General features: G+C 71.4%; 58 protein-coding genes and 2 tRNA genes (2 of these 60 cut by a window edge). 23 read left to right on the top strand and 37 right to left on the bottom strand.

The genetic code is table 11. The annotated features are described in order from the left end of the window. Both hrpA and ppgK read right to left on the bottom strand, forming a co-directional pair. On the bottom strand, window positions 1-1,104 hold the beginning of the coding sequence (hrpA, locus tag BMW85_RS39400; RefSeq protein ID WP_091092072.1) for an ATP-dependent RNA helicase HrpA. It extends 2,772 nt beyond the left edge of the window; the window shows 1,104 of its 3,876 coding nt (coding positions 1-1,104); its start codon is at window positions 1,102-1,104; the stop codon falls past the left edge of the window. Between the two features lie 119 nt (window positions 1,105-1,223). Further along, on the bottom strand, window positions 1,224-1,940 hold the full coding sequence (ppgK, locus tag BMW85_RS39405) for a polyphosphate--glucose phosphotransferase (protein WP_091092074.1): 717 nt from the start codon (window positions 1,938-1,940) through the stop codon (window positions 1,224-1,226). A 124-nt stretch (window positions 1,941-2,064) separates the two neighbouring features. Between ppgK and BMW85_RS39410 the strand changes: the two genes are divergently transcribed. Then, a complete protein-coding gene (locus BMW85_RS39410) occupies window positions 2,065-3,213 on the top strand; it encodes a TIGR03118 family protein (protein ID WP_091092075.1) in 1,149 nt (382 codons plus the stop codon). 153 nt (window positions 3,214-3,366) lie between these two features. Here BMW85_RS39410 and BMW85_RS39415 read toward each other — a convergent pair whose 3' ends face one another. After that, on the bottom strand, window positions 3,367-3,954 hold the full coding sequence (locus tag BMW85_RS39415; protein WP_218156142.1) for an HAD family hydrolase: 588 nt from the start codon (window positions 3,952-3,954) through the stop codon (window positions 3,367-3,369). Window positions 3,955-4,062: 108 nt separating this feature from the next. Between BMW85_RS39415 and BMW85_RS39420 the strand changes: the two genes are divergently transcribed. After that, entirely contained in the window at window positions 4,063-4,881 is an 819-nt protein-coding gene (locus BMW85_RS39420) for a DUF4253 domain-containing protein (RefSeq protein ID WP_091092079.1), read from the top strand. A 37-nt stretch (window positions 4,882-4,918) separates the two neighbouring features. Here the strand turns inward: BMW85_RS39420 and BMW85_RS39425 are convergent, their stop codons facing one another. Next, window positions 4,919-5,752, bottom strand: a complete 834-nt coding sequence (locus tag BMW85_RS39425; protein WP_245775325.1) for an SAM-dependent methyltransferase — start codon at window positions 5,750-5,752, stop codon at window positions 4,919-4,921. Between the two features lie 155 nt (window positions 5,753-5,907). Next, window positions 5,908-7,170: a helix-turn-helix domain-containing protein gene (locus BMW85_RS39430; protein WP_091092081.1), complete on the bottom strand. Its 1,263-nt coding sequence runs from the start codon at window positions 7,168-7,170 to the stop codon at window positions 5,908-5,910. A 290-nt stretch (window positions 7,171-7,460) separates the two neighbouring features. Between BMW85_RS39430 and BMW85_RS39435 the strand changes: the two genes are divergently transcribed. The 5 genes from BMW85_RS39435 (at window position 7,461) to BMW85_RS39450 (ending at window position 12,807) form a co-directional block, all read left to right on the top strand. Next, window positions 7,461-8,153: a hypothetical protein gene (locus BMW85_RS39435; protein WP_091092082.1), complete on the top strand. Its 693-nt coding sequence runs from the start codon at window positions 7,461-7,463 to the stop codon at window positions 8,151-8,153. Between the two features lie 401 nt (window positions 8,154-8,554). Further along, a complete protein-coding gene (locus tag BMW85_RS48900; protein WP_143082566.1) occupies window positions 8,555-8,890 on the top strand; it encodes a hypothetical protein in 336 nt (111 codons plus the stop codon). 205 nt (window positions 8,891-9,095) lie between these two features. Then, complete coding sequence (locus BMW85_RS39440; RefSeq protein WP_143082567.1) at window positions 9,096-9,914, top strand: maleate cis-trans isomerase family protein; 819 nt, start codon at window positions 9,096-9,098, stop codon at window positions 9,912-9,914. Further along, on the top strand, window positions 9,911-11,077 hold the full coding sequence (locus BMW85_RS39445; protein WP_091092086.1) for an FAD-dependent oxidoreductase: 1,167 nt from the start codon (window positions 9,911-9,913) through the stop codon (window positions 11,075-11,077). Before BMW85_RS39440 ends, BMW85_RS39445 begins: the two co-directional genes overlap by 4 nt. Window positions 11,078-11,094: 17 nt before the next feature. Further along, on the top strand, window positions 11,095-12,807 hold the full coding sequence (locus BMW85_RS39450) for an RNA polymerase sigma factor (protein WP_091092088.1): 1,713 nt from the start codon (window positions 11,095-11,097) through the stop codon (window positions 12,805-12,807). A 17-nt stretch (window positions 12,808-12,824) separates the two neighbouring features. Here BMW85_RS39450 and BMW85_RS39455 read toward each other — a convergent pair whose 3' ends face one another. Further along, entirely contained in the window at window positions 12,825-14,756 is a 1,932-nt protein-coding gene (locus BMW85_RS39455) for a Xaa-Pro dipeptidyl-peptidase (protein WP_091092089.1), read from the bottom strand. Window positions 14,757-14,907: 151 nt separating this feature from the next. Between BMW85_RS39455 and BMW85_RS39460 the strand changes: the two genes are divergently transcribed. Then, window positions 14,908-15,567: a FadR/GntR family transcriptional regulator gene (locus BMW85_RS39460; protein WP_091092091.1), complete on the top strand. Its 660-nt coding sequence runs from the start codon at window positions 14,908-14,910 to the stop codon at window positions 15,565-15,567. A 21-nt stretch (window positions 15,568-15,588) separates the two neighbouring features. On the opposite strand, the gene BMW85_RS39465 is transcribed toward BMW85_RS39460, so the two are convergent. Next, entirely contained in the window at window positions 15,589-16,314 is a 726-nt protein-coding gene (locus BMW85_RS39465) for a hypothetical protein (RefSeq protein ID WP_091092093.1), read from the bottom strand. A 125-nt stretch (window positions 16,315-16,439) separates the two neighbouring features. Here BMW85_RS39465 and BMW85_RS39470 point away from each other — a divergent pair, with 125 nt between their 5' ends. After that, window positions 16,440-16,685, top strand: a complete 246-nt coding sequence (locus BMW85_RS39470) for a hypothetical protein (protein WP_091092095.1) — start codon at window positions 16,440-16,442, stop codon at window positions 16,683-16,685. A 10-nt stretch (window positions 16,686-16,695) separates the two neighbouring features. Here BMW85_RS39470 and BMW85_RS39475 read toward each other — a convergent pair whose 3' ends face one another. From BMW85_RS39475 to BMW85_RS39510, 8 genes are all read right to left on the bottom strand, one after another. Further along, window positions 16,696-17,346: a class I SAM-dependent methyltransferase gene (locus BMW85_RS39475; RefSeq protein ID WP_091092097.1), complete on the bottom strand. Its 651-nt coding sequence runs from the start codon at window positions 17,344-17,346 to the stop codon at window positions 16,696-16,698. Between the two features lie 14 nt (window positions 17,347-17,360). Then, window positions 17,361-17,642, bottom strand: coding sequence for a metal-sensitive transcriptional regulator (locus tag BMW85_RS39480; protein WP_091092098.1), 282 nt, complete (start codon window positions 17,640-17,642; stop codon window positions 17,361-17,363). 73 nt (window positions 17,643-17,715) lie between these two features. Then, on the bottom strand, window positions 17,716-18,270 hold the full coding sequence (locus BMW85_RS39485) for a YybH family protein (RefSeq protein ID WP_143082568.1): 555 nt from the start codon (window positions 18,268-18,270) through the stop codon (window positions 17,716-17,718). A 331-nt stretch (window positions 18,271-18,601) separates the two neighbouring features. Beyond that, complete coding sequence (nirD, locus tag BMW85_RS39490; RefSeq protein WP_091092101.1) at window positions 18,602-18,934, bottom strand: nitrite reductase small subunit NirD; 333 nt, start codon at window positions 18,932-18,934, stop codon at window positions 18,602-18,604. After that, window positions 18,931-21,360 (bottom strand): nitrite reductase large subunit NirB, encoded by a 2,430-nt coding sequence (nirB, locus tag BMW85_RS39495; RefSeq protein WP_091092103.1) that lies wholly within the window; start codon window positions 21,358-21,360, stop codon window positions 18,931-18,933. Before nirB ends, nirD begins: the two co-directional genes overlap by 4 nt. After that, on the bottom strand, window positions 21,357-22,751 hold the full coding sequence (locus BMW85_RS39500) for an FAD-dependent oxidoreductase (protein WP_091092105.1): 1,395 nt from the start codon (window positions 22,749-22,751) through the stop codon (window positions 21,357-21,359). The genes nirB and BMW85_RS39500 overlap by 4 nt, the downstream gene beginning before the upstream one ends. Further along, window positions 22,748-24,718, bottom strand: coding sequence for a molybdopterin oxidoreductase family protein (locus tag BMW85_RS39505; protein WP_245775339.1), 1,971 nt, complete (start codon window positions 24,716-24,718; stop codon window positions 22,748-22,750). The genes BMW85_RS39500 and BMW85_RS39505 overlap by 4 nt, the downstream gene beginning before the upstream one ends. A 54-nt stretch (window positions 24,719-24,772) precedes the next feature. After that, a complete protein-coding gene (locus tag BMW85_RS39510; protein WP_091092108.1) occupies window positions 24,773-26,083 on the bottom strand; it encodes an MFS transporter in 1,311 nt (436 codons plus the stop codon). A 202-nt stretch (window positions 26,084-26,285) separates the two neighbouring features. Between BMW85_RS39510 and BMW85_RS39515 the strand changes: the two genes are divergently transcribed. Further along, on the top strand, window positions 26,286-26,576 hold the full coding sequence (locus tag BMW85_RS39515; protein ID WP_245775326.1) for a hypothetical protein: 291 nt from the start codon (window positions 26,286-26,288) through the stop codon (window positions 26,574-26,576). Window positions 26,577-26,649: 73 nt separating this feature from the next. On the opposite strand, the gene BMW85_RS39520 is transcribed toward BMW85_RS39515, so the two are convergent. The 3 genes from BMW85_RS39520 to BMW85_RS39530 form a co-directional block, all read right to left on the bottom strand. Continuing rightward, a complete protein-coding gene (locus BMW85_RS39520) occupies window positions 26,650-27,135 on the bottom strand; it encodes a GNAT family N-acetyltransferase (RefSeq protein ID WP_091092268.1) in 486 nt (161 codons plus the stop codon). A 61-nt stretch (window positions 27,136-27,196) separates the two neighbouring features. Then, window positions 27,197-28,174 (bottom strand): aldo/keto reductase, encoded by a 978-nt coding sequence (locus BMW85_RS39525; protein WP_091092111.1) that lies wholly within the window; start codon window positions 28,172-28,174, stop codon window positions 27,197-27,199. 85 nt (window positions 28,175-28,259) lie between these two features. Continuing rightward, complete coding sequence (locus BMW85_RS39530) at window positions 28,260-30,140, bottom strand: hypothetical protein (RefSeq protein WP_245775327.1); 1,881 nt, start codon at window positions 30,138-30,140, stop codon at window positions 28,260-28,262. Between the two features lie 193 nt (window positions 30,141-30,333). Here BMW85_RS39530 and BMW85_RS50010 point away from each other — a divergent pair, with 193 nt between their 5' ends. The 3 genes from BMW85_RS50010 to BMW85_RS39545 all read left to right on the top strand — a co-directional run bounded on the left by BMW85_RS50010 (window position 30,334) and on the right by BMW85_RS39545 (window position 32,364). Next, window positions 30,334-30,501 carry a hypothetical protein gene (locus BMW85_RS50010; protein ID WP_177241117.1) on the top strand — a complete coding sequence of 56 codons (168 nt, stop codon included), beginning with the start codon at window positions 30,334-30,336 and terminating at the stop codon, window positions 30,499-30,501. Between the two features lie 167 nt (window positions 30,502-30,668). Further along, a complete protein-coding gene (locus BMW85_RS39540) occupies window positions 30,669-30,977 on the top strand; it encodes a hypothetical protein (protein WP_091092114.1) in 309 nt (102 codons plus the stop codon). Between the two features lie 166 nt (window positions 30,978-31,143). Then, complete coding sequence (locus tag BMW85_RS39545; RefSeq protein ID WP_091092272.1) at window positions 31,144-32,364, top strand: ATP-binding protein; 1,221 nt, start codon at window positions 31,144-31,146, stop codon at window positions 32,362-32,364. Between the two features lie 27 nt (window positions 32,365-32,391). On the opposite strand, the gene BMW85_RS39550 is transcribed toward BMW85_RS39545, so the two are convergent. Then, on the bottom strand, window positions 32,392-32,778 hold the full coding sequence (locus tag BMW85_RS39550; protein ID WP_091092116.1) for a DUF5997 family protein: 387 nt from the start codon (window positions 32,776-32,778) through the stop codon (window positions 32,392-32,394). A 54-nt stretch (window positions 32,779-32,832) separates the two neighbouring features. Here BMW85_RS39550 and BMW85_RS39555 point away from each other — a divergent pair, with 54 nt between their 5' ends. After that, window positions 32,833-33,570, top strand: a complete 738-nt coding sequence (locus BMW85_RS39555; RefSeq protein WP_091092118.1) for a LysR family substrate-binding domain-containing protein — start codon at window positions 32,833-32,835, stop codon at window positions 33,568-33,570. 206 nt (window positions 33,571-33,776) lie between these two features. Here BMW85_RS39555 and BMW85_RS39560 read toward each other — a convergent pair whose 3' ends face one another. The 7 genes from BMW85_RS39560 to BMW85_RS39585 all read right to left on the bottom strand — a co-directional run bounded on the left by BMW85_RS39560 (window position 33,777) and on the right by BMW85_RS39585 (window position 38,379). Next, entirely contained in the window at window positions 33,777-34,097 is a 321-nt protein-coding gene (locus BMW85_RS39560; RefSeq protein WP_218156144.1) for a hypothetical protein, read from the bottom strand. 204 nt (window positions 34,098-34,301) lie between these two features. Continuing rightward, a tRNA-OTHER gene (locus tag BMW85_RS50015) sits at window positions 34,302-34,440 on the bottom strand. A gap of 108 nt (window positions 34,441-34,548) precedes the next feature. Next, the gene (locus tag BMW85_RS39565) at window positions 34,549-35,280 is read right to left on the bottom strand and encodes a DUF7873 family protein (protein ID WP_091092121.1); all 732 of its coding nucleotides are present in this window, start codon (window positions 35,278-35,280) and stop codon (window positions 34,549-34,551) included. 97 nt (window positions 35,281-35,377) lie between these two features. Beyond that, the gene (locus BMW85_RS39570; RefSeq protein WP_091092123.1) at window positions 35,378-35,779 is read right to left on the bottom strand and encodes a hypothetical protein; all 402 of its coding nucleotides are present in this window, start codon (window positions 35,777-35,779) and stop codon (window positions 35,378-35,380) included. Between the two features lie 39 nt (window positions 35,780-35,818). Beyond that, a complete protein-coding gene (locus BMW85_RS39575; RefSeq protein WP_091092124.1) occupies window positions 35,819-36,067 on the bottom strand; it encodes a hypothetical protein in 249 nt (82 codons plus the stop codon). 104 nt (window positions 36,068-36,171) lie between these two features. Continuing rightward, window positions 36,172-37,353, bottom strand: coding sequence for an NAD(P)/FAD-dependent oxidoreductase (locus BMW85_RS39580; protein WP_091092126.1), 1,182 nt, complete (start codon window positions 37,351-37,353; stop codon window positions 36,172-36,174). Between the two features lie 81 nt (window positions 37,354-37,434). Continuing rightward, window positions 37,435-38,379 carry an RNA polymerase sigma-70 factor gene (locus BMW85_RS39585; protein WP_091092128.1) on the bottom strand — a complete coding sequence of 315 codons (945 nt, stop codon included), beginning with the start codon at window positions 38,377-38,379 and terminating at the stop codon, window positions 37,435-37,437. 294 nt (window positions 38,380-38,673) lie between these two features. Between BMW85_RS39585 and BMW85_RS39590 the strand changes: the two genes are divergently transcribed. Further along, the gene (locus tag BMW85_RS39590; RefSeq protein ID WP_218156145.1) at window positions 38,674-39,801 is read left to right on the top strand and encodes an ATP-binding protein; all 1,128 of its coding nucleotides are present in this window, start codon (window positions 38,674-38,676) and stop codon (window positions 39,799-39,801) included. Between the two features lie 284 nt (window positions 39,802-40,085). Here the strand turns inward: BMW85_RS39590 and BMW85_RS39595 are convergent, their stop codons facing one another. The 8 genes from BMW85_RS39595 to BMW85_RS39630 form a co-directional block, all read right to left on the bottom strand. Further along, window positions 40,086-40,367: a GntR family transcriptional regulator gene (locus tag BMW85_RS39595; RefSeq protein WP_177241118.1), complete on the bottom strand. Its 282-nt coding sequence runs from the start codon at window positions 40,365-40,367 to the stop codon at window positions 40,086-40,088. Window positions 40,368-41,226: 859 nt separating this feature from the next. After that, a tRNA-Val gene (locus tag BMW85_RS39600) sits at window positions 41,227-41,298 on the bottom strand. 17 nt (window positions 41,299-41,315) lie between these two features. Beyond that, entirely contained in the window at window positions 41,316-42,275 is a 960-nt protein-coding gene (locus BMW85_RS39605; protein ID WP_245775328.1) for an ROK family protein, read from the bottom strand. 63 nt (window positions 42,276-42,338) lie between these two features. Next, window positions 42,339-42,659, bottom strand: coding sequence for a hypothetical protein (locus BMW85_RS39610; RefSeq protein ID WP_091092131.1), 321 nt, complete (start codon window positions 42,657-42,659; stop codon window positions 42,339-42,341). Window positions 42,660-42,685: 26 nt separating this feature from the next. Further along, window positions 42,686-43,150, bottom strand: a complete 465-nt coding sequence (locus tag BMW85_RS39615) for a peroxiredoxin (RefSeq protein ID WP_091092133.1) — start codon at window positions 43,148-43,150, stop codon at window positions 42,686-42,688. A gap of 58 nt (window positions 43,151-43,208) precedes the next feature. Continuing rightward, window positions 43,209-43,637, bottom strand: coding sequence for a DUF3052 domain-containing protein (locus BMW85_RS39620; RefSeq protein WP_091092134.1), 429 nt, complete (start codon window positions 43,635-43,637; stop codon window positions 43,209-43,211). Between the two features lie 117 nt (window positions 43,638-43,754). Beyond that, entirely contained in the window at window positions 43,755-44,162 is a 408-nt protein-coding gene (locus tag BMW85_RS39625; protein ID WP_091092136.1) for a secondary thiamine-phosphate synthase enzyme YjbQ, read from the bottom strand. Window positions 44,163-44,171: 9 nt separating this feature from the next. Continuing rightward, window positions 44,172-44,396 (bottom strand): DUF1918 domain-containing protein, encoded by a 225-nt coding sequence (locus tag BMW85_RS39630; RefSeq protein ID WP_342743491.1) that lies wholly within the window; start codon window positions 44,394-44,396, stop codon window positions 44,172-44,174. 76 nt (window positions 44,397-44,472) lie between these two features. On the opposite strand from BMW85_RS39630, the gene BMW85_RS39635 reads away from it, so the two are divergent. The 5 genes from BMW85_RS39635 (at window position 44,473) to BMW85_RS39655 (ending at window position 52,250) form a co-directional block, all read left to right on the top strand. After that, window positions 44,473-46,029, top strand: coding sequence for a HAMP domain-containing sensor histidine kinase (locus BMW85_RS39635; RefSeq protein WP_091092137.1), 1,557 nt, complete (start codon window positions 44,473-44,475; stop codon window positions 46,027-46,029). After that, a complete protein-coding gene (locus BMW85_RS39640; RefSeq protein WP_245775329.1) occupies window positions 46,026-46,682 on the top strand; it encodes a response regulator in 657 nt (218 codons plus the stop codon). The genes BMW85_RS39635 and BMW85_RS39640 overlap by 4 nt, the downstream gene beginning before the upstream one ends. A 357-nt stretch (window positions 46,683-47,039) precedes the next feature. After that, on the top strand, window positions 47,040-49,787 hold the full coding sequence (aceE, locus tag BMW85_RS39645) for a pyruvate dehydrogenase (acetyl-transferring), homodimeric type (protein WP_091092139.1): 2,748 nt from the start codon (window positions 47,040-47,042) through the stop codon (window positions 49,785-49,787). A 174-nt stretch (window positions 49,788-49,961) separates the two neighbouring features. Next, window positions 49,962-51,467 (top strand): alpha/beta hydrolase, encoded by a 1,506-nt coding sequence (locus tag BMW85_RS39650; RefSeq protein ID WP_091092141.1) that lies wholly within the window; start codon window positions 49,962-49,964, stop codon window positions 51,465-51,467. 9 nt (window positions 51,468-51,476) lie between these two features. Continuing rightward, a complete protein-coding gene (locus BMW85_RS39655) occupies window positions 51,477-52,250 on the top strand; it encodes a maleylpyruvate isomerase family mycothiol-dependent enzyme (RefSeq protein WP_091092142.1) in 774 nt (257 codons plus the stop codon). 228 nt (window positions 52,251-52,478) lie between these two features. Here BMW85_RS39655 and BMW85_RS39660 read toward each other — a convergent pair whose 3' ends face one another. Continuing rightward, window positions 52,479-52,841 (bottom strand): VOC family protein, encoded by a 363-nt coding sequence (locus tag BMW85_RS39660; RefSeq protein ID WP_218156146.1) that lies wholly within the window; start codon window positions 52,839-52,841, stop codon window positions 52,479-52,481. A gap of 97 nt (window positions 52,842-52,938) precedes the next feature. Then, the gene (locus tag BMW85_RS39665; protein WP_091092146.1) at window positions 52,939-53,667 is read right to left on the bottom strand and encodes a helix-turn-helix transcriptional regulator; all 729 of its coding nucleotides are present in this window, start codon (window positions 53,665-53,667) and stop codon (window positions 52,939-52,941) included. Between the two features lie 254 nt (window positions 53,668-53,921). Between BMW85_RS39665 and BMW85_RS39670 the strand changes: the two genes are divergently transcribed. Further along, a complete protein-coding gene (locus tag BMW85_RS39670; protein WP_091092148.1) occupies window positions 53,922-54,212 on the top strand; it encodes an alpha-amylase inhibitor in 291 nt (96 codons plus the stop codon). Here BMW85_RS39670 and BMW85_RS39675 read toward each other — a convergent pair. After that, the gene (locus tag BMW85_RS39675; protein WP_091092150.1) at window positions 54,202-55,245 is read right to left on the bottom strand and encodes a PHP domain-containing protein; all 1,044 of its coding nucleotides are present in this window, start codon (window positions 55,243-55,245) and stop codon (window positions 54,202-54,204) included. The genes BMW85_RS39670 and BMW85_RS39675 overlap by 11 nt on opposite strands. A gap of 100 nt (window positions 55,246-55,345) precedes the next feature. On the opposite strand from BMW85_RS39675, the gene BMW85_RS39680 reads away from it, so the two are divergent. Continuing rightward, window positions 55,346-55,741: a hypothetical protein gene (locus tag BMW85_RS39680; RefSeq protein WP_091092152.1), complete on the top strand. Its 396-nt coding sequence runs from the start codon at window positions 55,346-55,348 to the stop codon at window positions 55,739-55,741. Between the two features lie 3 nt (window positions 55,742-55,744). Beyond that, a protein-coding gene (locus BMW85_RS39685; RefSeq protein ID WP_091092154.1) for a glutathionylspermidine synthase family protein crosses the window boundary here: on the top strand, window positions 55,745-55,947 show its beginning. It continues 943 nt past the right edge of the window; the window shows 203 of its 1,146 coding nt (coding positions 1-203); it begins with the start codon at window positions 55,745-55,747; the stop codon falls past the right edge of the window.

Below are 55,947 nucleotides of genomic sequence, written 5' to 3' on the forward strand. Positions count from 1 at the left end.
GGAGATGCGGGCGAAGCCGGGGTCCACGACGTATTTGATGCCGGGAACGGTGAGCGAGGTCTCGGCCACGTTGGTGGCGAGGACGATGCGCCGGCCGGTGTGCGACTGGAAGACGCGGTGCTGCTCGGCCGCGCTGAGCCGGGCGTAGAGCGGCAGGATCTCGGTGCTGCGGAACTCGGCCTTGGCCAGGGCGTCGGCCGCGTCGCGGATCTCCCGCTCGCCGGACAGGAACACGAGGATGTCGCCCGGCCCCTCCGTGACCAGCTCGCGGCAGGCGTTGACGATGCCCTGGGTCTGGTCGTCGTCCTCCTCCAGCGGCCGGTAGCGCACCTCGACCGGGAAGGTGCGGCCGGAGACCTCGATGATCGGCGCGTCGTCGAAGTGCCGGGAGAAGCGGTCGGGGTCGATGGTGGCGCTGGTGATGACGACCTTGAGGTCGGGGCGCTTGGGCAGGAGCTGCTTGAGGTAGCCGAGGATGAAGTCGATGTTGAGGCTGCGCTCGTGGGCCTCGTCGATGATCAGGGTGTCGTACTGGTCGAGCATCCGGTCGTTCTGCAGCTCGGCCAGCAGGATGCCGTCGGTCATCAGCTTGACGAGCGTGCGCTCGCTCGCCTGGTCGGTGAAGCGCACCTTGTAGCCGACGACCTCGCCGAGCCCGGTGCCCAGCTCCTCGGCGACGCGCTCGGCGACCGTACGGGCGGCGATGCGGCGGGGCTGGGTGTGGCCGATCAGGCCGCGTACGCCCCGCCCCAGCTCCAGGCAGATCTTCGGGATCTGGGTGGTCTTGCCGGACCCGGTCTCACCGGCGATGATCACGACCTGGTGGTCGCGGATCGCGGCGAGGATGTCGTCCTTGCGCTGCGAGACCGGCAGGTTCTCCGGATAGCGGATGGCGGGCACGGCGGCGCGGCGGCGTTCGAGACGCCGCTCGGCACGTTCGACGTCGGCGAGGATCTCCGCGACGATCTTGTCCCGGGTGTCGCGGGAGCGGACCCGGCGCATGCCGTCGAGCCTGCGCCGCAGCCGCCGCTGGTCGCGCGGCATGAGCTCGGGCAGGCGGGACTGGAGGTCGGCGAGCGGAGAGGACACGGAAGGCGTTCCCATACTGCTTTCAAGGATATTTGAGCCGCGCAGAAGCGGAGCCAACGGCCCATCGTGCCCCACCGCCCGCGACCGGCGCATCCCAATATCGGCAGGTCACTGGTCAGCGGGGTCGGAGCGGGTCAGGGGCGGGCGGCCAGGGCCGCGCCGATGATGCCGGCCTCGTTCTGCAGCCCGGCGGGCACCACGCGGGTGCGCAGCTTGATGTGCGGCAGGAACTTCTCGGCCTTCTTGCTGACGCCCCCGCCGATCACGACGAGCGACGGGGAGAACAACATCTCCACGTGCTCCAGGTATTCCTGGACCCGCTCGGCCCACTTCTCCCAGCTCAGGTCGTGCTCCTCGCGGGCCCGCGAGGAGGCCCGGTGCTCGGCGTCCTTGCCGTGGAGCTCCAGGTGTCCCAGCTCGGTGTTGGGCACCAGCACGCCGTCGCGGAACAGGGCGCTGCCGATGCCCGTGCCGAAGGTCAGCATGAGCACGGTGCCCTTCTCGCCGCGCCCGCAGCCGAACCTCATCTCGGCCACGCCGGCCGCGTCGGCGTCGTTGAGCACGCTCGCGCCGCCGAACAGCGCCGCCGCGTCCACCCCGATCCACGACCGGTCGACGTTGGCGGCCGTGCGCACCACGCCCTCCACGATCACGCCGGGGAAGGTCACCCCGACCGGCCCGGTCCAGGCGAAGTGTTCCCGGATCTGGCGTACGGCGTCCGCGACCGCCTCGGGGCGCGACGGCTCCGGGGTGGGGATCCGCAGGCGCTCCTCGGTCAGCTCTCCGGCGTCGGTGTCCACGGGGGCGCCTTTGATCCCCGAACCGCCGATGTCGATGCCCAGCACGTTCATGCCTGTCCCTTCCCCCATCCGGCGCGATGAAATTCGCCTGACGATTTTTCCCCATGACGGAACCTGAACCTGCCTTCGCCCGTCCACGTACCTCCCGTCACAAGCGCTAACTAGGAGGCAACGGATGCGGCCACGCATCATCACACTCTGCGCTGTTGCGGTCGTCTTGGGAGCGACTCTCACCACTCCCGCACACGCCACCACCAGGACTCGTTTCGACGTCACCAACCTTGTGTCGGACGTCCAGGGCAAAGCCCCGGTCACCGACGCCAAGGTCGTCAACCCGTGGGGCCTGGCCATGGGCAAGACACTGTGGGTCTCCAACACGGGCACCGGCACCGCCACGGTCTACTCCGGCACCGGCAAGAAGGAGCAGACCGAGGTGTGGATCCCCGGCGGAGCACCCACCGGCCAGGTCTTCAACCCCGGCAGCGGCTTCACCGTCAAGGGCAAGCCCGCCACGTTCATCTTCTCCAGCCCGAGCGGCGCCATCACCGGCTGGAACGCCGAGGTGGACCCGAAGAACGCCGTCATCGCCGCGTTCACCCGGGGCGCCGACTACAAGGGGCTGGAGCTCGTCCAGACCGAGGACGACGCCTTCCTGCTGGCCGCCGACTTCGCCGGTGGCCGCGTCCACGCCTTCGACCAGGACTTCCAGCGCATCAACCTGTCGCGCTGGCAGTTCAGGGACCCGGGGGTGCCGAGCAACTACCACGCCTACAACGTGGCGGTGGCCAACGGCAACATCTGGGTGTCGTACGCGCTGCGCGACCCGTCCACCGGCAAGCCGGTCTTCGGCAACGGCAAGGGCTTCGTGAGCCGGTTCAACGCCTCCGGCCGCGTCACCGGCCGCATCTCCCGCGTCGGGCTCAACGCCCCCTGGGGCATCACCGCGGCGCCCAAGGGCTGGGGCCAGTACGCCGGCGCCCTGCTCGTCGGCAACTTCGGCGACGGCACCGTGCACGCCTACAAGCGCAGCCGTCACCTCGGCGCGCTGACCACGGCGAACGGCCGGCCGATCGTGCTGCCGGGCCTGTGGGACCTGGAGCCGGGCACCGCGGCCACCGGCGGCGAGCGTTCCCTGTGGTTCTCCGCGGGCATCGACGGCACCAAGCACGGCCTGATCGGCGTCATCACCCCGCAGGGCGTGAAGCCGACCTCCACCGGCGCGGCGGCCAACCCGTCCGCCTCCCCGAGGCACCCTTCGGGGCACAAGACGAGCGCCCCAGCCACCACCTCGCCGTCCTCCCAGAACCCGTACGGCGGGTATTAGGCCGGCGCTCTCGCGCCGCCGTCCCCGGCGGGCTGCTCGCCCGGCGAGGAGCGCAGCTCGCCGAGACAGCGAGCCGGGGACGGCGGTCCCGCAGGCGTTTCCGGCGCGGCCGGCGCGAGCCGCGCCGGAAACAACCCCTTCAGGACCCAGAGGTCAGAACGCGCCGGCGAGCACGGCCGCCAGGTCGGCCGCCGTCCGGAAGTGCACCCCGGTCATGCCGAGGGCCCGGGCGGCCTCGACGTTCGGCAGCCGGTCGTCGACGAACAGGCACCGCTCCGGCGGCACGCCGGCCCGCTCGGCGGCGATCTCGTAGATGCGCGGGTCGGGCTTGGCCACCCGCACCCGGTGGCTGCTGACCAGGTCGTCGGCGAAGTGACGCAGGCCCAGCCGGTCGAGATGCTCCTCCACGGTGTCCATGGCGTTGGTCACGAGGATCACCGGGACGTGCCGCTGAGCGCTCGCCAGCAGCGCCCTGACCTCCTCGTCGACGAAGAACGGCACCTCCAGGAACTCGGCGACCGCCTGCCTGGCCGCCTCTCCCCCGCCGAGCGCGGCGACGACGGACTCCGCCCATTCGCTCTCGGTGGCGAGTCCCAGCGTGGGCGGCCCGATCAGGGCGGGATCGAAGGCCGTCTTCCGCAGCGGCAGGCCGTAACGGGCCTCGATCTCGGCCTGGACGCCGTGGTCGAACTGGCGCAGCACTCCGTCAAGGTCCGACAGGACCGCATCAAACCGGATCACAGTGCTCATTGTCGCAGCTCGCGCCTTTTCCCGTACCACCGGAAGGCCCCTGAGCGATCGTCGGCACTACCATCTCCGAGACAGGATTCGGTATCGGAACGGTAGGGCATGAACGATCACCGGCTGCCAAAGGAGCTGTGCCGGCTGTTCCCCGACGGCGGCAGGGGGCGCAGCCTCGGCGCGTCGCTGCCTCCGGGCGAGCTGGTCTGGCCCGATCCCGGTTACACGGGGCAGGGCCGGGCGGTGACGCCCGCGTTCTGGATGAGCTCCGACCCGGTCGCCGGCGAGGACTGGGCGCTCATGCGCGCCTGGCATCCGCACAGCGGGCTGTGGCCGCTGCTGCTGGACGAGTCCGCGCAGCCGTGGGCGGTGGGGCAGGTCGTCCCCGACGATCCCCGCCAGATCGACCACTTCACCCCCGAGGGCTTCATGACGGAGGTGTGGCAGGAGTGGGTGGCGCAGATGCCGGCGGACGCGATGGAGGAGCTGGAGCCGTACGGCGCGATCTGCCCGGGCCCGGCGCCGCCGGGCGAGCTGAGGGCCGATCCTGAGGCGGTCGCCGACTGGTACGCGGACCGGCTGGCCGCGCGCGGCCTGCCGCTCGGCCTGGTCGCCGCGGGACGCGGGGCGGACGCGCTGGCCGTGATGGGCTGGCAGGGGGCGCTGCACCACAACGAGTGGATGGTGCCGATGGCGGCGGTCGTGCGGAGCTGGGAGGAGCGGTTCGGGGCGCGGGTGGTGAGCGTGGGCTTCAACACGCTCGAACTGAGCGTGGCCGCCCCGCCGGTGGACCCGGAGCACGCGCTGCACGTGGCGGCCGAGCACTGGACGTTCTGCCCGGACAACGTCGTGCAGGGCCCCGGCGACCTGCGGGGGTACGCCGAGCAGATCATCGGCGGGCACGCGTGGTCGTTCTGGTGGGACTGAGCCCATGTCAACTGAGCCCGCGTCAACTGAGCCCGCGTCACGGGACGCGGGCCACCGCGCCGTAGGTGCCCGACGCGCTCGGGTCGTCCAGGCCGCCGGCGTCGTGACCGTCGGGCCGCCACTCCGGGACCCACACCAGCCCCGGATCGACCAGCTCCAGGCCGTCCAGCAGCGCCGCCACCTCCTCCCTGGCGCGGATCGCGTGACCGGGCAGCGTCATCGCCAGCAGGTCGTGGATGGCGGGCAGCAGCTCGGGCGGCACCGCGTCGAACGTGGTCTGCAGCAGCGACAGGAAGCTGCCCTCCGGCACCGCCTGGCGGACGCGCTTGATCACGTAGTGGAAGTACTCCTCGTCGTTCAGGCTGTGGGTCGACAGCAGCAGCACCGCCACGGGCCGGTCCCAGTCGAGGAAGGTGCGCATGACGTGGTCGTCGAGGACCTCGTCGATGTCGCGTACGTCGCCCTCCACGACGCGGACCAGATCGGTGACGGGCTCGATGGTCGCCCGTGCCCCGGCCAGCACCATGGGGTCGTTCTCCACGTAGACGACCCTGGGCCGGCCGCCCGGGAGCGCCTCGCGGGCCACGTCGTGCAACTGCCGGCCGGCGGGCAGCCCGGAGGGAACACCGCTGCCGACGATGACGAATTGTTCGACGCGCTCGGCGGCCAGCCAGCGCACCACTCGGCGCACATGGTGGAGCACCGCCCGCGCGGCTTTCGTGGTGATCGGAGCCGCGATGTCATAACGCCGCATCGCATCCCGGTCGGCCACGAAGTTGTTCTTTCCACCCGCGGCCGCGTCGAGGATGCGGGTGGCACTGGCCTGGGTCATCTCCAGCTTCGCCAGGTTTCGGATGGCACGCTGACGCATTGAGTGTTGCCCCTTTCCCCTCGCCCACAATCTCGGGAAAAGTTGTCCTTTCGGACCCCACTCGATGACCCAGAACCTATGATCCCCGCCGGGTGAGAGAAAACAACACGAAATGCCATTAGTTTTGGGTATATCTGGCTAACCGCCGAGAACGATCACTTTCCGAGCGAACGCGAAAGCCTTTCGCAATGGGCGCTCAGCAGCTCGACGGTCTCCTCGCGGGTGGTCGTCGTCACCGACAGCTTGGTGAACGCCTGGTGGTAGGCCTCCACCGCGCCGTTGTCGGTGAGCAGCTCGTCGCGCTCGATGCCGTGCGCGCAGGCGATGTCGGATTCGTACGCCTCCGCGAAGCGCCAGAGCGTGAAGGGGCCGGTGCGCGGCACGTACGCCGGGTCGTCCATCGGCACCACGTGCAGCGAGACGTTGGGCCGCTTGGCCTGGTCCATCAGCGTCTCCAGCTGGCGCAGCTGGATGTGCCTGCCGACGATCGAGCGCAGCAGCACGCTCTCGTCGATGATCGCCCACAGCACGACGCCGCTCTCCCGGTTGAGCGCCTCCTGGCGGGCCGTCACCAGGGCGAGCGCCTCCTCGACCGTCGGCTGGCCGAGCGTGGCCGGGCCCATCACGGTGATCGCGGCCCGGGCGTAGTCCTCGGTCTGCAGCAGCGGCGGCACGAACTGGGTGTGGAAGGTGCGGATCAGCGTGGCCCGCTGCTCCAGCGCGTAGGTGGTGGCCAGCCAGACCGGGATGGAGTGCGCGTCGTACCAGGCGGCCTCGCGCTCGCCGCGGGCCAGCGACAGGACGTACTCGCGGATCGGCGGCGAGCCGACGCCGAAGAGGGTGAGCAGCCGCTCGACGGTGATCGGCGGCGGCGCGAGCCGGCCCTCCTCGATGGCGGGGATCGGCGCCGCGCCCTTGCCGAGCGCGGTCTCGACCTGCTCGACCGTGAGGTCGGCGGCCAGCCGCAGCCCGTGCAGCCGGCGGCCGAGCGCGCGGCGCTGCGGGCCGCTCAGCGGGGCGGCGGCCTCGGGGATGCCGTCGGCGGGCTCGGGCCCGGGCTCGTCGGGCAGGCCCTCGGCCCTGCGCGCGAGGTCGACCACGCCGCGCAGCACGCTCAGCGACGCCTCGGACAGGCCCGAGGCGGACAGGCCGAGCGTCGCGGCGCGCACCTGGAGGTCCTCCACCGCGCCGGACTCCAGGTGGTCGTCGCCGACCAGCCAGCCCACGCTCACCTGGAGGCAGGAGGCCAGCGCCCGCAGCACCTGGAGCGTCGGGTTGGTCTGTTTGCCCGTGCGGAGCTGGCTGACGTAGGCGCGGGTGATGGGGATGCCCGCCTCCGTCAGCGTGGAGGCGACCTGCGCGCCCGTGAATCCGCGCTTGGTCAGCGCGAGATCGAGCCGCTCGGCGAAGTTCGCCACGGCACACCTCCTACTGCCCGTGAACTTTTCCAGCGTAAGGGACGCGGGGCCCGGTGTCCCCCGCCATGCGGGCTAGCTCTGCCCCGCGGGTGGGAACCAACTTATGCGGAAACTGTCAGTTGACATAGCCCCCTTCCAAAGCAGACTATCGGAGCACGTTGATAAGTGAGGCTTAACGGCCGGAAGATTCTGGAGAGAGTTCCCCGACGAGGAGGTGGCCGGAGGTGACCATGGAAGTCTCGGGCGGTTCCTGGTTCCAAGAGGATTCGGTCCCTTCCCCGCAGGAGCGCGTGGTACACCGCATCTGCGGCCGCGTCGCCGGGGTGGACGTGCACGTCGCCGATCTGCCACTGGGCGGCGTACAGGTCTGGCTGGACGACGCCGGCGACCGCTGGCGGCACTACCACCGGATGGCCCGCGAGCTGCGGCTGGCCGGCTGGCACACGGAGACCGGGCCCGACCGGCTGCTGCTGCTCGGCTGGAGCTCGGTGTGCCTCAGCCACCGCGCGAGGATGCTGGGCGCGGCGCTGTCGGGACGGCTCGCCGACTTCGACCGTACGGCGTTCACCGCCGTCATGGCCGCCACCCGGCTGCTGCACGACGGCTTCCCCGCCCAGGACCTCGCCGCCGAGGTGGAGGCGCGCTGCCGCCACCTGCTGCGCTGGCCCGAGCGGCTGGCCGACCTCGACGGCCTCGAACGTACGTCGTCGCTGGAGCCCATGCGGCTCCGCCTGGCCCAGGTGGCCGGGCTGGAGGCCAAGGTGGGCCGGCGCTGCGGCGAGCACCTGGCGCTCGCGGCCAAGGTCGCGCGGATGGTCGCCGGCGGCGCGATGCCGGCCGCCGCCCGCGCGGGCGGAACGCGGTCCCGGCACGCCGGCCGGACGGCCGAGCGGGCCGGCCTGGGCCAGCGGGCCGGGCTGACCGAGCGCATGGTCTGCGTCAGCGTGCCGAACCGGGCCTTGAGCGCGGTGACCTCGCGATGACGACCGCTTCACTCCACACGTACGCGCCGCCGCCCGGGAGCGGGCGCCGGCCGGTCACGACCGGCCGGCCCGGCCCGCTCGTCCCCCCAAGGGGACCGGCGGCGCGCCTGGCGCTGGCCCCGGCGCTGTCCTGCCTTCCCGGCACCGTGCGGCACGTGCCCGACAAAGTCGGCGCGGTGCTGTTGGCCAGCGCGGTAGCGGCTGGCGTGCTGGCCAACCCGGAGGACAGCGCCTGGGGTCGGCTTGGTCCGCGTTCGCCGGGGTGCGGGGTCTCGCCCCGCCCCCGGCGGCGCGCGGCCCCGACGACAGATCACTTCACCGAAATGCTGATGACCACTAGGGACGGGATCATCTCTGGCGGGGGTCCCGTCCCGTGCGGAGGCCGCGCGAGGCGCGTCTCCGTGTCCGAGGCCATCGGCATGGGGGCGATGCCGGGCAGTGCGATCGGCGTGACGGGCGCCGCTGTGCTGATCGGCCGGCCGTTCGGGAACGGTCCGGTGCCCAAGCGTTCCTCCGTGCTGGTGGCCGTCCTGATGGCCGCCGTTCCGCTCGACTCCGCGGCGCTGGTGCGGGTCGCCGCTGCGTCGGGCCATGAGACCGCACGTCGATCTCACCATCGATCTCAACGTCGATCTCAGCGCGCGGCAGGTGGAGGGCCGGCGATGCCGAGCCGGCCCTCCGCCCACTCCGTGCGCGACCGGTTTCATCGGGTCACCAGCCCAGCCATGCACCGATAGACAGGAGCGGACATGCTCACGGACGAGACGCGCAGGTCACGACCACACGAGGTTCGCCCGGCCCGGCCAGGGCCGCCGCACGACGAACCCGGCGCCGAGACGGAAGCACGCGGCGCGCACCGGCTGCGCAGAATTCGCAAGGTGCCCGCCCAGACGCCGACCGACGCCCGTGCGCACTGATCCCGCCGCTCCCGAGGAGACCTCGATGCGCACTCGTTCGGTGGTGAGCCGCGGCAGGGTGGGCGTGATCGTGGCGCCCGCGAACCCGTCGGCGGAGCCGGAGCTGACCCGCCTGCTCGGGTCACGGGCCGACATGCACGTGGCCCGCTTCCCCGTACGGCGCGGGCTGCCCCTGGCCGAGCGCCTGGAGAGCTACAACGACGAGCTCCCCCTCATGGTGTACGCCTTCGACGGCCTGCCGCTCAACGCCATGGTCATGGCCTGCAGCGAGCCCCGCTACCTGCTCGGCCCCGACGAGGACCGCGAGCAGTGCGCGAGGCTGAGCGCGGCGGCCGGCGCGCCGTTCGCCTCGTCCACCCTCGCCACGCGCGAGGCGCTGGCGCACGTCGGGGTGAGCGACATCGTGCTGGTGTCGCCGTACCAGCCGTGGCTGACGGAGCTCGCCGAGCGCTTCTGGAAGACCGCCGGGCTGACGGTCACCCAGACGGTGCAGGTGCGCGCCAAGACCGGCTACTCCTCGTACGCGGTCACCCCCTCCGAGCTGATCAGCCAGGTCGAGCTGGCCGACGTGCCCGAGGACGCGGTGCTGCTGTTCACCGGCACCGGCCTGCCCACGCTGCCCGTGCTCGGCCCGCTGAGCACCGGCAACGACCGGCTGCTGCTCACCTCGAACCTCTGCACGGCCTGGTGGGCGCTGTCACGGGCCACCGGCCAGCACGTGACGCTGAGCCGCGTCCCCCACCGCAGCCGCGTCCCCGCGCAGGGAGGTCACGTCCCGGCGCAGGCAGGCCCCGTGCCGCCGCAGGGGAGCCCGGTCCCCGCGCAGGGGAGGCGCCCGGCATGAACGGCGTCATCGTGGTGGGCGCGGGCCCCGCGGGACTGACCGCGGCGCTCTCGCTGGCCAGGGCGGCGATCCCGGTCACCGTGCTGGAGAGCGGGAACGAGCCGCCACGCCAGCCGCGCGCCTGCACCTTCCACCCGGCCACGCTCGACCTGCTCGACGGGCTGGGCGTGGCGGCGCCGCTGGTCGCCGGGGGGCGGGTCGTGGACCGGGTCCAGTGGCGCGACCGGCTCGGCACCGTGCTCGCCGAGATGGGCATGAACCGGCTGGACGGGCTGACCCGGCACCCGTTCCGCGTCCACGCCGACCAGAACGCGCTCACGCCGCTGCTGCTGCGGGCGCTCGCCGTCTACGGCGACGCCGACGTACGCTTCGGCGCCCGCGTGGACGGCGTGGCCGAGGGCGGTACGGGCATCCGGGTCCGCGTGGGCCACACCTGGACGCGGGCCCGCTACCTCATCGCGGCCGACGGCGCGCAGAGCACCGTACGGGCCGCGCTGGGGCTGCCGTTCCCCCGGTCGGGGCACATCGCGCAGGCGCTGCGGGTCTTCACCGACTCGCCGCTGGACCGGCTGCTGCCGAGCCTCGCGCCGCTCACGTACGTGCGCGACGTCCAGCACTCGTGCACCCTGTTCGGGCTCTCCGACCACTGGCGGATCATCTTCAAGATCCCCGTGGACGGGCACGAGCCGCTGTCCCAGGGGAACCTGTCGATGCTGGTGCGCCGGGCGCTGCCGGGCGCGGGCGGGCCGATCCGGGTGGCCGGCGCGGACCGGTTCGGCCTGTCGCGGGGGGTGCTGCCCTCGTACCGGTGCGGGCGGGTGCTGTTCGTCGGCGACGCGGCGCACCTGACCTCGACAGTCGGCGGGCTCAACATGAACGCCGGCATCCACGACGCCGCAGAGGCCGCCCAGGTGATCGCCGCCGTGCTGCGCGGCCGTGCCCGGCCGGCCGCGCTGGAGGCGTGGGCGTGGCGGCGGCGCTCGGTGCTGATGCAGCGGGTGCTGCCGCGCGGCGAGACCCGGCTGGTGGGCGTGCGCGAGCACGACAGCGCCCGGCTGGCCGCGGCCATGGACGGGTTGCGGGCGATCGCCGGCGACCCCGACGCGACCCGGGCGTACCTGGCCCAGGCGTCCCTGCTCGACAACGTGCCGGGACGAACGTGACGAGGAGGTGACGCCGGATGTGGCGGACGCTGTCCGACGACGCGCGGCAGGCCATCCGTGACCTGTGCGACCAGCACGGGGCGCGCCTGTACGACTACTGCCGCACCGAGCTGGCCGAGGACGACGCCGAGCAGGCGGTCGCCGGCACGCTGCTGACGGCTCACCTGTACGCCGAGCGCGTGGGCGACCCGGCCCTGAGCCGGCCCTGGCTGTACGCGCTGGCCCGCGCCCACCGCGCCGTCGTCGCCAAACCGGCCAGCATCGGCTCCTGGTCCCGCCCCGGCCGCATGTCGGAGCTGCTGCCCGAGGCCCTGCTGTCGCTGGAACGGCCGCAGCGCGAGCTGCTCGACCTGTCCGTACGGCACGGCCTGGCCGACGCCGAGCTGGCCACGATCTTCGAGCTGGACGCGGCCGAGGTGCGCGCGATCGTCACCCGGGCCGCGGCCGGCCTGGAGGAGTGGTTCGCCGCGATCCTCGCCGCGCGCGGCCCCGACGGCTGCCCCGACCTGACCGCGCGGGTGTCGGCGTGGGTGGCCGCGCCCGGCCGCCGGGCCAGGGCGAGGCTCGGCCGCCACATCCAGTCCTGCGCGACCTGCCGGGCCGCGCCCAGGACCGTGACGGCGGCGGCGCTGCTGCGCCGCCTGCCGATCGCCACCGTGCCCGGCACCCTCGCTGACCGGCTGGCGTCCGCGCAGCCGCTGCCCGGAGAGGGTCCCCTCTGGCGGGCGGACGGCTTCCCCGTGCAGGCGCGCACACTGGTGGAGACCGGTTCCGCGGAGACTGGCCGCTGGGCCGGCGCTCCACCGGTCGCCGACGCCACGCCGTCCGTCCCCGTCGCCGACCCCACGACGGCGACGCAGGGAAAGCCCTGGTCGGCGGCGGGCGCGGCCGCCGCCGACCAGGAGCTCCCCGCCGCGCCCGCGGCGCGCGGGCGGCATCCGTTCGCGCCGCAGAGCCGGACCAAGGCCTTCCGCGGGGGCGCTTACACCGACAAGCTCGTCTACAGCACCACGCTCAAGGGCGAGAGCAACGGCCACGCCAGGTCCCCCGACGCGATCATCCGCTACGGCGGCATCACGATGAGCGGCGAGCCGGACGGCGCGGGCAAGCAGTGGCAGGACTACTGGAAGGAGCCGCCGCCGGACGACCCGGAGGCGGGCGCGCCGATCCGCGCGGTGTCCCGGCTGGCGCTCGTCCTCGGCGTGGGCCTGCTGGCGGCCGGCCTGGTGTGGGCGCTGCTGAACGCCCGCGACCACCCGGCCGTGGTCACCAAGGCGGCGGCGCAGACGAACGTGCTGCTGGAGCGGCCGTCGAAGTGGGTGGCCGAGGTCACCGCGCCCACGGCACAACCGGTCCCGGCCGGGCGTTCCGGGCTGAGCAGCGTGCCGAGGACGGCGGAGCTGCCCCGGCCGGCGCCGCCGGTGGCGCGGCTGACGCCGGCGTCGATCTCGCTGGGCGCGGCCCGCGCCGGGTCGTTCACGCTGGCGTGCACGGGCCGCTGCACGATCACCTCGGTCAGCGCCACGTCCGGTCTGTCGGTCTCCGGGCGCGACTTCCGGGTACGCGAGCAGGCCGCCGACTGCGGCGACCGGAACCGCACCGGCCGGATCCTGGTCCGCTGGACCGGGACGGCCACCGGCGACGGCGTACGCACCGGCGGCACGAGCACCGCGCGGGGCACGCTGGCCCTCGCCGTGAGCTGGACCACCGACCGGGGCCCCTGCGAGTAGGGCCCCGGCGGGCGGGTCTAGAAGAAGGTGAACCCTTCCTCGGGCTGCGGCAGCTCGACCCGGTCAGGTCCGCGGAACCTGGCCGTGTCCTGCGGCACGTCCGCGAGCGGCGTCCCGAGCACGAACGGCACGGCGACGGAGCTCCGCGACAGGTCGACGGTGACGGTGGCGCCGGTCCCTCTCTCCCCCGTGTAGGTGGAGTCGGTGCCGGCGATCACCAGGCCGATCCTGTGGCCCTTCCTGAAGGTGTAGTCCTGGGGCAGCGTCAGCCACTTGACGGTGCCGTACGTGCCGACCGGCAGCGGCTTCGCCTGGCTGAGCGAGTCACGGTTCTGCACGTCGATCCAGCCGCGGGCGACGATCTCCAGCGGGCGGGTGGCGACGTTCGTGACGACCTTGCGGTAGCAGCCGTCGTCGGCCGCGGTGCTCTCGCCCCAGCAGTCCTCCTCGGTGAGCGTGGTGATGCCCTGGCCGCGCCGCCAGTCGACGCGGGCGCTCTCGCCGAAGTCGACGAGCAGGGCGGTCAGGTTGGCGGTCGGCTTGTCCAGCTTGACCCGCAGGTCGGCGGTGGGCGTGCCGGACAGGCGCAGGTCCAGCGGGAGCGCGCCGGTCGTGAACGCGACCCGTCCTGGACGGGCGGTGCCGACGTCGGCCACCATGTCGTTCTCGCTCATGGCGACGTCGGTGAAGGTCGCGGTGCTGTTCCTGGCGGCCGGGCGCAGGCCGAGCGAGCCGTCGGCCGCGGGCCGCAGCGACGCCTTGAGCGCGAGCGGCGCGGGCCAGTCCCGCTGCGTGATCCACTGGGCCGGGCCGATCTCCACGTCGGCGCGGGGCTCCTGCGCGATGCCGTTGCGCACGCCGTGCAGATAGTGGTCGAACCAGCGGTGCAGGGTGTCCACCCAGAGCCCGCGCCGGCCCTCGAAGTCGAACGGGTCCACGTGCTGCGTCTGGCCGACCCAGATCTTGCGCGGCACGCCCCGGTCGGCGAGCGCCTTCCACCAGGTGGAGAAGTTGTCCGGCCGGACGTTGAGGTCGTTGACCGTGTGCACGGCGAACACGCTGGCCCGGACCTTCGAGGCGTCGCCGAGCAGGCCCTTGATGTAGTCGCGTTCGGCCCAGAAGGCGTTGTAGTCGCCGGTGTCGTCGCCGTCCTCGGCGTCCATCCGGTCGCGGACCGCCTGGCACTTGGCCTCGGGGTCGGTGTCGACGTAGTTGGCCAGCCAGGAGGCGTAGTCGTAGTTGTAGATCACGCCGTTCGAGCGCTGGTACTTGTACCAGGAGCTGATGGCCGAGATCGGCACGATCGTCTTCAGCCCGGCCACGCCGGTGGCGGCGACGGCGTTGGCCAGCGTGCCGTCGTACGACTTGCCGATCATGGCGGCGCTGCCGGTGGTCCAGTCGGCGACGGCGGGGCTGCCGTCGGCCCTGGTGGCCTTGGCGCGGCCGTTCAGCCAGTCGATGACGGCCTTGCCGCCCAGCACGTCGGCCTTGCCGCCGACGTCGGGGCAGCCGTCGGACTTGGTGGTGCCGAGCATGTCGACGTTGAGCACGGCGTAGCCGCGGGGGACGAAGTAGTTGTCGTAGAAGAGCGGGAACTTCACGACGTTGCCCGCCGCGTCGTAGACCTTGCGCTCGCCTTCGTTGCCTCGGCCGGAGTTGTCGTAGTAGGGGCTCTCGTCGATGATCACCGGCACCTTGAGGCCGGGGCCGGACTCCTTGGGGCGGATGATGTCCACGCGTACCTTGTCGAGCGCGCCGTCGGCGTCGCTGTCGACGGGGGACTCGACGTACACGTGCTCGCGGACGGCGTCGGCGTAGGAGAAGACGGGTTGGGTGCGGCCGTTCTCGACGGTTATGGCGGGGGTGGCTGCGCTAGCGGGGAGCGCCGTGACGGTCGTGGTCGCCAGGGTGACAGCGACGGCCACGAGGGCGGGGCGTAAGGATGACACGCATGGCCTCCAATGGGGCATCCGGGACGAATCGCAATCTCTCAGACAGCCGGTGACGGTGACAAGATCTGACTCGCGGATGTCGGCGCCGGATGCGTGGCGGGCGCAGCGCTTAGGGTGAGAGTCCCACCCGAAGGAGAAGAGGGGGCACATGCGCAACGTCGCGCGGACCTCGCTCGTCGACGCGGCGATCGACGAGCTCCGCCGGGAGATCGCCGGCGGCACCTGGCCGGTCGGGACGAAGATCCCTTCCGAGAGTCAGCTCGCCCAGAGCCTCGGCATGAGCCGCCTGTCCGTGCGCGAGGCGGTGCGCGTCCTCGCCCACGCCGGGCTCCTGCACACGCGGCAGGGCGACGGCACCTACGTCACCGCGACCGACGAGTCCAGGGTCGCGCTGCGCCGCCGCCTCGACACTGCCGCCGCCATGGACATCATCGACGTACGCCGCGGCCTCGACCTCGTGGCCGCCCGCCTGGCCGCCGGCCGCCGCACCGACGAGGACCTGCTCGCGCTGCGCGAGATCCTCGCCCGCAGGGCCGACGCCGCCCGGGACGGCGACCTCGACGGCTTCGCGGACGCCGACGTCGAGTTCCACGTACGGGTGGCCGACTCCGCGCACAACGCGCTCCTCGCCGACCTCTACCGCGGCATGAGCGACGCGCTGCGCGACAGCGTCCGCGACCAGGAGGAGGCGGCGCTGACGCCGGACACCTCGCACGAGGAGCTGCTGGGCGCGATCGAGGACGGCGACCCGGGACGCGCGGTCGCCGTCTCGATCGCCATCCTCGACCAGCAGGCCCGCGACCTCTGACCACCCTCGCCCCGTAGGGGGTCAGCCGGAGATGACGATGGTCTCGGCGGAGGGGTCGCGTGGCGGCGGCTCCTCGTCGTCCGCCGACCGCCGCCTGACCAGCCACCACCCCCCGGCCGCGAGCGCCGCTCCCCCGGCCGCCGCGAGCGGGAGCGTCCACGCCGGCACCCCGGCGGCCCCCGCCACCCGGGACGAAGTGACCGAAGGGGGCGGAGCGGACGGCGGGAGTGGGTCGGACGGCGGCGCAGGTGGCGCGGACGCCGCCGTGGCCCGCGCGACCGGCGCCGGCTCCGCGGGCAGGTCGGGGAAGCCCGGTGGCCGCACCGCGCCCCAGTAGTCCACCCCCTGCGCCACGAACCCGTCGATCGACTCCTTCCGCACCGGCTCGGCCTTCAGCCCGCCGGGCACGGACACCGTCCCGGCCTGATGAGGCATGAACATCCCCTGCAGCCCCTCGATCTTCCAGTCGCCCGCCGGCAGCACCACGGAGGCGGCGTAGTGCCCGGCCTCCGGCAGCGGCGTGCCGGGGAAGGTGAGGCTCTCGCCGTCGGGACGGGTGAAGCGCAGCCCGACCGGCGACAGCTCGCCCTCGTACGGGTGGGTGCCGTGCTGCAGCACCCAGAACCCCAGCGTGTACGACGTCCCCGCCACGAACCGGTCCGGCGCCGGGTCCAGGGACGTCTCAGCCCACGCCCCGCTCGTGCCGCCGAGCCAGCCGGCGACCAGCAGAGCCAGAATCCATTTCATGTGCGAGATACACCGCCCACCGGGCGAAGGTTCCCGAACAATCGACATTTCCCGATAGGAGGCGCGTCTTTCCCGTGCGTGACGCGCACAATAAAGGCAGGGCGAGGAGCGAGGAGGCTGCCGCCGTGTCCGCCGCCGGACGCCAGAACCTCGACGCGATGCTGGACGTGCTCGTCTACGAGAACGTGCTGGTGGCGTGGCGGCGCGCGCCGCTGGGCGGCTACCTCATCGTCTCCCACGAGGGCGAGGAGATCAGGCTGACCGCGCAGCAGGCGGACATGTGGTCGCGGGGCGCGTTCGCCGTCTATCTGGCGCTGGTCGACGCCCGCCGGATCAGCCCGCGCATCCCCGGCGACGGCGCGCGCCAGTAGCCGGCGCGGATCAGGGGTTGCGCGCCCGTCCCAGGATGTGGGTCAGCGTCGGCGACGACGGCAGCGGCTTGAAGGGGAAGCGCTCGCACTCCTCGACGACGAGCCCGCTGTCGCGCAGGGCGCGGGCGGTGTCGCGGTTGGGCCGGCAGTCGCCGGTCACCAGCCGCCACAGCGGCGTGACGGCGTGCTGGAGCAGGCTCACCGCGGGGCGGGCCGAGCGTACGTGCTCGAAGAAGCGCACCTCGCCGCCGGGCCGGAGCACGCGGCGCACCTCGGCCAGTGCGGCCCGCTGGTCCGGCACCGAGCACAGCACCAGCGACAGCACCACCGCGTCGTAGCCGCCGTCGGCGACCGGCAGCGCCCCGCCGTGGCCGGCCACCACCCGTACGGGCACCTTGGCGGCCGACGCCGCCCGCTCGGCGTACGTGCGCAGCACGTCGTCCGGCTCGACGGCGACGACCTCGCGCACCTCGGCCGGGTAGTGCGCGAAGTTCAGTCCGTTGCCCGCGCCGACCTCCACGACCCGCCCGGACAGGCCGGCCAGCAGGCGCTCGCGCAGCTCGCCGGTGGCGTGGGTCTCCGCCTCGGCGCTGAGCCTGGCGTAGGCGCGGGCGAAGCGCGGATGCTGGAACCGCGACAGGTCCTGTGGCAGATCACCCATGGTCCCACCGTAGGTCAGGACCGGACGAGGCGCGCGATCGCGTCCGAAGCCTCCTTGACCTTCGCCTCGGCCTCGGCCCCGCCCTTGCGGGTGGCCTCGGCCACGCAGTGCGCCAGGTGCTCCTCCAGGAGGGACAGCGCGAACGACCGCAGCGCGCTGGTCGTGGCCGAGACCTGCGTGAGGACGTCGATGCAGTACTTGTCGTCCTCGACCATGCGCTGGAGCCCGCGCGCCTGTCCCTCGATGCGGCGCAGCCGCCGCAGGTGCTCCTGCTTGCTGTCGGTGTATCCGGGCATCACGGTCGTCCTTCCGCTCGCTACACCGACCGCAACGCCATACCCCCCTACCGTATTCCGGAGCCCGCTCCGGTCAGGACGCCTTGTTGGTCATGAGGTCCGTGATCTTCCACTGGCCGCTCTGGTCGGCCAGCAGGAACAGCTCGCGGTAGGCGTCGCCGCCCTGCTTGCTGCGCGCGCGGACCACCGCGTACTGCGGGCCGAGGTCGCGCGAGTCCTCGATGGTGTGCGTGGCCTTGGACATGTCCTTGTTCTTGAGCTGCTCCTGGAAGAGGCTGCGGATCGCGCTCCCGCCGGTCGCCGTGGCCTTGCCGGCCAGGGCGACCACCGCGTCGTCGGAGAAGGAGCTGGTGACCTTGTCCACGTTGCCGGATTTGATCGCGTCGAAGAAGCCCTGGACGGCCGAGCGCGCCTGGGCTGCGCCGGCGGTGCCGGTGGGCGAGCCCGTGGGCGTTCCGGACTCCATGCCGGTGCCGGTCTCCTCCGGCGACATCATGCCGGTGGGCGAGGCGGGGCTCGCCTCGCCCTTCATGGCCTGTGAGTCGGTGCTCGCGGCGCAGCCCGCCACCAGCAAGGTGGGGACGACGGCGGCCAACAGGAGTGCTCTGCGGTGAGAAATCTTGCTCATGGCCGCTTTGATGCCCCGGCGGTCGATCAACGAATGCGCGGTTTAGGCACTTCCGACGGGTTCTTTACTCGGTCCGGTATTACTCGCCGGAATGACCCGATATGCCGAGACCGTTCAGAGCTTCGATCGTTGCCGGGGCGAGACCAGCGAAGCGGGAGCCCCCGATACCGTCCCTCCAGTGCCGCGAACCCAGGCGAATCCGGACCCCCTTCCGCAACGCGAGGACGCCGAGCGTTGCGACAGCTCCGAGACGGGGCGCCGCTGCGTCCTGCCCGCGGGCCACCGCAGCCCACACGTCTACCCGCCGGCCGAGGAGCCTCTGCGCTGACGGCTACGTACGCACCTCCACCTCCACCGCCGCACCGGCCAGCCGCACCCCGTGGACCGGCACGCGCACGCCCCGCTCGTCCAGGCAGCGGCCGGTGGCCAGCGAGAACACCTGCTTGTGCAGCGGCGAGGCCACCGTCGGCTCGCCCTTCCTCGTGCCGACGATGCCGCGCGAGAGCACGTACGCCCCGCTGAACGGGTCGAGGTTGTCCAGCGCGTGCAGCCCGCCGTCCCAGGTGCGGAACAGCGCGACCTGCCGGCCCGCCACCAGCACGCACACGCCACGCTCCGGCAGCAGGTCGTCGTAGCCGCACACCGGCATCCACGCGGCGCTCATCGGGCCATCACCGGCTTGATCTGGCCGCGCTCGCGCTCGAACACGATCGACGGGTCGGGGACGCCCGGCGCGTTGACGAAGCTGACGAACCGCCGCAGCTTGTCCGGGTCGTCGAGGGTGGCCGACCACTCGTCGGCGTACGTGGCCACGTGGTGCGCCATCTGCGCGTCGAGATCGGCGCAGATGCCCAGCGAATCTTCCATGATCACCTCACGCAGGTGGTCGAGGCCGCCCTCCAGCGACTCCAGCCACGCGGCGGTGCGCTGGAGGCGGTCGGCGGTGCGGACGTAGTACATCAGGAACCGGTCGATGGTCCTGACGAGCTCCTCGGTGGACAGGTCGGAGGCCAGCAGGTCGGCGTGGCGGGGCTGGAAGCCGCCATTGCCCGCGACGTACAGGTTCCAGCCCTTCTCGGTGGCGATGACGCCGAAGTCCTTCGAGCGGGCCTCGGCGCACTCGCGCGCGCAGCCCGAGACCGCGGACTTCAGCTTGTGCGGCGAGCGCAGGCCCCGGTAGCGCAGCTCCAGCTCGATCGCCAGGCCCACCGAGTCCTGCACCCCGTAACGGCACCAGGTGGAGCCGACGCACGACTTCACCGTCCGCAGCGCCTTGCCGTAGGCGTGGCCGGACTCGAACCCGGCGTCCACGAGCCGCCGCCAGATCAGCGGAAGCTGCTCGACGCGGGCCCCGAACAGGTCGATGCGCTGACCGCCGGTGATCTTCGTGTAGAGGCCGAAGTCGCGGGCCACCTCGCCGATCACGATCAGCTTCTCGGGCGTGATCTCGCCGCCGGGGATGCGCGGCACGACCGAGTACGTGCCGTTCTTCTGGATGTTGGCGAGAAAGGCGTCGTTGGTGTCCTGGAGCGCGGCCCGCTCGCCCTCCAGCACGTGCCCGTTGTGCAGCGAGGCCAGGATGGAGGCCACGGCCGGCTTGCAGACGTCACAGCCCCGCCCCTGCCCGTGCTCGGCGATGAGCTGCGAGAACGTGGTGATCCCGCGGACCCGTACGATGTCGAACAGCTCGGCCCGCGAGTGCCCGAAGTGCTCGCACAGCGCCTTGCCGACCTCGACGCCCGACCGCTCCAGCAGCCGCTTCAGCATCGGCACGCACGAGCCGCACGTGGTGCCCGCGCGGGTGCACGCCTTCAGCCCCGCCACGTCGGTGACGCCCTGGTCGGCGACGGCGGCGCGGATGTCGTCCGCGCACACGTTGTTGCACGAGCAGACGAGCGCGTCCCCGGGCAGGTCCAGGCTCGCCCCCGCGCCGCTGAAGAGCAGGTCGGACGGCGGCGCGGGCAGCTCCTTGCCCACGAAGGGCCGCAGCGAGGCGTACGGCGAGGCGTCGCCCACGCAGATGCCACCGAGCAGCGTCCGCGCGTCGTCGCTGACGAACAGCTTCTTGTAGACGCCGGCCACCGGGTCCATGTAGGTGACGTCCAGCGCCCCCGTCATGGCCCCGAACTGGGCGACCTCGACGCCGAGCAGCTTGAGCCTGGTCGACAGGTCCGCGCCGGTGAACGTCGCCGAGCCGCCCGTGATCCGGTCGGCGGCGACCTCCGCCATCGTGTTGCACGGCCCGGCCAGGCCGTAGATCATGCCGCCGGCCAGCGCGCACTCGCCGATCGCGTAGATCGACGGGTCGGAGGTGCGCATCCCGGGATCGACGACGACGCCGCCCCGCTCGCCCACCTCCAGCCCGGCGGCGCGGGCCAGCTCGTCGCGCGGCCTGATGCCCGCGGAGAACACCACGACCTGCGCCTCCAGCAGCCTCCCGTCCGGCGTGCGCAGCCCGGCGACCCGGCCCGCGCCGTCCACGACGACCTCCCGTACGCCCGAGCCCGCGTGCACGCCGAGCCCCAGGCCCTCGATGTGCCGCCGGAGCACCGCGCCGCCGCCCTCGTCCACCTGCCGCGGCATCAGCCACGGGCTCATCTCGACGATGTGCGTCTTCAGCCCGAGCGCCCGCAGCGCGTCGGCCGCCTCCAGCCCGAGCAGGCCGCCGCCGACCACGACGCCCTCGGCCGCGTCCTTGGCGGCGGTCCTGATGGCGTCCAGGTCCTCGATCGTGCGGTAGACGTGGGCGTGCTCCGCCCCCGGCACCGGCGGCACGAACGGCGCCGAGCCGGTGGCCAGCACCAGCACGTCGTACGGCAGCGCGCCCCCGTCGGCGGTGAACACTTGCCGCGCCTGCCTGTCGATGCCGGTGACGCGGGTGCCCAGCCGGGTGAGCGTGCCCTCGGGCACGTCGTAGGCGAGGTCCTCGGCGCTGGTGCCGGACAGGTACGAGGTCAGCCGCACCCGGTCGTACGCCGGCCGCGGCTCCTCCCCGATCACCGTGACGCGCCCGCCGAAGCCCTTGTCCCTGAGGCTTTCGACGAGCCGATGGGCGGCCGGCCCGTACCCGACCACGACGAGCTCCTTCATACGGCGATCCCTTCCTGCTCGCACAGCCAGCCGACGATGCCTTCCACGGCGTCGCGGCAGGTTCCGCATCCGGTGGTGGCGCGGGTGGCGGCGGCCACCCCGGCCAGGTCGCGCGCCCCCGCCTCCCAGCACGCCCTGATCTGGCCCTTGGTCACGTTGTTGCACTGGCAGACCCTGGCGGCGTCCGGCATGAGCGTCGGGCTGTCGGCCACGGGCGCCGCCGACAGCCCGGGGAACAGCAGCCCCGCCCGGTCGCCCGGCACCGGCCCGCCGCGGTCGAAGAGCTGGGTGAGCGTGCCGACGGCGTCGCTCTCGCCCAGCAGGATCGCGCCGACCAGGCGGCCGTCGCGGATGACGAGCTTGCGGTAGGTGCCGCGGGCCCGGTGGCTGAACCTGACGACCTCGGCGTGCTCCTCGGTGAGGTGGGTCTCGCCCATGGCGGCCAGTTCGACGCTGCGCGCCTTCAGCCGGGTCACCAGGCGGGAGCCGCGGTAGAGCGCCTTGCCGCCGGTGATGACGTCGGCGGCGACGGCGGCCTGCTCCCAGGCGGGGGCGACCAGGCCGTAGACGGTGCCGTCGTGCTCGGCGCACTCCCCGATCGCGAAGATCGACGGGTCGTCGGTACGCAGCTCGTCGTCCACGACGACGCCCCTGCGCACCTCCAGCCCGGCCTCGGCGGCGAGGCCCGTGACCGGGCGCACCCCGCAGGCCAGCACCACGAGCCCGGCCTCGACCAGCTCGCCCCCGGCCAGCCGGACGCCGTCCTCCAGCACCGCCTCGGCGGAAACGCCGGTACGGGTCCGCACGCCGAGCCCGGCCAGCGTCTCGCCCAGCACCTCGCCGGCCTCGACGTCGAGCTGACGCTCCATGAGGTGCCCGGCGAGGTGCAGCAGCGTGACCGGCAGTCCGCGCCCGGCCAGGCCGCGGGCCGCCTCGACGCCGAGCAGCCCGCCGCCGACGACCACGGCCCGGCCGGCGTGCTCGGCCGCGGCGAGGATGCGGGCGCAGTCGTCCAGGGTGCGGAACGGCACGGCCCGCTCCACGCCGGGGATCGGCGGCACGACGGCGTCGCTGCCGGTGGCCAGCACCAGCAGGTCGTACGGCTCGCGCCGGCCGCTCGCGGTGACGACGTGCCTGGTCTCCCTGTCGAGGTGGGCGACGGCGTCGCCGAAGACGGCCTCGACGTCGTGGGCGGCGTACCAGGAGGCGTCGAGCAGCCGCACCTGGTCGGGGCGGGAGCCGCCGGCCAGCACGTCGGACAGCAGCACCCGGTTGTAGGGCCGGCACGTCTCCGCACCGAACACGGTGATCCTGATGCGGGGGTCGCGGGCGCGCACCTCGCTGACGAGCCGCGACCCGGCCATCCCGTTGCCCACGACGACGAGCCTCATGAGTCCCTCTCCACCCTGACCGCGCAGACCTTGAACTCCGGCATCCTCGACGTCGGGTCGAGCGCCGGGTTGGTGAGCCGGTTGGCGCCCTCCCAGTGGAAGGGCATGAACACGGTGTCGCGCCTGATCGTGTCGCTGATCCTGGCGACGGCCCTGGCCTCGCCCCGCCTGCTGGTGAGCCGCACCACGTCCCCGGCGGCGATCTCCAGCCGCTCGGCGAGGTCGGGGTGCAGCTCGACGAAGGGTTCAGGGGCGGCCTGGACGAGCGGCGCGATCCTGCGCGTCTGCGCGCCGCTCTGGTAGTGGGCCAGCACCCGGCCGGTGGTCAGGTGGACCGGGTAGTCCTCGTCCGGCTCCTCGGCCGGCGGCCGGTGCCGGACCGGCACGAACATGGCCAGGCCGTCCGGGTGCGCGAAACGGTCGAGGAAGGGGCGCGGGGTGCCCGGGTGCCCCGGCTCGGGGCAGGGCCAGAAGACGCCCTTCTCCTCGGCGATGCGCTCGTAGGTGATGCCGGAGTAGTCGGCGGGCCCGCCCCTGCCGGCCCGGCGCAGCTCGTCGAACACCTCGGCGGGCTCGGTGGCGAACCGGTGCCCGAGCCGCGCGGCGAGGCCCGCGATGACCTCCAGGTCGCTGCGCACGCCGTCCGGCGGGGCGACGGCCCGGTTGCGCAGCAGCACGCGCCCTTCGAGGTTGGTCATGGTGCCGGACTCCTCGGCCCACTGCGTCACCGGGAACACCACGTCGGCCCGGGCGGCGGTCTCCGACAGGACGAAGTCGCAGGCGACCAGCAGGTCCAGGGCGGCGATCCGGGCGGCGACGTGCTCGGCGGCCGGGGCCGAGACCAGCGGGTTGGAGCCGAACACCAGCAGCGCCCTGGGCCCGCCGGGGCCGCCGAGGGCGTCCAGCAGCTCGTACGCCGACCGCCCCGCCCCCGGCAGCGACTCCGGCGGCACGCCCCACACCCCGGCCACGTGCGCCCGCGCCGCCGGGTCGTCGATCCTGCGGTAGCCGGGGAGCTGGTCGGCCTTCTGCCCGTGCTCCCGGCCGCCCTGGCCGTTGCCCTGCCCGGTGACGCACCCGTAGCCGGAGCCCGCGCGGCCGGGCAGGCCGAGCGCGAGGGCGAGGTTGACGAAGGCGGTGACCGTGTCGGTGCCCTTGGCCTGCTGCTCGACGCCGCGGCCGGTCAGCACGTACGCGTTGGCCGCGGCGGCGAGTGCCCGCACCGCCTGCCGCATCCGGTGGACGGGCACGCCGGTGATCCGCTCCACCCGCTCCGGCCACCACTCCGCCAGCGAGGTCCGTACGTCCGCGAAGCCGGTGGTGCGGGCGGCCACGTACTGCTCGTCCACCAGGTTCTCGGCGACGACGAGGTGCAGCAGGCCGAGGGCGAGCGCCAGGTCGGTGCCGGGGGCGGGCTGCAGGTGCAGCCAGGCGAGCCGGGCGGTCGGGCTGCGGCGCGGGTCGACGACGATCAGGCGCGGCCCCTCCAGGTGGCGGACGAGCGGCGGCATGGTCTCGGCCACGTTGCCGCCGGCCAGCAGGACGACGTCGGCCGCGGCCAGGTCGGTGACAGGGAACGGCATCCCCCTGTCCATGCCGAACGCCCTGATCGAGGCGGCGGCGGCCGAGGACATGCAGAACCGGCCGTTGTAGTCGATCTGGCTGGTGCCGAGCGCCACCCGGGCGAACTTGCCCAGCATGTACGCCTTCTCGTTGGTGAGGCCGCCCCCGCCGAACACGGCCACGGCGTCGGGGCCGTGCTCGGCGCGGATCACGGCCAGCCGCCCGGCGACGTGGTCGAGCGCCACGTCCCACTCCACCGGCTCGCCGTGCAGGAGGGGTGTGGTCAGCCGCTCGCCGCTGGTGAGCAGCTCACCGGCCGTCCAGCCCTTCTGGCAGAGGGCGCCCGAGGCGTTGGCGGGGATGTCGGTCCTGGGCCGGACGGCCAGCTCCGGGCCGATCTCCATCCCGCACTGCAGCGCGCAGTACGGGCAGTGCGTCTTCACCGGCTCGCCCACCGGTCAGACCCTGGCGTGGGCGAGGCTGGCCACGACCCGGACGCCCACCCTGCGGACGTAGCACCACCAGGTGAGCGCGAAGCAGGTGGCGTAGAACAGGCCGAAGGCGAGGAAGGCCGGGGCGGGCGAGCCGGAGGCGGCGAACGACATCCCGAACGCGCGGTTGATGAGGAATCCGCCGAGCGCGCCGACCGCCGAGATGACGCCGATCGCGGCCGACGCCTGCCGCTTGCCGTACAGGAGGGCTTCCTCGCCCTCGCCGCGCTCGGCCACGGCCTTGGCCTGGAAGATCGCCGGGATCATCCGGTACGTCGAGCCGTTGCCGATGCCCGAGGTGAGGAAGAGCAGCTGGAAGGCCAGGAAGAACGGCCAGAAACCGCCGCCCTCGCCGGCCGCCCAGACCAGCAGGACGCCGCCGCCCATCGCGGCGAAGTTCCACAGGGTGACCGGCGCGCCGCCCAGCCGGTCCGCCAGCCAGCCGCCGAACGGCCGGACGAGCGAGCCGAGGAGGGGCCCGGCGAAGGCGACGGCCGCGTATGGGGAGTCGGGGAACAGGCTCTTGCTGAGCAGCGGGAACGCCGTGGAGTAGCCGATGAACGAGCCGAACGTGCCGATGTACAGCACCGACATGATCCACGTCTGGGCCTTGCCGGCCACCGCGATCTGCTCGCGCGGGTTCGCCCTGGCGGTGGTCAGGTTGTCCATGAAGAACCAGGCGCAGGCCGCCGCCACCACGATGAACGGGATCCAGAACCACCCGGCCGCGGCCAGCCCGAACGCGCCGATCACCAGCGGCATGACGAGCTGCACCGAGCTCACCCCGACGTTGCCGCCCGCCGCGTTGAGCCCGAGCGCCACCCCCTGCTTGGCACGGGGGTAGAAGTAGGTGATGTTGGCCATGCTGGACGCGAAGTTCCCGCCGCCGACCCCGGCGACGGCCGCGATCACCAGGAACAACCAGTAGGGCGTGCCTGGATCGTTCACCGCGACCGCCAGCAGCACCGCGGGGATCAGCAGCAGCAGCGCGCTGACCACGGTGAAGTTGCGCCCGCCGAACCGGGCGGGGCCGAACGTGTACGGCAGCCGCAGCGCCGAGCCGATCAGGTTGGGCAGCGCGACCAGCCAGAACAACTGGTCGGTGGTGAACTCGTAGGAGCCCATCCGGGTCGCGACGATGCTCCACAGGGTCCACACGGTGAAGCCGAGGTGCTCGGCGAGGATCGAGAAGATCAGGTTGCGTCGTGCGACGCGCTTTCCTGAGCTCTCCCAGAAAGCTGGGTCATCGGGGTGCCAGTCGGCGATCCAGCGCGCCATCGACCTCTCCTACGCTCGGCGTCGGGGAGCTCCAACGTAGGAATCGGTCGTTACGCACGCGCACGTTCCGTGGCTGTGCGTCCGTTACAGGTGATTCACCGCGGTAACAAGGCACGCACAACCGTCACGCCGGAAACGTGCGCGTAATGCCCGGTTACCGCCGCCTTCCTGGGGTAACGACACTTTCAGCAAGGGGGGAATCATGATCAAAACACTTCACAAGATGGGCATCAAGTCCAATCACATGTACGCTGCCGGGCTCTGCTCGGTCGGCCTGGCCTTCGCTTCCTGGTTCGCGTCCAGGCAGACCGAGCATGCAGGGCTCGACCGCGCGGACCGATGGGGCATCTTCATCGGGGAGTGGGCGCCCACGTTCATGGCGATGGGGGTCGCGCTGCGCATCGAGGAGACGCACCGCGAGCTGGAGGAATCCGAGATGGAGACCTTCGGCAAATCGGCCGACATGCGCAGCCGGACGCACGCGGGGGTCTGACCGGCACGTCACGCGGGTCACGTCACCGTGCGTGACCCGCGTGACAGCCACAGCCATGTTGAGGACCGCCGTCTCACGCAGGATCGAGCGCGCGGTCCGCCAGCCGCCGCAGCGGCTCGTCGGTGAGCCGATACTTGTACCAGTCGTCCTGACGCACCGCGCCGAGTCTCTCGTAGAAGCCGATGCTCGGCTCGTTCCAGTCGAGCACCGCCCACTCCATGCGCTGGTAGCCGCGCTCGGCGCAGATCCTGCCCAGCTCGCCCATGAGCGCCATCCCGAGGCCGCTGCCCCGGTGCTGCGGGCGCACGTAGAGGTCCTCCATGTAGACGCCGTGCACGCCTCGCCAGGTCGAGAAGGTCAGGAACCACAGGACGAAACCGGCGACCTCGCCGTCGACCTCGGCGATGTTGGCGTAGACGGCGGGATGCTCGCCGAACAGCGCGGCGCGCAGGCCCTCCTCGGTGGCGCGCACCTCGTGGGCGGCCTTCTCGTACTCGGCCAGTTCGCGGATCAGATCGAGGATGACGGGCACGTCGTCGGGGGTAGCGGGACGAATCATGCCCACCAGGGTATGGCCAGGCCAGACCTGCCCCGCTCCTCCGTTCCCGCGCCGCGTTCCGCTACCAGCGGTCGTGGACCTGCGGGCGGATCAGCTCGTCGTAGACCTCAGTGACCGCCTCCAGCGTCGCGGGCGGCAGCGGGTCGAGCCCGGCGGCGGCCGCGTTGGCGGCGGCCTGCGCCGGGTTGCGGGCGCCGGGGATGACCACCGAGACCCCCTCCTGGTCGAGGATCCAGCGCAGCGCGAACTGCGCCATCGTCGCCCCCTCCGGCACCAGGGGAGCCAGCCGCCGCACCGCCTCCAGGCCGGTCGCGAAGTCGACGCCCGAGAACGTCTCCCCCACGTCGAACGCCTCGCCGCGCCGGTTGAAGGTGCGGTGGTCGTCGGGCGCGAAGGTGGTGTTCTCGTCGTAGCGGCCCGACAGCAGGCCGCTGGCCAGCGGGACGCGGGCGATGATGCCGACCCCGGCGGCGCGGGCCGCGGGCAGCACCCGCTCCAGGGGCTTCAGACGGAAGGCGTTGAGGATGATCTGCACGCTCGCCACGTTGGGGCGGGCGATGGCGGTCAGCGCCTCCTCGCAGGTCTCCACGCTGACGCCGTACGCGGCGATCTTCTCCTCCGCGACCAGCGTGTCCAGGGCGTCGAAGACGGCGTCCGTCGAGTAGACCGGCGTCGGCGGGCAGTGGAGCTGCACCAGGTCGATGGTGTCCACGCCGAGGTTCTGGCGGGAACGCTCGTTCCAGGCGCGGAAGTTGGACATCACGTAGTTGGCGGGGATCTGCTCCATCCGCCGGCCCATCTTCGTGGCGACCGTCAGGCCGGGGCGGCCCTTGGCGAAACGGCCGACGATCTGCTCGCTGCGGCCGTCGCCGTACACGTCGGCCGTGTCGATGAAGGTGACGCCCGCGTCGGCGGCGGCGGACAGCGTGGCGAAGGCCTCGTCCTCGGAGACCTCGCCCCAGTCGGCGCCGAGCTGCCAGGCGCCGAGGCCGATGACGCTGACCTCACGACCGGTGCGTCCCAATATGCGGTGTTCCATCAGGGTGGCTCGCTTCCTTTGCGTACTGCCTCATATTCCACCACGGCCTGCTCACGGCCCTTCGCTGACGGCAGCAGGCAAGCCGTCACCGGGGGCGGTAGCAGCAGCGAAGGCCGGTGTGCACGGACGCGCGCAGTTCCTCCCCGATCACCGGATCGACCCCGGCGATCCGCGCCAGCGCTCGCCGGATCGCCTTGCCCACCGCGATCCTGGCCCGCTCCTCGCCGCCCGCGAACGGCCGCGCCCGCCCGCCGATCCCGGTGGCCGCCGCCAGCTCCGCCACCAGCCACTCGCGCTCCAGCCGCAGCGCCGACGCCCGTTCCAGGTCGTTCATCTCCTCAAGCTCGTCGATCTCGGCCTGGAGCTGCGTCAGCCGTTCGCGGTAGGAGTCCCGGGCGAGGTCGTCCAGCACGGGCTGCGCCGAGGAGCCCTCGCCCTCCTGCGACCAGGTGCCCGCCGCCAGGTCGGCGGCCAGGATCTCGCGCCCTGGGTGGGCCACGAGCGCCGCCAGGTGGCCCATCCCGACGCTGTGGTCCGCCACCGCGACCCGCCCGCCCAGCTCGATCCGCCAGTGCCGCCCATCGCGGAGGAACCGGCAGGTCCGCCGCGCCTCGCCGGCCCGTCCTGCCGCGCTGCCGACCACGCCGGGCAGCGCCATCCCCAGATCCCTGGCCTCCCGCGCCGCCGCGGCCAGCTCGGCCCGCGCCGCCCCGTCCCGCGGCCCGTCGCGCAACGCCAGCGTCTGCCCCAGCCGGCACCGCGACAGCGCCGCCGCCGGCCAGTGCCCCAGCGCCAGGTTCGCCTGCACGGCGGCGCGCAGATGCCGTACGGCCAGGTCCAGGTCTCCCGTGGTCAGCGCGGCCATGCCCAGCGGGTGCTCCACCGACCCGAAGCACACGACCCCGAGACTGCCGATCACCGGCAGCCCGGCGTACGGGCTGAGCAGCGCGTACGCCCGCGCCGCCGTCCCCGCGTCCTGCAGCAGGTGGGCCGTCTCGGCCACGAAGTACATCGAGACCAGCCAGGAGCTCGAACGGGGCAGCTCGGCGAGGTCCCGCCCCCGTACGCGGGCCAGGTGCCCGGCCGCCAGCCGATGATCCCCGGCGACGGCCGCGACCAGCGCCAGACCCGCCAGGTAGGAGTTGTCGACCGGGCTGAGCGTGGGCGAGCTGGCCAGGTCGCGCAGCCCGGGCAGGAGCTCGGCGGCGCGCCCCTGGAACCAGCGCACGGCGCCGAGCTGGCCGCCGAGCCAGCCGGTCGCGTCCAGGTCGCCGGCCTTGACGCCCCGCTCGAAGCACTCGCCGGCCAGCCGCTCCGCCTCGTCGAAGCGGCCCGCGCGGACGGCGAGCATGACCTCGATGGCGTTGAGCACGTACCCGACCGCGAGGTCGCCGTGCTCGCGCAGCAGCTCGCGCAGCTCCTCCAGGCAGCGCTCGGCGTGCGGGTCGGCGGCCAGGAACAGGTCCACGGTCCGCCACATCAGGCCCATCAGCAGGTCGCTGCGGCGCTCGGTGACCACGGCCAGGCCGATCAGCTCGCCGGCCAGCTCGCGCCTGAGCGCCGCGTGCTCGGGACCGAGCAGGCAGTGGTGGGCCAGATTGAGCGCCTCCGCGACGGCGAGCGGGTCCCCCGAGTCCCGCGCCTCGCGCAGCAGCCGCAGGATCCCGTCATGCGTGCCGTTCCGGTAGTCGTCCTCCCCCTGGAGCCGGACGCGCAGCCGCAACGCCGGCGGCGAGGACGGGTCGAGCAGCGACAGCGCCCGTGACTGCCGCGTACGCACCTGCTCGGACTCCGCCGACGTCCGGTGCTCCCGCGCCCAGCGCCCGCCGAGCCCCAGCGCCGCCAGCGCCAGCGCGATCGGGTCGCCGGACTGCTCGGCCTGACGGTAGGCGGCGTCGAACCAGCGCCGCGCGGTCTGCAGATCTCCGTTCACGTGCAGCGCCCGCTCCCCCAGGACGAGCGACAACCTGACATCCGAACTCGGGGCCGGCACCACCTCCGGCCGTTGTGCCACGCCCACACTCCCCTCCTGTCGGTCTCATAGGCTGAGCACGCGAACGGCCTCCCGAATACCGTTCGAGGATTGAGGACGTCCGGCATCGCCGGGCGGTTCAATTGAGTCGAAACTGTCGGTGCCGCACGGAAGAATGCGGAGCACCATGATTCCTTTCAACGCCGTACGCACTCCGGGTGGCGACATCGTCGTCTTCTACGTGGGCTCCGAGCCCCGCCTGACCCCCGACCAGGCTCTCGCGTTCGCCGACCAGCTCCGCGCCCTCGCCGCCGCCGCCTCGCAGCAGGCCCCCGCGATGGCCGCCGCCGTCTGACCTTCCCGGCCCACCCTCCGGCCGAAGCCCCGCCGGCCCCTCAACAGCTCCTCCTCCAGCCCGCCCGCGCGCGGCCACCGCGATCTTCGTCGGCCCCGTCCGTCACGATGACTGCACACCTGACCGGATTTGCCCGCACCCCCACCCCACCCGAGGAGCCGGCGCACATGGACGTGACAACGACATGGGTGTTCTTGGCCGCTGCCGGTTGCGTCCCGGCCGCACTCGGCATCCACACCCTGGCCACCGGGCGGATCATCATCCTGTCGAAACGCCGGCGCGCGAAACTCCGGCCCCGCCCGTACGGCCTGAGCCAGCTCCTCATGGGCCTCTGCCTCGTCCTCCGTCCACTGTCCAGCGTCGTGACGAGCCCGTTGTCCGCGCTGTACTACGTGGTGCTTTTCGCCTCGGTCGGATGCCTGGTGGCAGCGCTCTGCTTCCTGATGGCCGCGATGATCCCCCAGGACCCACCCTGACCCTGGCAGCGGCAGGCCGCCCACAGAAGCAGCGGCAAACCGCCCACGAAGGCAGCGGCAAACCGCCCACGCCCCCTCCGGCAGAACGCCCACGTAACCGCCTCTACCTGCGATAACCTGCGGGACCGTGACGTACACCTCTCTGTACCCGCGCCACACCCAGGCCATGGCACTGGAAGCGCTGGCCGACACCCGCGTGGTCGTGCTGAACGGCGCCCGCCAGACGGGCAAGAGCACGCTGGCCGCACTGATCGCCGAACACGTGGCCGACGCGCGTCAGCTCTATCTGGACGATCCGGCGACCTTGTCCGCCGCCGAAGAGGATCCCGTCACCTTCGTCCGGCACGACGGGCTGCTGCTGATCGACGAGATCCAACGCGCCCCTGCGCTGCTCCTGCCGATCAAGCACGAGGTCGACAGGGATCCCCGGCCGGGCCGCTATCTGCTCACGGGCTCCGCGCGCCTGCTGGGACTGCGCGACCTCCCTGACGCCCTGCCGGGCCGGACGGAGACCATCGAGTTGTGGCCACTCTCCCAAGGGGAGATCGACGACGCTCCCGACGGCTTCGTGGACTGGGTCTTCACCCACGAACCCGACGCCGCCATGCGTTCCTCTTCCCTCCGTAAGAAGGACTACGTCGAGAGGGCGTTGCGCGGCGGCTATCCGGAGGCGGTCCGGCGAGATGCGGGACGCCGGCGTAACAGGTTCTTCGACTCGTACATCACCGATCTGATCACGCGTGACGTGCGTCAGATCTCCGACATCGAACGTCCTGCTGAAATGCGCAGGCTGTTGAGCGTCGTCGCCGCCCGTATGGGCGGACTGGCGGTGATCCAGTCGATCGCCGGCGACGTGGGACTACCCCGGGTGACTCTCGCCCGCTACCTGGACCTGCTGGAGTTGGTCTTCGTCATCAAACGGATCCCGGCCTGGTCGTCGAACCTCACCCGCCGCGCCGTCTCCACCCCGAAACTGATCCTCACGGACAGCGGTCTCGGCGGCCGCCTGATCGGCATGTCGTCCGAACGCGCCAGAGACGTCACCGCTCCCGTAGGTCCCCTGCTCGAGAACTTCGTCACCGGCGAGGTGGCGCGGCAGCTCACCTGGGCCGACGAACCAGTCCAGCTGTTCCACTACAGGGACCGCGACCAGGTCGAGGTGGACATCGTCCTGGAACACGCCTCAGGCGAGGTGGTCGGGATCGAGGTCAAGGCCGCGGAGACCGTGCGCGGCGACGATTTCCGCGGCCTACGCCACCTGGCCGACCGGCTCGGCGCACGGTTCCGTGCGGGCTTCGTGCTCTATGCCGGGGAGCAGGCGCTGGCGTTCGGCGAGAAACTGCGGGCCCTTCCCATCGCGGCCTTGTGGACGCTGGGAGACGTATAGGAGAGCCAGCGCGGGCCGGCCGCTAGGTCAGCCCTCCTGCGCTCGCTGCTGCTTGAGGCGGAGCGCCTCCTTGCGGGCCTCGGCCTGGACGGAGCGCTCGTGCTCCAGCCACGCCGGGTTCTCCGCCTTGATCTCATCGATCTCGGCGGTGGTGAGCGGCTGGGTGATGCCGCTTCTGGCCAGCCCGGAGATGGAGACCCCGAGCTTGGCGGCCACGACCTGCTTGGGATGCGGGCCGTTGCGGCGCAGGTCGGCGAGCCAGGCGGGCGGCTTCGCCTGCAGGGCGTTCAGCTCGTCCCTGGAGACCGGCCCGGCCTGGAACTCGGCGGGGGTCGCCGAGAGGAGGACCCCGAGCTTCTTCGCCGCGGTCTCGGGCTTCATCGTCTGGACGGTCTTCGGTTTGGGCGACGGCATGACGCCAAGGGTAGTCAGTCGGAACGGGTTCCCTGACATCGGTACGCTGAGGCGGTGACCGATGGCGAGAGCGGCAGGACGTTCCGGTTGGCGTACGCACCCGGGGTGACACCCGCCAAATGGGTCAACATCTGGACCGAGCGGCTGCCCGACGTGCCCCTCACCCTGGTCGCGGTCCCCGCCGCCGAGGTGGTGGCGCTCCTGCGCGACGGCGGCGCGGACGCCGGGTTCGTCCGGCTGCCGGTCGAACGCGACGTGCTCAGCGTGATCCCCCTCTACGTGGAGACCACGGTGGTCGTGGTGCCGAAGGACCACGCGGTGGCCGCCGCCGACGAGGTCACCCTCGCCGACCTGGCCGACGACGAGATCCTCCACCCCCTGGACGACACCCTGGAGTGGACGGCCCTGCCGGGCCTGCCCGCATTCACCCGCCCGGCCACGACGGGCGAGGCGGTCGAGCTGGTCGCGAGCGGCGCCGGGCTCCTGGTGGTCCCGCAGTCGCTGGCGCGCCTCCACCACCGCAGGGACCTCACGTACCGGCCGCTGCTCGACGCGCCGCAGTCGCAGGTCGGCCTGGCCTGGCCCACGGACGCGACCACGGACCTGGTGGAGGAGTTCATCGGGATCGTACGCGGCCGCACGGTCAACAGCTCCCGAGGCCGCACCCCCGCCCCCGCCGCCGAGAAGCCGGCCCAGCGCCGCAAGGAACGCAAGCCCAACCAGACCTCCTCCGGCCGCCGCACCGCATCTCCGTCGCCGAACCGCAGAAGAAAAGGCAACCGAAGCCGCTGATCCGCAGAAGCGTCACCTCAAGTGACAGCGACCATCCTTCCGTGGCCGTAGCGACCAACTCACCACGACAGCAGCGACCAACTCACCACGACCTGCCCTGATGCAGGGCATGGTCACCACGCCCCGCCCGGGCCTTCGATCCACCATCAGGCGGAGCAGAGCGGCACGCAGACGTTCCCCTTCGGCGACCGGATGCTGGCCACCACTCAGTCCTCGACGCTCGCCTCGCCCGGGTCCGCCGATTCGAGGCGTACGCACTCCACGCCGTGCGCGGCGAGGATGGCCAGGTATCCCGGCACCCGCCGGATGAGGTGGCCGGCTGACGCCTTGAACCAGGCCGCCGCCTGCGGGTTGACGGCGCGGTCGTAGACGGTGGGGTCCACGGTGGCGGGGTCGGTGAAGTTGGCGTCGTACCAGGCGTTGTTCTCGCGCCTGAAGGCTTCCTCCGCGTCCGACAGACGTCCCTGCTTGGCCAGGGCGTTGACGAGGCCGAACACGCCCGGACAGATGCCTCGTCTGTTCGGCACGGGGCTTTGGAACCGTACGTACATCTGCGCTCCTTGACGGCTCGGCCGCGACGTGACGACGGCCCGGACAACGGCGACGGCCCCCCGGCGTTCCCAAGCCGGGGGGCCTTGAATGTTGCCGCCATATCTGAGGCCAGCAGCGTTTAAGAGAGCAGATCAGCTCTGACGATGTGCGCTCTGCCATTGAGCCACCGCGGCATGAAGAGCCGCGGGCCGGATTCGAACCGGCATCTCAACAATCATGGCCTGCCCTCGGTCGATGTGGCTCTCGACGGTCAATGCTGAGCTTCGAGCGAGAATCTGAATGTGATCGGCTGCCTCTGCCGGGTTGGGCTACCGCGGCGCGAACCGCGGGGAGGGCTCGAACCTCCGCTTGGGCCGTTCGTCAGCTTCAGCCTCAGCCTCAGCTTCGCGCTTTCGCGCACCCCGCGCTCAACGGGGAGTCTCTACGTCAGCCGAACAGGTACGCGAACACCGCGTCGCCGACCCTGCGGTCCTCGACGCCGACGCTGTTGGCCTCTTCCCGGGCGTACTTCACGGCGTCCTGCAGCTTCTGCACCCGAGCCAGCAGCTCGTTGACGCGGCGGGCCGGCAGGGCGCCGGAGAACGCCGTCTTGGTCCAGTAACCGACGACGATGTCCTCGGTGAACACCTGCACCTGCGCCGGATGCTTGTCGGTCGCCTCCGCGAGCACGTGGTTGCGCGGCACCTTCTTGGTGCGGGTCGTCTTGACCGGCTCCGTACGCCACGCGCCCGCGTTGTCGTCGAACGTCCACGTCTCCGCCGGGTCCAGGGTCGGCAGTTTGGCGATGAACGCGTACAGGTCGACGAGCTGCTTCTCCAGGAACAGCAGGTAGGTGACCGGCGCGCCTTCGATGAGGGTGGTCCCGTCCACGACGACGTCGGCCTTGGCGACGGTGTTCGTCCAGTCCTTGGTCGCCGTGACGTCGAACAGCTTCGTGAGCGCCTTGCCGACCTCGGCCAGCACCTCCTCCGCCTTCACCTGGACGCGGGTGGACTCCGGCGGGAGCTGCTCGCCCTCGTCGTCGATCGGCTGGTAGGTGCGCGACAGGCCCGACAGCAGGGGATGCTTCTGGATGGTGTGGTGGGCGTCCGCGACGGCGCGCTGGCTGCTGGCTTTGACGCCCTTCTCCACGGCGAGGATCTGGTTCAGCTTCGCCACGGCGAGGGTCCGTTCATGCGAGGGGTGGACGGGATGAGGCGAAAGCGTACAGCGGTCCGCCCGAAGCCCCGCAACTCGTTTAACCGTCCGGCGACGCTCATCCACCTGGGCAGTCGCTGTCGCCGCCGCTGTACTCGGCGCAGTAGCCGGACGGCAGAGGCGGCGGAGGACGTCGCAGCTCCGCCTGCCGCGCCTCCTTGTACAGACCCGCCAGGACGAAGAGCACGCACGCCGTCGCGACGACGCCGAAGATCCAGGCGCGTACGACCCTGCCGGTGAAGACGCAGATGCCGGTGGCGAGGACGGGCGCGACAGTGAAGATCACCGCCGCTGCGGCCAGCCACGCGTTCAAGACGCCACGGTCGAGTTCGGCGTCACGGGTGAGGGCGGAGACGATCGCCTGAAAGAGGCACAGCGGAACGCCGATGAACCAGATGATCGCCAGCAGGCCGAGGACCATGCCGCTGACGTTGCTCGACTCCGTCTCCTCCGCCTTCACGACAAGGGACTATTCCGTCCGCTTGCCATGAAGCACAAGTCAGGAATTGAGCTGCTTGCGTCCTTTGTCCGTCAGCGACGCCAGGTGCACAGCCACACCGAAGGTGGTGAAACCCGACCTGGCCGCAGCCGTGAACCCTGCGATCACTGCCTCTGACGGATGATCCCTGACCAACACGTCATAGGCCGCGAACTCGTGGTCCCGGATGGCGGCGAGAACCATGTCCGTGGTCAACTCCGAGTGACTCACGATCTCCTCCAGCAGGTCGCCCTGCCCCCACAGTCTCACCGTCTCGGCTCCCTCGCCAGATTCTGTACGGTCAGAGCTTGTCCCAAGGCCCGAACGTTCGCGCGGGCGAGCGGACCACCACGCTCGCCCGGCGACGCGCTTCGTCATGAACGCGTGAGGGGTCGGGTCCCCGACGCGCCGGTGGCCGCGAGGTGGCGGCGGCGGCTCGGCATCATCATGGTCGGGTGGGAGATGCTCCAGGCCGCGCTCGCGCAGATCAGCTCCTTGATACGCGCGGCGGTCCGCCCAGTGAAGACGGTGGACGTGACCTGGTCGTCGGGGGTCACGCGCTGGATGATCCCGTCGCGGCGCCCAAGACTGATGCACTGCACCGAGTAGCCGATCGTGGTCTCGGGAACCTTGCGACCGGTCAGGCGCGCGGCGATGACGTCGGCCGCCAGCCACGCCATCGGATTCGCCGAGGCGCAGGACATCCGCAGCGGCCCGCCACCCGCTCCTTCGGCGTACGCGGCGTCGCCGACGGCGTACACGTCGGGGTGCGAGACCGATCGCATGCCGGCGTCGACGACGATCCGGCCGGTGTCGGACACCTTCAGGGTGGTGGCGGCCGCGATCGGGTGCACGGTGAAGCCCGCGGTCCACACGGTCACCTCGGCCCGGATCTCGCCGCCCGCGCCGGTGACCACGCCGTTCGCCTCGATCCGCGTGATGTCGACCTGCTCGTGAACCGTGATGCCGAGCCGGTCCAGAGCTCCGCGCAGGTGGCGCTGGGCCTTGTCGCTGAGCCAGCCGCCGACGCGGCCCCGGGCGGCGACCGCGACCTCCATCTCGGGGTGGACTTCGGCGATCTCGGTGGCCGCCTCGATGCCGGTCAGCCCGCCGCCCACGATCAGCACGGTCCCGCCGGGCCGCACCTCGCTCAGGCGCGCCCGCAGCCGGAGCGCGGCCTCCTTGCCGGCCACGTTGTGGGCGTGCTCCGCGACACCAGGGACGCCGGCGTCGGCGATGGTGCTGCCCAGGGCGTACACGAGGGTGTCATAGGCGAGGGTCTCACCGCCGAGCTCGACGGTCTTGCCTTCCACATCGACGGCGGTGACCCGCGCGGTCCTGACCTGTACGCCGGTGCCCGCGAAGACGTCGCGCAGCGGGCGGGGCCGCAGATCCTGCCCGCTCGCGAGCTGGTGCATACGGACCCGCTCGACGAACTCAGGGTCGCCGTTGACCAGGGTGATCTCGACGTCGTCGCGGTGCAGCCGCTTGGCGAGGCGACCGGCGGTGTTGGCTCCGGCGTACCCGGCTCCCAGGACGACGATGCGGTGCTTCATGGCTCGCTCCTATCTGGTTCGCGTTCACCTCCTGAACCGGACAGGCGCGCGATCCCTGACAGGAACCGCCTGTGATGTGGGTCACCAGCTCACCGGGAGCGGGCGATGAGGCCCAGCGGCCGCCCACTGGCGCGCGACGCGCTGAAGTTTGTCGGGGTTGACCTGGATGTGGATCGAGGCGACCCCGTCGGGGGTCGCCTCGAGGCAGAGCACGCCGACGACCTGCTCGCCGACCTCGACCAGCACGGCAGGACCGCCGTTGACGACGACGGCGTGGAAGACGGGATCGCCGCCGACGAGGGCGCGCTTGGCGTCGCTCCGCTGGAACATCCCCCGCAGGTACTGCGCGATGCCCATGGCTCCGATGACCGGTTTCCTGCGCGCGACGACCTTCCCGCCGCCGTCGGCCACGCTGACCGCGTCGTCGGCGAGCAGCTTGATCAGTGGCTTCGTGTCGCCGCTGAGGGCCGCGGCGAGGAACTCCTCGACGATCTTCCGCGCGGCGACCACGTCGATCTCCGTACGGGATCGTTCGACGGCCAGATGCTGCCTGGCACGCCGGTAGACCTGCTGGCAGTTCGACTCGGTGAGGTCCAGGATCTCGGCGATCTCGCGGTGCGCGTACCCGAACGCCTCGCGCAGCACGTACACGACGCGCTCATTGGGGGTCAGCCGCTCCATGAGGGTGAGCATCGCCATGGAGACCGACTCGCGCTGCTCGAAGGTGTCGGCGGGACCGAGCATCCGGTCCCCGTCCAGCACCGGCTCAGGCAGCCACTGCCCCACGTACGTCTCCCGCCTGGCCCGGGCCGAGGTGAGCTGGTTGAGGCAGAGATTGGTGAGCACCTTCGTCAGCCACGCTTCGGGCGTCTCGATCCGTTCCCGGTCGGCCGCGTGCCAGCGCAGGTACGTGTCCTGCACCGCGTCCTCCGCATCACCGGCCGACCCCAGCAGCCGGTAGGCGATCGCCTCCAACCGGCCCCTGAAGCTCTCAAACTGATCGATTTCGTACGTGCAGAGCGACATCGCCCCATGATCCGCCATGCCCGCAGGTCACGTCCACACGGCCGGCTCCGGAATGCCGGACCGGAACAGCGTGAAATATAACCAGAACCCGAGTAAATGTAACCAGACCATGGTTACATTTACCCATGGGCCAGCACGTGCACGAGTTGATCGCACGTCTCCGGACGACCAGGGGCGACTACGACGATGTCGAGGTCAAGTCGGCGGCAGGAGGGTTGCCGCAGTCGCTCGGCTCAACCCTGAGCGCGCTCGCGAACCATCCAGGTGGATGGGTTCCCGGTCATTGTCGCCAGGGTGCATGAATGCGATCCGTCAGCCAAGCCGTGTCGGATCGCGGCGTCGGGCACGGCATACATGCGGGGATATGACGGAGACTTCCCGCTGTCAGATTTGGAAGAACAGGCGTTCCTTGCCGCCCGGAAGCCGCCGCTCTTCGACCGGCAGCCTGTTACAGGAGCGACCCGCGAGGACCTGGACGACGACCTTGTCACAGCCTTCCTACGTTCGGTGCGCGAACGGGATCCCCACGGCCTCGGCCGTTTCCCGGACGATGCCGAGTTGCTCCGACGTGCTGGAGTGACCCTGCCCGACGGCACTCCGACCGTCGCGGGTCTTTTGGCTTTGGGGGTCCATCCACAGGAATGGTTTCCGCGCTTCGTCATTCAGGCTTCGGCGGAGCCGTTGCCGACCGATCCCGCAGGATCGCGGGCTCGAAATCAGACAACGATCACTGGGGCCATTCCACGGATGCTGGAAGAGGCCCTGCGCTGGGCACGACGAACCTTTGACACCAGCGTCGTGTCAGCGCCGGACGGGACTGTTCGTGATCAGCCCGCCTATCCGTACATCGCCTTCCGCGAGATCATCGCGAATGCTCTCATCCATCGCGACCTCGATCATTGGTCGTCTGGCATGGCTGTGGAAGTTCGGCTCCGCCGTGACCGGTTGATTGTCTCCAACCCGGGGGGCCTGTATGGCATCACGGTCGATCGGCTAGGCCAGGATGCCGTCACCTCCGCACGCAATGCGCGACTCGTTGCGATCTGCCAACACGCTCGCACGCCAGAAACAGGCGCGCGAGTGATCGAGGCGCTGGCAACCGGTATTCCGATCGTGGCCAATGCCCTGGCAGAAGCCGAACTCCCACCTGCGCATTACATCGACGCCGCCATCCGATTCACCGTCGTCCTACGGCAGCAGACAGTTCCCGTCATCCACCCGGGCTCCAATCTGAACGAGACGGAGCTGCGCGTCTATGACGCCTTGGCGGCCCGGACACGCAGTGTCGCCGACCTCAAGCAGGAACTGGACCTGTCCGCACCCAACATTCGTAAGGCACTCCGCGAACTGCGATCGAGAGGGCTCGTTGAGCAGTTGGGGGGCCAAGGACGGCCGACAACCTACCGGAGAGTCTCGGAATAGAGGGATGCTGATGTCTTTGCACGCCGGTTCGCCCCGTCGGCGTCACTGATGCTCAGGCGCGCGTGGCCGCTTGCGCGAGCCAATGACCTAACAGTCCGAAGAGTGATCGCCACGGGGTTTTCTGATGCAGGTGGGCGGTACTGGGTGCGAACCAGTGACCCCTCGCTTGTAAACCACATCACGGTCAGGTGGGACGGTCAGCGATACGACCTCTCACCTGGCCGTTCATTCCCTGAACGATCATCGACGTCCGCGCCCGTCCACGGCGGTTGTCACCCAGTTAGTCACTCAGGCTTCGAGCGCTTCGCCTGCTCGGCCTCGATCTCCTTGCGCTCTTCGGGCGTGGTCACGAAGCTACCCATGCCGGGCTCCGTACGGATCAGCCCGTCCGCGCGAAGGGCGCGCATGACCTTCTGGCCGGTGGCATTGGCGATACCGAACTCTTCGATGAGATCGATCAGGGACGGGATGCGCTCCCCTGCCTTGTAGTCGCCCGTGCGGATGCGCTCGGCGATGATCGCGTGCACCTGCCGCCACCTGGGCTGATTCGCCTTCAACTCCACCATTGCAGCAACGTTAGGGAGACATGCCGCGCCATGGCGATGGACAGCGCGCTAGGTACGCTATGGCGCGCTATAGCTTGAGAGGCTTATGATGCGGCCATGACACCAGCCCAGAACCTCCTCGGCCTCGGAATCGGTGAGTGCGCGAGCCGCCACGTACGCATGCTGAGAAAAGATCATCAACGCGTGGAGTGGGCGTCACCATGCGGCACTATCGAACGACTTCGCCCGCTGGCCTGGACCTGCCCGTGCAAGGCCACGGTGTACGAGCTGTGCTCCAGCGGGGCCAGAGGTCTCATCCGGCGTACTGTCCAGCACAGCGCAGGGCACGTGGTACACGAGACGCGCATGATGTCGATCAACGATGCCTGGACCCTCTGGGCCGCTCTCTTGGATGGCGCCGCCCGCTGAGCCATCAGAGAGGCATCTCCTCTCCAGAGGCGACAAGTGCGGCCACCGTCTTGTCACCTCGTACGCCGTCGACTCACCGCGTAGCGGCAGCGGGCCGGGGACGGAGCGTCAAGCCCGGCTTCGCGTGTACGTTCGCCGGTCGCCATTCCTCGGCCATGTGTTGCCCTGCGGTCTGAGCCGGGCTTGATGCGGAGGAGCCGGGCTGCTGGGCTTGCCTGAGTCGATGGTGTGCGAGGTGATCACCCACCGCATGTCGTGGCGTACGACGAGAGTCGTGCCGCCTGGCTGCCGGTGGCGCAGGCGGGCTGGGAGCACAGTGACTCTACCGGCACCAGATCCGGCCCGTGATCATGCAGGGAGCTGCGGCGATGGACAAGATCTTCGGGAGTTAGTCACTCACTCAGTCACTCAGACGCCGTTTCCAAGATCAGAGATCAAACGTTTACGCAGGTGGGCGGTACTGGGTTCGAACCAGTGACCCCTCGCTTGTAAGGCGAGTGCTCTACCGCTGAGCTAACCGCCCCTGATCGGCACTACACCTTACGACACCAACGGGGCCGATCGCACATCCACGTCCCACCCGGGCCCCAGCTCCGGCCGGCCGGCGGCGCGCCAGCCCAGGAGGGCGGCGCCGAGCATGCCGGCGTCGACGCCCAGCGCGGCCGGGAGCAGCGGCGGGGCGTCGCGGAAGGCGAGGCGCTTGACCAGGCGCGTGCGTACGGGGTCGAACAGGGCCGGGCCGGCCTCGGCGAGGCCGCCCCCGAGGACGATGGCCGAGGGGTCGAGCAGCAGCGTGTACGTGGCCAGGGCGAGCGACAGCGCCTCCACGGCCTCGTCCCAGATCTCGATGGCGATCGGGTCGTCGGAGGTGACGACCTGCTCGGCCCTGACGCCTTCGAGGCCGGCCCGCTGGCTGTAGCGGCGGCCAACGGAGGCGGCCGACGCGTACGTCTCCAGGCAGCCGAGCTGGCCGCAGGCGCACTGTTCGCCGTCAGGGAAGACCGGGGTGTGGCCGATCTCGCCGGCCCAGCCGGAGGAGCCGCCGTACGGCTCGCCGCGGATGACGGTGGCGCCGGCGATGCCGGTGCCGATGGGGAGGAAGAGGAAGTCGGCCACGTCGCGGCCGGCGCCGAGCACGCTCTCGGCGAGGCCGCCCGTACGGACGTCGTGGCCCAGCATGACCGGGATGTCCAGCGTGGTGAACGCCGAGGCGGGGACGTCCCGCCAGCCGAGGTTGGTGGCGTAGATGGCGGCGTGCTCGGAGACCAGGCCGGGCACGGCGAGGCCCACGCCGGCGGGCTCCCCGTCACCCGCGGCGGCGAGGTGGCCGATGAAGTCGGAGATGGCGGCCACGACCGCGTCCCCGCCCTCGGTGCGCGGGGTGGGGCGCCGCTCGCTCAGCAGCACCTTGCCGGAGTCGCTGACCAGGCCGCCCTTCATGGACGTGCCACCCACGTCGAGCGCGACGACGAACGACGAGCTACTCGACGTACTACTCAATGCGGACACGATAGGAGACGATAGCGCAGCTCATCCGGTGGCCGGGAAGTCGCCTGACGGGGGTCAGGCGCGGCCGAGCACGCGGTTGAGCGCGGCCTCCACCTCCGCCGACAGTCCCGGCGGCGTCTCCATCGCAGGCGGGCAGCCTGGCGCCTTGCCCGAGCGGGCCATCCAGACGGCTCCGCAGGCCCGGCACTCCACCTCCCCGAGCCGGCAGATGAGCGCCGTGGACCCGCAGGTGCCGCAGTGGTCCAGGTCGAGGTCGTGCAGGCGTTGACAGTCCGGGCAGATCAGGACCTGGGACTCCGCGCGCACCCCGCGCTGCCACGGGCTGGAGCCGCGGACCGGGTCCGTCTGCCGGGCCCCGCAGCGGTAGCAGGGCATCGTTGCCTCCGAAGTCAGTGCCGGTGTCAGTGGATGTCGGCGAGCGCCTTGACGTAGTCGGCGACGTCGCGCGCGGCGGAGATCGGGTTGATCACCGACCATCGGGTCACGCCCTCGCCGTCGATGATGAAGGTGCCCCTGCGTGCGAGCCCCTTCGTGTCATCGAACACACCGTACGCCTGGGCGACCTGTCCGTGTGGCCAGAAATCGGAGAGCAGCGAGAAGGGATAACCCTCGCGATCCGCCCAGGCACGGAGGGTGAAGACGGAGTCGACGGACACCGTCAGCACCCGCACGTCGTCGCCGAAGGCGGTGTCGCGCAACGCGTCCAGCTCGCTGCCGCAGATGCCGCTGAAGGCAAGCGGATAGAAGACCAGCACGACCTTGCGGCCCCTGAGCCCGGACAGGCGCACCGGAGCGCCGTGCTGGTCCTGCAGCTCGAAGTCGGGAGCCGGGGCGCCGACCTCGACAGGATGTGCGTTCACGCCCATATCCTGCCGCATGCCGGGCGCCGTGACTCCCCGGGTGGTCGAAGCTCTCTGCGGGTCCTTACCTCCGGCCCTTTGGCGTCACGAGCCGGGTGCCGGACCAGTCGGGGGCTGCCGAGACACTGCTGGTCTGCGACAGGCCCGCGGTGGCGGCGTCCTCCCCGATGTCGCTCGGCTCCACATGGCCCTCGCGTCCGGACTTAGGGGTGAGCAGCCAGATCTGGCCGCCCTCGGCGAGTGCACGCATGGCGTTGGTCAGCGTGTCGAAGAGGTCTCCGTCGCCGTCGCGCCACCACAGCAGCACCACGTCCACGACCTCGTCGCTTTCCTCGTCCAGCAGTTCGGTGCCGGTCAGGTTCTCGATGGAGTCACGGAGATCGTCGTCGACGTCCTCGTCCCAGCCGATCTCCTGCACCACCTGACCCGGCTTGAGGCCGAGTCGTTCGGCCAGGCCGCGCTCGCCCTGCGCCTGACCCGCGGTCGCGCTCACGTTTATCCCTCCTGCTTGAGTGGCCCCGCTTATGCGGTTTATCGCTTCGGGACAGTCCACACGCTGTGACCCTCAGTCGTCAACGGTCGCCACGGGTACGGCCGTACTCGGCCAGTTTCAATGCGACAAAAACGACAGGCGAACCTGGCGTTGCGTGTTGTCGACGTTGAGGTCCACGACGGCGATGGACTGCCACGTGCCGAGCGCCAGCCGCCCGCCGAGCACCGGTACGGTCGCGTACGGCGGAATCAGCGCGGGCATGACGTGCGACCTGCCGTGACCGCGCGAGCCGTGCCGATGACGCCAACGGTCGTCGGCCGGCAGCAGCTCCCGCAGTGCCGCGATCAGGTCGTCGTCGCTGCCGGAGCCCAGCTCCAGCAGGGCGACTCCGGCGGTGGCGTGCGGCACGAAGATGTGCAACAGGCCGTCCTCGCCCTGACCGTGTACGAATTCGGCGCACTGGCCGGTGATGTCGTGCACGGTCTCTCGCGAACCTGTGGCCACAGAGATGATTTCTGATCTCACGAACTAATCTTACGTAGGCACATCGACGGCATCAGGGCCGGGAAAGACCGGCCCGCTGCGCCCGTCGCCGGAGCGTGCCACGCGGGGCGGCTCCCCGTACGAGCCCCTGACCTCCGTGATGACACCGCTCCTGTCCTTTTCCTCCACGCCGTCGGCGTGTGCCAGGAGACGGTCTCCTGCCGTTGCCTTCATACCTCCCACACTGGTACCCCGAAAGCCGGACGAAAAGACCATGTCCCTAGAACGAATGATTTTTACCTCCCTCTCCTGGGGGAGGACCCGGGACTGACCGGGACGTTACGCTGCGCGGGTGTGGGGTTCCGGGCTGCGCGGGCGGATGGCGGCCTCGTACGTGCTGGTCACGACCACCGCCGTGTTCCTGGTCGAGGCCGTGATCGCGGCGACGTTCCTGATCCCGCAGGCCAACGCCTCCGACCTGGCGGCGGTGCTGCGGGAGCAGGCGTCGAGCGACGCGCAGCTGATCGGCCTGGAGGTGGCGAGGCTGAGCCCCGCCGCTCCGGTCCGCACCAGGCTCCCCGTTCCCGATGTCCCCGACGTTCCCGATATGCCGGACGTCCCCGACGTCCCGGGCGACGCCCTGAGAAGGGCCGGCGCGGACGGCCGTGAGCTGCTGCGGGCGGCCGTGGCGGCGGCCGGGAGCCGTACGCTCGCGGGCGGCGCGCGGCCGCACGCCGAGCCGGGCCTCGCCATGCTGGAGACCGTCGTGGACGTGAACGGCGTGATCCTGGCCGCCGGCGCCCCCCGCATCCACCCCGTGGGCAGCGAGCTGGACGTGCCGCTGCCACCGCTCGGCCGCGAGGACGCGGGCGACGGCCGCACCGTGACGGGGCGGGCCGTCTGGCACGTCAGCCCGGTCCTGCGCAAGGAGCCGGCCGGGCCGCTCGGCTTCGAGGTGATCGGGTACGTGCACGTCCAGGCCCCTGCCGACGCCGAGGTCGCGTCCGTCCCCGACCTCACGCCCATGATCGTCCCGACGCTGCTGGTGCTGGGCCTGGTGCTGCCGGTGGGGCTGGTGTTCGGGCTGCTGAGCACCCGGCGGCTGATCGGCCGCCTGCGCCGGCTGGCCGCGGTCACGACGGCGGTGGCGGCCGGCGACTTCCGCCCCCGGGTCGCGGTCTCCGGCTCGGACGAGGTGAGCACGCTGGAGCAGTCGTTCAACGTCATGACCGACCGGCTGGGCGCCGCGGTCGAGTCGGCCAGGCTCACCGCGCGTACCGAGGCCAGACAGGCCGAGCGCGGCCGGATCGCGCGGGAGCTGCACGACTCCATCTCCCAGGACCTGTTCTCGCTGAGCCTGCTGGCCGCGGGCATGCGCCGGGCGGCTCCCGAAGGGCTGCGCGGTCAGGCGGAGGCGATGGAGCGGACCTCCGCCCGCGCGATGCGCGAGATGCAGGCGCTGCTGCTGGAGCTGCGGCCGGTGGCGCTGGAGGACGCCGGGCTGGTGCCCGCGCTGGAGGAGCTGTGCCGGGCGTACGAGACCAGGCTCGGCGTACGGGTCGAGGCGGTGCTGGAGGAGGTCGCGCTGGAGGCGGCGGCCGAGCACGCGGTGCTGCGGCTGGTCCAGGAGGCGCTGGGCAACGCGGTCAAGCACGCCGCCCCCTCCCGGGTGGAGGTACGGCTGGGCCGGGACGCGGACGGCGCGGTCACCGTCTCGGTGTCGGACGACGGCTCGGGCTTCGACCCGGCGGACGTGGCCGGGCGGCACGGGATGGGGCTGTCGCTGATGCGCGAGCGGGTGACGGAGCTCGGCGGCCGGCTCGACGTCCGCAGCGACGCGAACGGGACGACGGTGACGGCGACGGTGACCGCGGCAGCGACCGCAATGGGGGCGGTGAGGCGCGCGTGAGCGTCCGGGTGCTGATCGTGGACGACCACGAGGTTGTCCGGCAGGGCCTGCGCTTCGTCCTGGAGCAAGAAGACGGGATCGAGGTCGTGGGCGAGGCGGGCGACGGCGAGGCCGCCCTGCGGGCCGTACGCGCCCTGCGGCCGGACGTGATGCTCCTCGACCTCGTCATGCCCGTCATGGACGGCCTGCGGGCGCTGCGGGCCCTCAGGGAGGCAGGCGACGGCCCGGCGCCCGCGGTCATCGTGCTGACGTCCTTCCAGGAGGAGGACCGGGTGGTGGAGGCGGTGCGGCTCGGCGCGCTGTCGTTCCTGTCGAAGACGAGCGCGGTGGACCGGGTGGTCGAGGCGGTCCGCGCGGCGGCCCACGGCGGCAGCGTGCTGGAGCCGGGCATCGCGGCGCTGCTGGTCCGCCAGGTGCGGCGCGCCGAGCGTCCCCGCCCGCTCGACACGCTCACGCCTCGGGAGCGGGACGTGCTGGCCGCGCTGGCCCGTGGCCGCTCGAACGCCGAGATCGCCCGCGACCTCCGCATGGGGAGGGAGACGGTCAAGTCGCATGTCAGCAGCGTCCTCGCCAAGCTCGGCGTGTCGGACCGCACCCAGGCCGCCATATACGCCCTCCAGCAGGGGCTCGTGCCGCTCGACGAGGCTCTTTGACGGCCCGGCGGGGAGCCCGGCGGCGGTCCTCGGGAGGCGTGACCGCTAGACTCGGCCGGCCGCCCGGTGACAGCCCCGTCCCTTCTAGGGAAGGGCGGGCGCGGCGGGCAGGGCCCCGTGGAGCAGGACCGGGACACGCGAGCGAAATTTCGTTCATTTTGCTGTCTTGTTAAAATGCTCCTGGGATGTAACCTTTGACTGCGAATCGTCCTACCATCGGTGGTCTAGGCCATCTGAGAGTCCCTGCCAGCAGGGACACGCTGGTTACCGGCCAGTAGAGATGCGTTTTCTACGGCTAGAGACCAGGATGGAAGACGACCAGACCAGACATCAGTCATTCTCGGAAGGCGAGACCCAGTGGCTTCCGGACGCCAGCGATTCTCGATCATCAGCGACGGCCTACCCAGCCAGCTGCCTGATGTCGACCCCAGTGAGACCAATGAGTGGCTCGAGTCTCTCGACAACGTCGTCAAGACCGAAGGCCGCACCAGAGCCCGCTACCTGATGCTGCGCATGCTGGAGCGGGCCCGCGAGCACCAGGTCGGCGTGCCGGGCCTGCGGAGCACCGACTACATCAACACGATCCCGCCGGAGCGCGAGCCCTGGTTCCCGGGTGACGAGCACGTCGAGCGCCGCATCCGCGCCTACATCCGCTGGAACGCGGCGGTCATGGTGTCCCGGGCCAACGCCCGCACCAACGTCGGCGGTCACATCGCGACCTACGCCTCCGCCGCGTCGCTCTACGAGGTGGGCTTCAACCACTTCTTCCGCGGCAAGGACCACGGCGAGTCGGGCGACCAGGTCTTCTTCCAGGGACACGCCGCGCCGGGCATCTACGCCCGCGCCTTCCTGGAGGGCCGGCTCAACGAGGCGCAGCTCGACGCGTTCCGCCAGGAGCTCTCGCACGGTTTCCACGGCCTGCCCTCCTACCCGCACCCGCGGCTCATGCCGGACTTCTGGGAGTTCCCGACGGTCTCCATGGGCCTCGGCCCGATCGGCGCGATCTACCAGGCGCGGTTCAACCGCTACCTGCTCAACCGCCAGATCAAGGACACCAGCCGCAGCCACGTGTGGGCGTTCCTCGGCGACGGCGAGATGGACGAGCCCGAGTCGCTCGGCGCCATCGGCGTGGCCGCCCGCGAGGAGCTGGACAACCTCACGTTCGTCATCAACTGCAACCTGCAGCGGCTCGACGGCCCCGTACGCGGCAACGGCAAGATCATCCAGGAGCTGGAGTCCTACTTCCGCGGCGCCGGCTGGAACGTCATCAAGGTCGTCTGGGGCCGCGACTGGGACCCGCTGCTCGCCGCCGACGTCGACGGCGTGCTGGTCAACCAGATGAACACCACGCCCGACGGGCAGTTCCAGACCTACTCGGTCGAGTCCGGCGCCTACATCCGCGAGAACTTCTTCGGCTCCGACCCGCGCCTGCGCAAGATGGCCGAGCACCTGTCCGACGACGAGATCCGCAAGCTGTCGCGCGGCGGCCACGACTACCGCAAGGTCTACGCGGCCTTCAAGGCGGCCCGCGAGCACGTCGGCCAGCCGACCGTGATCCTCGCCCAGACCATCAAGGGCTGGACCCTCGGCAAGGACTTCGAGGCGCGCAACGCCACGCACCAGATGAAGAAGCTCACCAAGGCCGAGCTCAAGGAGTTCAGGGACCGGCTCTACCTGCCGATCCCCGACTCGGCGCTGGAAGGCGACCTGCCGCCCTACTTCCACCCGGGCGAGAACGACGCCGAGATCCAGTACATGAAGGAGCGCCGGGCCGCGCTCGGCGGCGTGCTGCCCAAGCGGGTCCAGCGGGCCAAGCCGATCAAGCTGCCGGGCGACGAGGTCTACAAGAGCTTCGGCAAGGGCTCGGGCAAGCAGCAGGTGGCCACCACCATGGCCTTCGTCCGCCTGCTCAAGGACCTCATGCGCGACAAGGAGATCGGCCACCGGTTCGTGCCGATCATCCCCGACGAGGCTCGCACGTTCGGCATGGACGCCATGTTCCCGTCGGCGAAGATCTACTCGCCGCACGGCCAGACGTACGAGGCCGTCGACCGGGAGCTGCTGCTGTCGTACAAGGAGGCCGTGCAGGGCCAGATCCTGCACGAGGGCATCAGCGAGTCGGGCTCGATGGCCTCGGCGATCGCCGCCGGCACCTCGTACGCCACGCACGGCGAGCACATGATCCCGATCTACATCTTCTACTCGATGTTCGGCTGGCAGCGCACCGGCGACCAGATGTGGCAGATGGCCGACCAGCTGACCCGCGGCTTCCTGCTGGGCGCCACGGCCGGCCGCACCACGCTCAACGGCGAGGGCCTGCAGCACGAGGACGGCCACACGCCGCTCATCGCCTCCACCAACCCGGCCGCGGTCTCCTACGACCCGTCCTGGGCGTTCGAGGTGGCCCACATCGTCAAGGACGGCCTGCGGCGCATGTACGGCGACCAGCAGGAGAACGTCTTCTACTACCTGACCGTCTACAACGAGCCCTACCTGCAGCCCGCCGAGCCGGCGAACCTCGACGTGCAGGCCCTGCTCAAGGGCCTCTACAAGTTCGCCGACGGGCCGCAGACGCAGGGACCGAAGGCCAACATCCTGTCCTCGGGCGTCGCGGGCCCGTGGGCGATGGAGGCGCAGCGCCTGCTCGCCGAGGACTGGGGCGTCTCCGCCGACGTGTGGTCGGCCACGTCCTGGTCGGAGCTGCGCCGCGAGGCGCTGGCCTGCGAGGAGCACAACCTGCTCAACCCGGAGGCCGAGCAGCGCGTCCCCTACGTCACCCAGGCGCTGTCCGGCGCCCAGGGGCCGTTCGTGGGCGTCAGCGACTACATGAAGGCCGTCCAGGACCAGATCGCGCAGTGGGTGCCGGGTGACTGGTCCTCGCTGGGCACCGACGGGTTCGGCCTGTCCGACACGCGCTCGGCGCTGCGCCGCCACTTCCACGTGGACGCGGCCTCGATCACGCTGGCGGTGCTGACCCAGCTCGTACGCCGCAAGGAGCTCGACGCCGAGGTGCTGCGCGAGGCCATCGCCCGCTACCACCTCAAGAACGGCGTCACCGAGGCCGGCGGCGCGGAGAGCAACGACACCCAGTCGATGGGCGTCTGACACATCCATCAGGGACGCTCCCGCGAATCTCCTCGCGGGAGCGTCCCCGTGTTCGGGGGACGGACGGGTGAGGCGGCGCGTTAGGAGGGGTACGGGCCGCCTCACCCACGTTTGGTGCGAGGTCACGTATTGTGGGCAGTCTTCCCCCGGAGTTGACGAGGGGAAGTTTGTGCCATGCGAGGTGTCCTAGCCGTCGCGCTGCTCGTCGGGGCCGCCGGTTGTTCCGCTGTTCCGGCCGAGCCCGTCGCGCAGTCCGTCCCAGGGCCCCAAGCCGGCGCCGGCCAGGTCGAGTGGGGCCCGTGCACCGACATCAAGCGCCCTGACGGCGAGCCGCCGGCCCGCCAGGACAGCTCGGTGCGGTGCGGCAAGCTCACGGTGCCGCTCGACTACGACAAGCCCGACGGCGAGAAGATCGACCTGGCGCTGATCAAGATGCCGGCCACGGGGCAGCGGCTCGGCTCGATGGTGTTCAACTTCGGCGGCCCCGGGGCCTCCGGCGTGGACACCCTGGACCAGGCGGGCAAGGCCCTCGCCCCGCTGCGCACCCGCTACGACCTGGTCAGCTTCGACCCGCGCGGCGTCGAGCGCAGCTCCGGCGTGCGGTGCGGCAACGGCGCCGAGATGGACCGGTTCACCGCCCTCGACACGCTCCCGCCCGACGACCGGACGCACCGCGAGGGCGAGCAGATGAACAAGCAGTTCGCCGCGCTGTGCCAGAAGAACTCCGGCAAGATCCTGCCCTACGTCGGCACCGTGAACGCCGCCCGCGACATGGACCGCATCCGCGCCGCCGTCGGCGACCCGAAGCTCAACTACGTCGGCATGTCGTACGGCACCCAGCTCGGCGCCGTCTACGCCACGCTGTTCCCCAAGAACGTGGGCCGCATGGTGCTGGACGCGCCGCTCGACCCGACGATCACCTTCGAGCAGCGCACGGTCGCCCAGACCCGCGGCTTCCAGCACGCCTACGACAGCTTCCTGCGGGCCTGCGTGAAGGACGGCTCGTGCGCGGTCGGCAAGGACGTCCCGACGGCCAACACCAACGTCGAGAACCTGATGAACGAGCTGACCGCCAAACCCCTCAAGGTCAGGGACCGCGAGCTCACCCAGGGGCTCGCCTCGACGGGCGTGGCGGCCGCGCTGTACTCCGAGCTGACCTGGCCGTTCCTGGAGCAGGCGCTCGGCGAGGCGCTCCAGGGCCACGGCGAGGCGCTGCTCTACCTGGCCGACACCTACACCGGGCGGTCCACGGACGGCAGCTACTCGACGCAGATGACCAGCTTCCCCGCCATCACCTGCGTGGACACCGCCGAACGGCCGAGCGAGACCGACCTGCGGCGCACCGAGCAGCAGGCGCTTCAGATCTCGCCGCTGTTCGGCAGCGAGGGCTCCGGCGGGCTGTGCCGGGTGTGGCCGGTCAAGGGCAGCGACCAGGCGCGGCACGTGAACGCGACCGGCTCCGCGCCGATCGTGGTGATCGGCGGCAAGGGCGATCCGGCCACGCCGTACGAGTGGGCGCCCAAGCTGACGGCCCAGCTCAAGACCGCGACGCTGGTGACGTACGAAGGCGAGGGGCACGGCGCCTACCTGTCGGGCAGCAAGTGCGTCCGGGGGCTCGTGGACAGTTACCTCATCAACGGGAAAGTGCCGCAGAAGGGCGCCACCTGCCCGGCGGCCTAGTCTGGTCCGGTGAACTACGAGCCGCAGATCGAGCAGGAGACCGAACGCCTGGCGGAGCTGGCGGAGCTCGCGGGCGACCTGTCCGCGCCCGTGCCCTCCTGCCCCGGGTGGACGATGGCCGAGCTGGTCACGCACGTCGGCCAGACGCACCGCTGGGCGGTGCACGTGCTGCGCGAGCGGGTGCAGGAGCGCATCTGGTCGCGCCAGGTGCCGAGCGGGCTGCCCGAGGGGCGCGACGGGGACGCCGGATGGCTGCGCGCCGGGGCGGCCGAGCTGGTGCGCACGCTGCGCGAGACCGACCCCGACCTGCCGGTCTGGACCTGGGGCCCGGACCGGCGGGCGGCCTGGTGGCCGCGGCGGATGGCGTACGAGCTGGTCGTGCACCGGGTCGACGCCGAGCTCGCGCTCGGCATCGACCCGGTGGTCCCGGCGGCGACCGCCGCGGACGGCATAGAGGAGTTCCTGCACAACCTGCCGTCCGCGGTGTGGGTCACCCGGCGGCTGGCGGAGCTCGGCGTGGAGGGGGCCACGATCCACCTCCATGCCACCGATCCCGCCGACGCCGCACCCGTCCCCGGGGGCGTCCGGGGCGAGTGGACGATCACGCAGGGCCCCGAAGGGCGCGTCGAGTGGACGCGCGGCCACGCCAAGGGCGACGTCGGCGTACGGGGCCCGGCCGCGGACCTGCTCCTGCTGCTCTACGGCCGCCGCTCGCCCGACGCCCTCACGGTCCACGGCGACAGCGACCTCCTGACCCGCTGGCTCACCACCGCGGCCTTCTGACCCCGCTCTGCCGGCCCTGGGCCGTCGGAGCAGGGTCGCCGTCGGAGCCGGGTCAGGGCCCTGGACGCGCCGCCGCTCGGCGATCGGCGGCGTGTCCAGGGCGCGGGGTGACTCCGCGCCGCCCGCGAACCCCTCGTCGTGAGCCCTGAGGGGTAGGGCGGGCACGCGCGGCCCCATGGCGGCCGGGATCGGCGGGGAAGGTGCTTCCCCCGGCCGGCGCACGGGTGGTCACCTGCGGTGGAAGATCCCGAAGAGGCTGCCCGAGGTGTCCTGGAGGTAGGCGAAGTCGGTGCCCGGCCCGTCGCCGACGACCTTGGTGATCACCTTGCCGCCGAGCGCCTCGGTGCGCGCGCAGGTCTCCTCCACGTCGGCCACCTGGACGTGGAAGACCGCGTGGTCGGGGAACTCTCCCTTGGTGTTGAAGAGCCCGCCCGCCGGCTCCCCGCCGCCCGCATAGCCGATCATGCGGTAGTCCATCGGCCCGCCGCCGTCGCCGTCGGCGAACGTCCAGCCGAACAGGCCACCGTAGAACCGCTGGGCGCCTTCGGGGTCGCCGGTCGCGACCTCGAACCAGGTCACCGTGTTGTCCATCGCCATCTCCCTCTTTCTCGAACAAGACAACGATCCACCCGTTGGGCGACAACCCTATGTCGGTGTTTCCTCTTGACTTTTCGAACATCTGCGTGACCTAGTCGAGGAGCGTCCCGTGCACGATCATCTCCGGGACGTCGGTGGCGAAGCCCTCAAGCGGCCGCTCGGGGCAGCGCTCGGCGGTGACGGTCGCGGCGGCGATGCGGTCGAGCCGGAAGACGCGTACGTCGTCGCGGAGCCGGCACCAGGCCACGAGATACCAGAACCCGCCGCGCCCGCCGAGGAAGACGCCGGGCTCGACGTCGCGCGAGGTGAGCGCGCCCTTGGCGTCTGCGTAGTCGAGCCGCAGCACCCGCCGCCGCAGCAGCGCCTCCTCGATGGCGCGCGAGACGTGCTCGGCGCCGAGCGGCTTGGCCTCCTCGCCGCTCTCGCCGGGACGGCGGACGAGCTGCACCCGGCGGGCCAGCTCGCGGGCCAGCTCACCCTCCGGCCCCGGCATGGCGGCGACGACCTTGCGTAAGGCGCTGTGGGCGTGGCGGCCGAACGGCTGATCGCCCGCCTGGCTGAGCGCCACCGCGATGGCCACGGCCTCGGCCGGGCTGAAGTTGAGCGGGGGCAGGGACATCTTCTTGTCGATGGCGTAGCCGCCCTTGCGGCCCGGCTCGGCGTAGATGGGGACGCCCGACTCCTGGAGCGCCGTGATGTCGCGCTCGATCGTGCGCACGCTGACCTCGAACCGCTCGGCGAGCGCGCGGGCGGAGCGGCAGCGGGGCGCGATGGCGCGCAGGTCCTCGACGAGCGCGTAGAGCCGGTCGGTACGATTCACAGCCGTGACGCTACGTGCCGCCACCGACAATCGCGGCCCGCGGCGCTCCCTCGCCACAGCCTCCTGTCCGCCCGGCCATGATGTTGTCACCGCACCGGCCACCGTTTCGGGCCTTCGGAGGTGCTTCCCGGCCCGGACGGCTTTCCGATCGAGCAAAATCCGGCGAATCCCGACCACCCACCTCCGAGCCACAGGGTGACATGTCGATAACGGGGAGTTATCAACCGCCCGGGGCGAGGAGTAGCGTCCAGGCCATGCGACCGAGAACGATTTTCATCGCTGTCCTGGCCGGCTGCGCGACGCTCGCCCCGGCGGTTCCCGCCGCCGCGCAGGCCCGCGGCACCGCTCCCTCCTGCGTCGCCCGCATCGCCGACGAGCAGCCGCACGGCCTGATCGTGTGGGTGCGCAACGGCTGCGGCAAAACCATGCGGGTCAAGGTCATCATGGACTGGGCCCGCGACACGGACTGCGTCACGCTGCTCGACGGGCGCTCGCGCGAGTGGACGTACAAGACCGGGTCCTACAACCGCACGGTCACCTGCTGAGCCGTTCGGGACGGGAGCGGGTCCAGTCGAGCAGCCGGTCCAGCGGCCAGGTGTTCACGATCCGACCGGCCTCGATCCCGCATCTGGCCGCCCGCTCGCAGCCGTACCGCTGCCAGTCGAGCTGGCCGGGCGCGTGCGCGTCGGAGTCGATCGCGAACAGGCAGCCCATCTCGTACGCCAGCCGCATCAGCCTCTTGGGCGGGTCGAGCCGGTCGGGCCGGGAGTTGATCTCGACCGCCACTCCGAACCTGCGGCACGCCTCGAAGACCAGCTCCGCGTCGAACTCCGACTCCGGCCGCTTCACCCCCCGCTCGCCGCCGCCCCGCACCACCCGCCCGGTGCAGTGGCCGAGCACGTCCACCCGGGGGTCGGCGACGGCGGTCACCATGCGGCGGGTCATCTCCTCGCCGTCCATGCGCAGCTTGGAGTGCACGCTGGCGACCACCACGTCGAGCCGGTCCAGCAGCTCGGGCTCCTGGTCGAGCGAGCCGTCGAGGTTGACGTCCACCTCGATGCCGGTGAGGATCCTGAACGGCGCGAGCCGTTCGTTGAGCGCGGCCACCACGTCGAGCTGGCGCTCCAGCCGCTCGGCCGACAGCCCCTTGGCGACGGTGAGGCGCGGCGAGTGGTCGGTCAGCGCCCAATACTCGTGCCCGAGCGAGCGCGCCGCCTCGGCCATCTCCTCGATCGGCGAGCCGCCGTCGGACCAGTCGGAGTGGCTGTGCAGGTCGCCCTTGAGCGCGGCCCGCAGCGCGGCGGTCTCGGCGTCCAGCTCCACGCCCTCGGTGGCCCGCATACGCCGCAAATACGTCGGAACCTGGCCATCGAGACTTTCGTTGATCACCAGTGCGGTGACCTTCCCGATGCCGGGCAGGTCGCCGAGCCCGCCGTCGCGGGCCAGCCGCAGCAGCTCCTCCTCGGGCAGCTCGGCGACGACCGCGGCGGCGCGGCGGAAGGCACGTACGCGGTACGTCGGCTCACCGGCGCGTTCGAGCAGGAAGGCGATCTCGCGCAACGCCTCGACCGGGTTCATGGGTCCCTTCTACCCCATGTCCTCGGGCGGGGCGCAGTTGCCGATTGAACGCGGCCGAGAGCCACCGGTAGGCTGATCCGCCACTGAAAGCAGGAGCTACATGGCAATACCGCCGCAAAACAAGTCGAAGCCGCCGCAGGACCGTAAATCCTCCAAAGTCGTCCAGCTCACCATCCTCGGCGTCATCTCCGTGGTCCTCGTCGGCTACTGCGCCGCGACCGCGGACGACGACGACGTCACCGCCGACTGCGTGGTGCAGCTCGCCGACGGCACGTACGAGGTCGTGGACGACGACTACTGCGACGACGACGACGGCCATGCGCACTACTACGGCGGGTCGCGCGGGGCGTACATGTGGTACTACGGCGGCATCCGCACCGGCAACAAGATCCGGGGCGGCACCACCTACCGGCCCTCCAACGTGGACATCTCCTCCCGCAGCGGCAAGTCCATCCAGCGCGGCGGTTTCGGCAAGAGCTGGAGCGGCGGGAGCTGAGGCATGCGTCGCGAGCACAGCACTCCCAGGGACGGCTGGGAGAAGACGATCGAGGGACAGGGCCTCGCCTACCACCGCGCCGCCCACCCCACGGGCCTCGCCCGGCCCTACTGGGACGAGTCGGTGCACTACGTCTTCTCGATGGCGGAGATCGAGGCGCTGGAGGAGCAGGTCGAGGAGCTGCACGGCATGTGCCTGCGCGCCGT

Origin of the sequence: Nonomuraea wenchangensis, from assembly GCF_900111685.1 — a bacterium.
In the GTDB taxonomy this organism is placed as follows: domain Bacteria; phylum Actinomycetota; class Actinomycetes; order Streptosporangiales; family Streptosporangiaceae; genus Nonomuraea; species Nonomuraea wenchangensis.

Coding starts and splice junctions, on each gene's coding strand:
- ppgK (WP_091092074.1), bottom strand. CDS start 1,940: ATGAACGTGCTGGGCATCGACATCGGCGGTTCGGGGATCAAAGGCGCC.
- BMW85_RS39410 (WP_091092075.1), top strand. CDS start 2,065: ATGCGGCCACGCATCATCACACTCTGCGCTGTTGCGGTCGTCTTGGGA.
- BMW85_RS39420 (WP_091092079.1), top strand. CDS start 4,063: ATGAACGATCACCGGCTGCCAAAGGAGCTGTGCCGGCTGTTCCCCGAC.
- BMW85_RS39425 (WP_245775325.1), bottom strand. CDS start 5,752: ATGCGTCAGCGTGCCATCCGAAACCTGGCGAAGCTGGAGATGACCCAG.
- BMW85_RS39440 (WP_143082567.1), top strand. CDS start 9,096: ATGCGCACTCGTTCGGTGGTGAGCCGCGGCAGGGTGGGCGTGATCGTG.
- BMW85_RS39445 (WP_091092086.1), top strand. CDS start 9,911: ATGAACGGCGTCATCGTGGTGGGCGCGGGCCCCGCGGGACTGACCGCG.
- BMW85_RS39450 (WP_091092088.1), top strand. CDS start 11,095: ATGTGGCGGACGCTGTCCGACGACGCGCGGCAGGCCATCCGTGACCTG.
- BMW85_RS39460 (WP_091092091.1), top strand. CDS start 14,908: ATGCGCAACGTCGCGCGGACCTCGCTCGTCGACGCGGCGATCGACGAG.
- BMW85_RS39465 (WP_091092093.1), bottom strand. CDS start 16,314: ATGAAATGGATTCTGGCTCTGCTGGTCGCCGGCTGGCTCGGCGGCACG.
- BMW85_RS39475 (WP_091092097.1), bottom strand. CDS start 17,346: ATGGGTGATCTGCCACAGGACCTGTCGCGGTTCCAGCATCCGCGCTTC.
- BMW85_RS39480 (WP_091092098.1), bottom strand. CDS start 17,642: ATGCCCGGATACACCGACAGCAAGCAGGAGCACCTGCGGCGGCTGCGC.
- BMW85_RS39485 (WP_143082568.1), bottom strand. CDS start 18,270: ATGAGCAAGATTTCTCACCGCAGAGCACTCCTGTTGGCCGCCGTCGTC.
- nirD (WP_091092101.1), bottom strand. CDS start 18,934: ATGAGCGCCGCGTGGATGCCGGTGTGCGGCTACGACGACCTGCTGCCG.
- nirB (WP_091092103.1), bottom strand. CDS start 21,360: ATGAAGGAGCTCGTCGTGGTCGGGTACGGGCCGGCCGCCCATCGGCTC.
- BMW85_RS39500 (WP_091092105.1), bottom strand. CDS start 22,751: ATGAGGCTCGTCGTCGTGGGCAACGGGATGGCCGGGTCGCGGCTCGTC.
- BMW85_RS39505 (WP_245775339.1), bottom strand. CDS start 24,718: ATGGAGATCGGCCCGGAGCTGGCCGTCCGGCCCAGGACCGACATCCCC.
- BMW85_RS39510 (WP_091092108.1), bottom strand. CDS start 26,083: ATGGCGCGCTGGATCGCCGACTGGCACCCCGATGACCCAGCTTTCTGG.
- BMW85_RS39515 (WP_245775326.1), top strand. CDS start 26,286: ATGATCAAAACACTTCACAAGATGGGCATCAAGTCCAATCACATGTAC.
- BMW85_RS39520 (WP_091092268.1), bottom strand. CDS start 27,135: ATGATTCGTCCCGCTACCCCCGACGACGTGCCCGTCATCCTCGATCTG.
- BMW85_RS39525 (WP_091092111.1), bottom strand. CDS start 28,174: ATGGAACACCGCATATTGGGACGCACCGGTCGTGAGGTCAGCGTCATC.
- BMW85_RS50010 (WP_177241117.1), top strand. CDS start 30,334: ATGATTCCTTTCAACGCCGTACGCACTCCGGGTGGCGACATCGTCGTC.
- BMW85_RS39540 (WP_091092114.1), top strand. CDS start 30,669: ATGGACGTGACAACGACATGGGTGTTCTTGGCCGCTGCCGGTTGCGTC.
- BMW85_RS39545 (WP_091092272.1), top strand. CDS start 31,144: ATGGCACTGGAAGCGCTGGCCGACACCCGCGTGGTCGTGCTGAACGGC.
- BMW85_RS39550 (WP_091092116.1), bottom strand. CDS start 32,778: ATGCCGTCGCCCAAACCGAAGACCGTCCAGACGATGAAGCCCGAGACC.
- BMW85_RS39580 (WP_091092126.1), bottom strand. CDS start 37,353: ATGAAGCACCGCATCGTCGTCCTGGGAGCCGGGTACGCCGGAGCCAAC.
- BMW85_RS39585 (WP_091092128.1), bottom strand. CDS start 38,379: ATGTCGCTCTGCACGTACGAAATCGATCAGTTTGAGAGCTTCAGGGGC.
- BMW85_RS39595 (WP_177241118.1), bottom strand. CDS start 40,367: ATGGTGGAGTTGAAGGCGAATCAGCCCAGGTGGCGGCAGGTGCACGCG.
- BMW85_RS39610 (WP_091092131.1), bottom strand. CDS start 42,659: ATGCCCTGCTACCGCTGCGGGGCCCGGCAGACGGACCCGGTCCGCGGC.
- BMW85_RS39615 (WP_091092133.1), bottom strand. CDS start 43,150: ATGGGCGTGAACGCACATCCTGTCGAGGTCGGCGCCCCGGCTCCCGAC.
- BMW85_RS39630 (WP_342743491.1), bottom strand. CDS start 44,396: ATGGTCTTTTCGTCCGGCTTTCGGGGTACCAGTGTGGGAGGTATGAAG.
- BMW85_RS39650 (WP_091092141.1), top strand. CDS start 49,962: ATGCGAGGTGTCCTAGCCGTCGCGCTGCTCGTCGGGGCCGCCGGTTGT.
- BMW85_RS39660 (WP_218156146.1), bottom strand. CDS start 52,841: ATGGACAACACGGTGACCTGGTTCGAGGTCGCGACCGGCGACCCCGAA.
- BMW85_RS39670 (WP_091092148.1), top strand. CDS start 53,922: ATGCGACCGAGAACGATTTTCATCGCTGTCCTGGCCGGCTGCGCGACG.
- BMW85_RS39675 (WP_091092150.1), bottom strand. CDS start 55,245: ATGAACCCGGTCGAGGCGTTGCGCGAGATCGCCTTCCTGCTCGAACGC.
- BMW85_RS39680 (WP_091092152.1), top strand. CDS start 55,346: ATGGCAATACCGCCGCAAAACAAGTCGAAGCCGCCGCAGGACCGTAAA.